The sequence below is a fragment of the Vibrio sp. 99-70-13A1 genome (genome assembly GCF_013114625.1).
Taxonomy (GTDB): domain Bacteria; phylum Pseudomonadota; class Gammaproteobacteria; order Enterobacterales; family Vibrionaceae; genus Vibrio.
The window spans coordinates 1-57,671 of sequence record NZ_VTXD01000019.1; the positions used below are offsets into that span (position 1 = coordinate 1).

Annotated in this window: 58 protein-coding genes (1 of these 58 running past the window's edge); 22 read left to right on the top strand and 36 right to left on the bottom strand. The window is 41.4% G+C overall.

Going from position 1 to position 57,671, the window contains the following annotated elements; genetic code table 11:
• Window positions 1-197 precede the first annotated feature (197 nt).
• Both F0226_RS12775 and F0226_RS12780 read left to right on the top strand, forming a co-directional pair.
• Window positions 198-485, top strand: coding sequence for a hypothetical protein (locus F0226_RS12775; RefSeq protein WP_171736005.1), 288 nt, complete (start codon window positions 198-200; stop codon window positions 483-485).
• 71 nt (window positions 486-556) lie between these two features.
• On the top strand, window positions 557-1,000 hold the full coding sequence (locus F0226_RS12780) for a YaiI/YqxD family protein (protein WP_171736006.1): 444 nt from the start codon (window positions 557-559) through the stop codon (window positions 998-1,000).
• Between the two features lie 202 nt (window positions 1,001-1,202).
• On the opposite strand, the gene F0226_RS12785 is transcribed toward F0226_RS12780, so the two are convergent.
• From F0226_RS12785 to F0226_RS12795, 3 genes are all read right to left on the bottom strand, one after another.
• Window positions 1,203-2,789 (bottom strand): AbgT family transporter, encoded by a 1,587-nt coding sequence (locus F0226_RS12785; RefSeq protein WP_171736007.1) that lies wholly within the window; start codon window positions 2,787-2,789, stop codon window positions 1,203-1,205.
• Window positions 2,790-3,176: 387 nt separating this feature from the next.
• Window positions 3,177-3,302 carry a type B 50S ribosomal protein L36 gene (gene ykgO, locus F0226_RS12790; protein WP_137373545.1) on the bottom strand — a complete coding sequence of 42 codons (126 nt, stop codon included), beginning with the start codon at window positions 3,300-3,302 and terminating at the stop codon, window positions 3,177-3,179.
• A gap of 10 nt (window positions 3,303-3,312) precedes the next feature.
• Window positions 3,313-3,564, bottom strand: coding sequence for a type B 50S ribosomal protein L31 (locus F0226_RS12795; protein ID WP_137373544.1), 252 nt, complete (start codon window positions 3,562-3,564; stop codon window positions 3,313-3,315).
• Between the two features lie 121 nt (window positions 3,565-3,685).
• Between F0226_RS12795 and tsaA the strand changes: the two genes are divergently transcribed.
• The 5 genes from tsaA to F0226_RS12820 all read left to right on the top strand — a co-directional run bounded on the left by tsaA (window position 3,686) and on the right by F0226_RS12820 (window position 7,673).
• Window positions 3,686-4,381 carry a tRNA (N6-threonylcarbamoyladenosine(37)-N6)-methyltransferase TrmO gene (gene tsaA, locus F0226_RS12800; protein WP_171736008.1) on the top strand — a complete coding sequence of 232 codons (696 nt, stop codon included), beginning with the start codon at window positions 3,686-3,688 and terminating at the stop codon, window positions 4,379-4,381.
• Window positions 4,382-4,482: 101 nt separating this feature from the next.
• Window positions 4,483-6,198, top strand: a complete 1,716-nt coding sequence (locus F0226_RS12805; protein WP_171736009.1) for a proline--tRNA ligase — start codon at window positions 4,483-4,485, stop codon at window positions 6,196-6,198.
• Between the two features lie 249 nt (window positions 6,199-6,447).
• The gene (locus F0226_RS12810; RefSeq protein WP_171736010.1) at window positions 6,448-7,149 is read left to right on the top strand and encodes a tellurite resistance TerB family protein; all 702 of its coding nucleotides are present in this window, start codon (window positions 6,448-6,450) and stop codon (window positions 7,147-7,149) included.
• Window positions 7,150-7,275: 126 nt separating this feature from the next.
• Window positions 7,276-7,479, top strand: coding sequence for a YaeP family protein (locus F0226_RS12815; protein WP_171736011.1), 204 nt, complete (start codon window positions 7,276-7,278; stop codon window positions 7,477-7,479).
• Between the two features lie 2 nt (window positions 7,480-7,481).
• Window positions 7,482-7,673, top strand: a complete 192-nt coding sequence (locus F0226_RS12820; protein WP_137373539.1) for a DUF4250 domain-containing protein — start codon at window positions 7,482-7,484, stop codon at window positions 7,671-7,673.
• A gap of 183 nt (window positions 7,674-7,856) precedes the next feature.
• On the opposite strand, the gene glyA is transcribed toward F0226_RS12820, so the two are convergent.
• A complete protein-coding gene (glyA, locus tag F0226_RS12825) occupies window positions 7,857-9,107 on the bottom strand; it encodes a serine hydroxymethyltransferase (protein ID WP_171736012.1) in 1,251 nt (416 codons plus the stop codon).
• A gap of 347 nt (window positions 9,108-9,454) precedes the next feature.
• Between glyA and F0226_RS12830 the strand changes: the two genes are divergently transcribed.
• Window positions 9,455-10,057, top strand: a complete 603-nt coding sequence (locus F0226_RS12830; RefSeq protein WP_171736013.1) for a YitT family protein — start codon at window positions 9,455-9,457, stop codon at window positions 10,055-10,057.
• Between the two features lie 167 nt (window positions 10,058-10,224).
• Here the strand turns inward: F0226_RS12830 and treC are convergent, their stop codons facing one another.
• The 5 genes from treC to gmhB form a co-directional block, all read right to left on the bottom strand.
• On the bottom strand, window positions 10,225-11,925 hold the full coding sequence (treC, locus tag F0226_RS12835; protein WP_171736014.1) for an alpha,alpha-phosphotrehalase: 1,701 nt from the start codon (window positions 11,923-11,925) through the stop codon (window positions 10,225-10,227).
• A 208-nt stretch (window positions 11,926-12,133) separates the two neighbouring features.
• Complete coding sequence (gene treB / locus F0226_RS12840) at window positions 12,134-13,561, bottom strand: PTS trehalose transporter subunit IIBC (RefSeq protein WP_171736015.1); 1,428 nt, start codon at window positions 13,559-13,561, stop codon at window positions 12,134-12,136.
• A 208-nt stretch (window positions 13,562-13,769) separates the two neighbouring features.
• On the bottom strand, window positions 13,770-14,714 hold the full coding sequence (treR, locus tag F0226_RS12845; protein ID WP_171736016.1) for a trehalose operon repressor TreR: 945 nt from the start codon (window positions 14,712-14,714) through the stop codon (window positions 13,770-13,772).
• Window positions 14,715-14,818: 104 nt separating this feature from the next.
• Entirely contained in the window at window positions 14,819-15,166 is a 348-nt protein-coding gene (locus tag F0226_RS12850) for an MliC family protein (protein ID WP_171736017.1), read from the bottom strand.
• A gap of 45 nt (window positions 15,167-15,211) precedes the next feature.
• Complete coding sequence (gene gmhB, locus F0226_RS12855; protein WP_171736018.1) at window positions 15,212-15,763, bottom strand: D-glycero-beta-D-manno-heptose 1,7-bisphosphate 7-phosphatase; 552 nt, start codon at window positions 15,761-15,763, stop codon at window positions 15,212-15,214.
• 215 nt (window positions 15,764-15,978) lie between these two features.
• Here gmhB and metN point away from each other — a divergent pair, with 215 nt between their 5' ends.
• The 3 genes from metN to F0226_RS12870 all read left to right on the top strand — a co-directional run bounded on the left by metN (window position 15,979) and on the right by F0226_RS12870 (window position 18,610).
• Window positions 15,979-17,013, top strand: a complete 1,035-nt coding sequence (gene metN, locus F0226_RS12860) for a methionine ABC transporter ATP-binding protein MetN (RefSeq protein WP_171736019.1) — start codon at window positions 15,979-15,981, stop codon at window positions 17,011-17,013.
• A complete protein-coding gene (locus F0226_RS12865; RefSeq protein WP_171736020.1) occupies window positions 17,003-17,686 on the top strand; it encodes a methionine ABC transporter permease in 684 nt (227 codons plus the stop codon). The genes metN and F0226_RS12865 overlap by 11 nt, the downstream gene beginning before the upstream one ends.
• A 114-nt stretch (window positions 17,687-17,800) precedes the next feature.
• Complete coding sequence (locus F0226_RS12870; RefSeq protein ID WP_171736021.1) at window positions 17,801-18,610, top strand: MetQ/NlpA family lipoprotein; 810 nt, start codon at window positions 17,801-17,803, stop codon at window positions 18,608-18,610.
• Window positions 18,611-18,782: 172 nt separating this feature from the next.
• On the opposite strand, the gene lamB is transcribed toward F0226_RS12870, so the two are convergent.
• From lamB to syd, 3 genes are all read right to left on the bottom strand, one after another.
• A complete protein-coding gene (lamB, locus tag F0226_RS12875; RefSeq protein WP_171736022.1) occupies window positions 18,783-19,988 on the bottom strand; it encodes a maltoporin LamB in 1,206 nt (401 codons plus the stop codon).
• A gap of 377 nt (window positions 19,989-20,365) precedes the next feature.
• Window positions 20,366-21,142 (bottom strand): Zn-ribbon-containing protein, encoded by a 777-nt coding sequence (locus F0226_RS12880; RefSeq protein WP_171736023.1) that lies wholly within the window; start codon window positions 21,140-21,142, stop codon window positions 20,366-20,368.
• Window positions 21,143-21,146: 4 nt separating this feature from the next.
• The gene (gene syd, locus F0226_RS12885; protein WP_171736024.1) at window positions 21,147-21,692 is read right to left on the bottom strand and encodes a SecY-interacting protein; all 546 of its coding nucleotides are present in this window, start codon (window positions 21,690-21,692) and stop codon (window positions 21,147-21,149) included.
• Between the two features lie 131 nt (window positions 21,693-21,823).
• Here syd and queF point away from each other — a divergent pair, with 131 nt between their 5' ends.
• From queF to F0226_RS12915, 6 genes are all read left to right on the top strand, one after another.
• Complete coding sequence (gene queF, locus F0226_RS12890) at window positions 21,824-22,678, top strand: NADPH-dependent 7-cyano-7-deazaguanine reductase QueF (protein WP_171736025.1); 855 nt, start codon at window positions 21,824-21,826, stop codon at window positions 22,676-22,678.
• Between the two features lie 38 nt (window positions 22,679-22,716).
• Window positions 22,717-24,975 (top strand): tetratricopeptide repeat protein, encoded by a 2,259-nt coding sequence (locus F0226_RS12895; protein ID WP_171736026.1) that lies wholly within the window; start codon window positions 22,717-22,719, stop codon window positions 24,973-24,975.
• 118 nt (window positions 24,976-25,093) lie between these two features.
• Window positions 25,094-26,659: a diguanylate cyclase gene (locus F0226_RS12900; RefSeq protein ID WP_171736027.1), complete on the top strand. Its 1,566-nt coding sequence runs from the start codon at window positions 25,094-25,096 to the stop codon at window positions 26,657-26,659.
• A gap of 348 nt (window positions 26,660-27,007) precedes the next feature.
• A complete protein-coding gene (gene ppnN, locus F0226_RS12905) occupies window positions 27,008-28,363 on the top strand; it encodes a nucleotide 5'-monophosphate nucleosidase PpnN (protein WP_171736028.1) in 1,356 nt (451 codons plus the stop codon).
• A 211-nt stretch (window positions 28,364-28,574) separates the two neighbouring features.
• Window positions 28,575-29,348 carry a flap endonuclease Xni gene (gene xni / locus F0226_RS12910; RefSeq protein WP_171736070.1) on the top strand — a complete coding sequence of 258 codons (774 nt, stop codon included), beginning with the start codon at window positions 28,575-28,577 and terminating at the stop codon, window positions 29,346-29,348.
• A 186-nt stretch (window positions 29,349-29,534) separates the two neighbouring features.
• The gene (locus F0226_RS12915) at window positions 29,535-30,314 is read left to right on the top strand and encodes a DNA/RNA non-specific endonuclease (protein ID WP_171736029.1); all 780 of its coding nucleotides are present in this window, start codon (window positions 29,535-29,537) and stop codon (window positions 30,312-30,314) included.
• 105 nt (window positions 30,315-30,419) lie between these two features.
• Here F0226_RS12915 and rlmM read toward each other — a convergent pair whose 3' ends face one another.
• The 8 genes from rlmM to pomA form a co-directional block, all read right to left on the bottom strand.
• Window positions 30,420-31,511: a 23S rRNA (cytidine(2498)-2'-O)-methyltransferase RlmM gene (gene rlmM, locus F0226_RS12920; RefSeq protein ID WP_137373520.1), complete on the bottom strand. Its 1,092-nt coding sequence runs from the start codon at window positions 31,509-31,511 to the stop codon at window positions 30,420-30,422.
• Entirely contained in the window at window positions 31,508-31,906 is a 399-nt protein-coding gene (locus F0226_RS12925; protein ID WP_171736030.1) for a DUF423 domain-containing protein, read from the bottom strand. Before F0226_RS12925 ends, rlmM begins: the two co-directional genes overlap by 4 nt.
• A complete protein-coding gene (locus F0226_RS12930) occupies window positions 31,896-32,561 on the bottom strand; it encodes an alpha/beta fold hydrolase (protein ID WP_171736031.1) in 666 nt (221 codons plus the stop codon). Before F0226_RS12930 ends, F0226_RS12925 begins: the two co-directional genes overlap by 11 nt.
• Window positions 32,554-33,480 carry a transcriptional regulator GcvA gene (locus F0226_RS12935; protein WP_171736032.1) on the bottom strand — a complete coding sequence of 309 codons (927 nt, stop codon included), beginning with the start codon at window positions 33,478-33,480 and terminating at the stop codon, window positions 32,554-32,556. The genes F0226_RS12930 and F0226_RS12935 overlap by 8 nt, the downstream gene beginning before the upstream one ends.
• Before the next feature lie 67 nt (window positions 33,481-33,547).
• On the bottom strand, window positions 33,548-33,715 hold the full coding sequence (locus tag F0226_RS12940; RefSeq protein WP_171736033.1) for a hypothetical protein: 168 nt from the start codon (window positions 33,713-33,715) through the stop codon (window positions 33,548-33,550).
• Window positions 33,716-33,900: 185 nt separating this feature from the next.
• Window positions 33,901-35,346, bottom strand: coding sequence for a tRNA uracil 4-sulfurtransferase ThiI (gene thiI / locus F0226_RS12945; protein WP_171736034.1), 1,446 nt, complete (start codon window positions 35,344-35,346; stop codon window positions 33,901-33,903).
• 337 nt (window positions 35,347-35,683) lie between these two features.
• Window positions 35,684-36,625 (bottom strand): flagellar motor protein MotB, encoded by a 942-nt coding sequence (locus F0226_RS12950; RefSeq protein ID WP_171736035.1) that lies wholly within the window; start codon window positions 36,623-36,625, stop codon window positions 35,684-35,686.
• Window positions 36,626-36,636: 11 nt separating this feature from the next.
• Complete coding sequence (gene pomA, locus F0226_RS12955; RefSeq protein ID WP_171736036.1) at window positions 36,637-37,401, bottom strand: flagellar motor protein PomA; 765 nt, start codon at window positions 37,399-37,401, stop codon at window positions 36,637-36,639.
• Between the two features lie 325 nt (window positions 37,402-37,726).
• Between pomA and xseB the strand changes: the two genes are divergently transcribed.
• The 3 genes from xseB to dxs are packed head-to-tail and all read left to right on the top strand — an operon-like array spanning window position 37,727 to window position 40,777.
• The gene (gene xseB, locus F0226_RS12960; RefSeq protein ID WP_137373514.1) at window positions 37,727-37,969 is read left to right on the top strand and encodes an exodeoxyribonuclease VII small subunit; all 243 of its coding nucleotides are present in this window, start codon (window positions 37,727-37,729) and stop codon (window positions 37,967-37,969) included.
• Between the two features lie 19 nt (window positions 37,970-37,988).
• Window positions 37,989-38,873, top strand: coding sequence for a (2E,6E)-farnesyl diphosphate synthase (gene ispA, locus F0226_RS12965; RefSeq protein ID WP_171736037.1), 885 nt, complete (start codon window positions 37,989-37,991; stop codon window positions 38,871-38,873).
• A gap of 20 nt (window positions 38,874-38,893) precedes the next feature.
• Window positions 38,894-40,777, top strand: coding sequence for a 1-deoxy-D-xylulose-5-phosphate synthase (gene dxs / locus F0226_RS12970; RefSeq protein ID WP_171736038.1), 1,884 nt, complete (start codon window positions 38,894-38,896; stop codon window positions 40,775-40,777).
• A gap of 109 nt (window positions 40,778-40,886) precedes the next feature.
• On the opposite strand, the gene F0226_RS12975 is transcribed toward dxs, so the two are convergent.
• The 15 genes from F0226_RS12975 to F0226_RS13045 form a co-directional block, all read right to left on the bottom strand.
• The gene (locus F0226_RS12975) at window positions 40,887-41,246 is read right to left on the bottom strand and encodes an antibiotic biosynthesis monooxygenase (protein ID WP_171736039.1); all 360 of its coding nucleotides are present in this window, start codon (window positions 41,244-41,246) and stop codon (window positions 40,887-40,889) included.
• A 25-nt stretch (window positions 41,247-41,271) separates the two neighbouring features.
• Window positions 41,272-41,778 carry a phosphatidylglycerophosphatase A gene (gene pgpA / locus F0226_RS12980; protein ID WP_171736040.1) on the bottom strand — a complete coding sequence of 169 codons (507 nt, stop codon included), beginning with the start codon at window positions 41,776-41,778 and terminating at the stop codon, window positions 41,272-41,274.
• Window positions 41,778-42,749 carry a thiamine-phosphate kinase gene (gene thiL, locus F0226_RS12985; RefSeq protein WP_171736041.1) on the bottom strand — a complete coding sequence of 324 codons (972 nt, stop codon included), beginning with the start codon at window positions 42,747-42,749 and terminating at the stop codon, window positions 41,778-41,780. Before thiL ends, pgpA begins: the two co-directional genes overlap by 1 nt.
• A gap of 158 nt (window positions 42,750-42,907) precedes the next feature.
• A complete protein-coding gene (gene nusB, locus F0226_RS12990; RefSeq protein WP_137373508.1) occupies window positions 42,908-43,375 on the bottom strand; it encodes a transcription antitermination factor NusB in 468 nt (155 codons plus the stop codon).
• Window positions 43,375-43,845, bottom strand: a complete 471-nt coding sequence (gene ribE / locus F0226_RS12995) for a 6,7-dimethyl-8-ribityllumazine synthase (RefSeq protein WP_137373507.1) — start codon at window positions 43,843-43,845, stop codon at window positions 43,375-43,377. The genes nusB and ribE overlap by 1 nt, the downstream gene beginning before the upstream one ends.
• A gap of 253 nt (window positions 43,846-44,098) precedes the next feature.
• On the bottom strand, window positions 44,099-45,208 hold the full coding sequence (gene ribBA / locus F0226_RS13000; protein ID WP_171736042.1) for a bifunctional 3,4-dihydroxy-2-butanone-4-phosphate synthase/GTP cyclohydrolase II: 1,110 nt from the start codon (window positions 45,206-45,208) through the stop codon (window positions 44,099-44,101).
• Window positions 45,209-45,290: 82 nt separating this feature from the next.
• Window positions 45,291-45,947, bottom strand: coding sequence for a riboflavin synthase (locus F0226_RS13005; protein WP_137373505.1), 657 nt, complete (start codon window positions 45,945-45,947; stop codon window positions 45,291-45,293).
• A 27-nt stretch (window positions 45,948-45,974) separates the two neighbouring features.
• Window positions 45,975-47,051: a bifunctional diaminohydroxyphosphoribosylaminopyrimidine deaminase/5-amino-6-(5-phosphoribosylamino)uracil reductase RibD gene (gene ribD, locus F0226_RS13010; RefSeq protein WP_171736043.1), complete on the bottom strand. Its 1,077-nt coding sequence runs from the start codon at window positions 47,049-47,051 to the stop codon at window positions 45,975-45,977.
• Window positions 47,052-47,092: 41 nt separating this feature from the next.
• Window positions 47,093-47,542: a transcriptional regulator NrdR gene (nrdR, locus tag F0226_RS13015; protein ID WP_137373504.1), complete on the bottom strand. Its 450-nt coding sequence runs from the start codon at window positions 47,540-47,542 to the stop codon at window positions 47,093-47,095.
• Window positions 47,543-47,728: 186 nt separating this feature from the next.
• The gene (locus F0226_RS13020; RefSeq protein ID WP_171736044.1) at window positions 47,729-48,979 is read right to left on the bottom strand and encodes a glutamate-5-semialdehyde dehydrogenase; all 1,251 of its coding nucleotides are present in this window, start codon (window positions 48,977-48,979) and stop codon (window positions 47,729-47,731) included.
• A 64-nt stretch (window positions 48,980-49,043) separates the two neighbouring features.
• Complete coding sequence (gene proB / locus F0226_RS13025; RefSeq protein WP_137373502.1) at window positions 49,044-50,183, bottom strand: glutamate 5-kinase; 1,140 nt, start codon at window positions 50,181-50,183, stop codon at window positions 49,044-49,046.
• 122 nt (window positions 50,184-50,305) lie between these two features.
• Window positions 50,306-50,695 (bottom strand): sigma factor-binding protein Crl, encoded by a 390-nt coding sequence (gene crl / locus F0226_RS13030; RefSeq protein WP_171736045.1) that lies wholly within the window; start codon window positions 50,693-50,695, stop codon window positions 50,306-50,308.
• A 116-nt stretch (window positions 50,696-50,811) separates the two neighbouring features.
• The gene (frsA, locus tag F0226_RS13035) at window positions 50,812-52,065 is read right to left on the bottom strand and encodes an esterase FrsA (RefSeq protein ID WP_171736046.1); all 1,254 of its coding nucleotides are present in this window, start codon (window positions 52,063-52,065) and stop codon (window positions 50,812-50,814) included.
• An 88-nt stretch (window positions 52,066-52,153) separates the two neighbouring features.
• On the bottom strand, window positions 52,154-52,618 hold the full coding sequence (tet(34), locus tag F0226_RS13040; RefSeq protein WP_171736047.1) for an oxytetracycline resistance phosphoribosyltransferase domain-containing protein Tet(34): 465 nt from the start codon (window positions 52,616-52,618) through the stop codon (window positions 52,154-52,156).
• Between the two features lie 40 nt (window positions 52,619-52,658).
• Window positions 52,659-53,954 carry an NCS2 family permease gene (locus F0226_RS13045; protein ID WP_171736048.1) on the bottom strand — a complete coding sequence of 432 codons (1,296 nt, stop codon included), beginning with the start codon at window positions 53,952-53,954 and terminating at the stop codon, window positions 52,659-52,661.
• A 1,055-nt stretch (window positions 53,955-55,009) separates the two neighbouring features.
• On the opposite strand from F0226_RS13045, the gene F0226_RS13050 reads away from it, so the two are divergent.
• Window positions 55,010-56,482: a beta-Ala-His dipeptidase gene (locus tag F0226_RS13050; RefSeq protein WP_171736049.1), complete on the top strand. Its 1,473-nt coding sequence runs from the start codon at window positions 55,010-55,012 to the stop codon at window positions 56,480-56,482.
• A 138-nt stretch (window positions 56,483-56,620) separates the two neighbouring features.
• Here F0226_RS13050 and F0226_RS13055 read toward each other — a convergent pair whose 3' ends face one another.
• Window positions 56,621-57,160 (bottom strand): DUF3332 domain-containing protein, encoded by a 540-nt coding sequence (locus F0226_RS13055; protein WP_171736050.1) that lies wholly within the window; start codon window positions 57,158-57,160, stop codon window positions 56,621-56,623.
• A 272-nt stretch (window positions 57,161-57,432) separates the two neighbouring features.
• Between F0226_RS13055 and F0226_RS13060 the strand changes: the two genes are divergently transcribed.
• A protein-coding gene (locus F0226_RS13060) for a succinylglutamate desuccinylase/aspartoacylase family protein (RefSeq protein ID WP_171736051.1) crosses the window boundary here: on the top strand, window positions 57,433-57,671 show its 5' portion. Its footprint extends 808 nt past the window's final position; the window shows 239 of its 1,047 coding nt (coding positions 1-239); its start codon is at window positions 57,433-57,435; its stop codon lies off the right edge, out of view.

Genomic DNA, 57,671 nt, shown 5'->3' on the forward strand with positions numbered 1-57,671 from the left:
CACAATAGTTGTTAGATATATATTACAGTTAACAATCAACAACTTGATAATTTACAGTATATTTATACCATATCTAAACTTACTTTCTCTCACACCCTTTGTAAGAGATCTCGCACAAGCCTTGGGCGTTTTTGATATTCGCTAAAAACCATTAGAACAAGTATTATGCGGTATCACCGAAAATAGAGGTCATTATCATGCTGACTAAAGATGTTTCAGAAGAATTAAGAGCCGTACTTGAAGGGCTGCAAGCGCAAGGAAAAGAGCCAACTGTCGCGCTTGTTAAAGCGAGAATGAGTACTTCAATTCCAATGCCTGCACTTATCACAACTATTAAAAGCTGGAAAAGTGCGAACCGAATTCCCAAGATTGAAGTTGCAGCTTCTGAGCAGCCGGAGATCGATAGAGTTACTCTACTTGAACAGCAAGTGCTCGATTTAACCGCGCGAATTACTGCTCTAGAAACTCAGTTGTCAGATAAATAAGAAAGAAGCTTTCAAATATCGTAATCAAAATTTGAATAAGTGCACCTCTAAAATGAAAAAGAGAACGAATCATGAAAATATGGGTTGATGCGGATGCCTGTCCAAAAGTAATTAGAGAAACCATCGTTCGTGCCGCCGAACGTACTGGTGTTGAATGCACTTTTGTTGCAAACCACCTAGTTCCAGTTCCTAAACGCAACAATATACATTCCATTCAAGTGCCAAGTGGTTTTGACATTGCTGATGATGAAATCGTTAAACGAACTGAACCGGGTGATCTTGTGATTACTTCAGATATCCCTTTAGCTGATGAAATCATTACTAAGGGAGGTCAAGCGCTCAGTTCTCGAGGAGAGCTTTACACTAAAGAAACGATCAAAGCTCGCCTCAACATTCGAGACTTTATGGACACGATGCGTTCGAGCGGAATTCAAACGGGCGGGCCAAGTTCATTATCTCAAACTGACCGACGCGAATTTGCTAACCACTTAGATAAAATTTTAGCTAAACGTTAATCCGTAATTTTGGAAAGACTCTGCTGATAAAAATCCAAAAACGCTAAATTTCAATTTCATCGTTTTTAGGCTGTTAAAACAAAAAAACCTGCATCAAGTGCAGGTTTTTTACTATATCAATTTTAGAGCTTAGTTATATAGGCATAAAGCTATATAAGCATGAAGCTAGGATAAAGTAAGCGTGTAGCTCTAATAAAATTGATTAAGGCGTGTAGAACGTTGCAGCGCCCGGACCTACAGGTAGACCAAATACGAATACCCATAAGTAGAATAGAATACTCCAGCCGAACATGAACACCATAGAGTAAGGCAACATGGTCGCAATTAGAGTACCAATGCCTAGGTTCTTCATGTAGCGAGTTGCTACCGCTAGGATAAGACCGAAGTAGCTCATCATCGGAGTAATGATATTCGTTGTTGAATCACCGATACGGTAAGCCGCTTGAATCGTTTCTGGTGCGTAACCAACTAGCATTAGCATTGGAACGAAGATAGGCGCTGTTACTGCCCACTGTGCAGAAGCTGAACCGATCATCAGGTTGATGAAGCCACACATTAGGATGAATGCGAAGAACAACATTGGACCTGTTAGACCGATATCCTGAAGGAATGTTGCGCCACCTACAGCAACCACTTGACCGAAGTTTGTCCACTTAAAGAAAGCAACAAATTGAGCAGCGAAGAATACCAGTACAATGTACATGCCCATTGAAGACATAGACGTTGCCATTGCATTAATCACATCACGGTCACTCTTCATTGAACCGGTTACTTTGCCGTAAACAAAACCAGGAATAGCAAAGAATACAAAGATAAACGCTACGATACTTTTCAGGAATGGAGAACCAGAAATAGTACCTGCTTCTGAACGTAAAACACCGTCAGCAGGAACGATTGTCCAAGCAAGCATCGCACTTACGATTAGAACAGCAATACCTGCAAGCTTAAGGCCTTTCTTCTCAATAGCAGTAAGCTTACCCATTGAGTCATTTGAAAGATCTTCAGACGCGTCTTCATCGTTGTACTTACCAAGTTTTGGTTCAACAATCTTCTCTGTTACCAACGCACCGGCAATCGAGATAAAGAAGGTTGAAATAAACATGAAGTACCAGTTTGATTCAGGACCAACAGAGTAAGTAGGATCAAGCATCTGTGCTGCAGTTTCTGTAATACCAGAAAGCAGTGGATCAACCGTACCGATGAGTAGGTTTGCAGAATAACCACCAGATACGCCAGCAAATGCTGCCGCTAGACCAGCTAATGGATGGCGACCCAAAGAGTGGAAAAGCATTGCTGCAAGAGGGATAAGTACTACGTAGCCAAGCTCCGAAGCGGTGTTCGAGATAATACCAGCAAATACCACAGTTACAGTAACCATGCGATGAGATGCGCCCATTACCATTCCGCGCATTGCTGCTGAAAGTAGACCTGAGTGTTCAGCAATCGCAACACCTAGCATTGCAACAAGTACAGTACCTAGTGGCGCAAAGCCGACAAAGTTTTTAACGAGGTTAGTTACGATTAGCTGTAAGCCTTCAGCATTAAGTAAGCTTACAACGTGGATCATGCCATCAGCAGCACGACCGCTAGCACCTTCTGGGCGAGGGTCCATTACAGACACTTCGAAGTAACCAGCAATTCCTGAAGAAACTAGGATTGCGACACAGAAGATTGCGAAAAGAGTGATTGGGTGGGGTAAAAGGTTCCCCAAATATTCAACGCCATCGAGAAAGCGGGTAAAAATAGGTTTCTTTGGCGAATTGTTTTTTATTGAAGCTGATGAACTCATCAGTTCCCTCCTTGTAGTGATTCCTGTGCAATTGTGACAAAAATGTTCAAATTGCCAGCGAAGGGTACGCGACAATATTATCAATTAGAAACTCAAAATGTTACAAAATGTGTAACAGGCAGGTGTTCTTAACTAAATTTAAACAATTAATTAGCAAATAAATCTAAATTAAATACAAAATTAAGATTTATAGTTCACAACAATCCATTCATCAGAGGTATAACTAAAAATATAACCCATTGATTCCTTTAAACAATAAGACACATCGTACGTTAAATATGCATTCTACATTTGATAAAGCTTCTCTCGAAGGAAAAGAAAAACAGGCAAATAAATGAAGTTTGACTTTCCCCTCTTTTTTACACACGAGTCACATCATATTGACGGTCATTTTTGAACCGCTTTAAACCTCGGGTTAGTTTTGCAAATCACATAAAGACGCCCTTTTCTCTTTACGATTTGGCAATCAGGGTGTCGATTTTTAGCGCTTTTTAGTGAACTTAGTACTTTCATGGTTATGTCCTTATTTAACGATCTTTCCAAATCTACGTTTAAAGTTAGCGATTCGTCCTTCTTGGCTCACAACTCGTTGTTTACCTGTGTAAAAAGGGTGAGATTCAGAAGACACATCCAAGGTGCAATAAGGGTAAGTTTTTCCATCTTTCCATTCGATAGTTCTATCTGTTTTAAGTGTTGAACCAACAACAAAATATTCATCTACACTCGTGTCATGAAATACAACAGGGCGGTAGTCTGGGTGAATTCCTTCTTTCATAATTTCCTCTACGCTTAACTTGAAATGTTATAACATACCAAATGATAACTATTATCAATTAAAAGTAAAGGGATAAAATGTGCTACCTTTGCATTCTTTCTCGTAAAACAGCGCCTTTCCGATGCATTCAATTGAACCTATTGGCTATATTCAGAGCCCATTTAAAGAGAAATTTGCAGTTCCTAGACAGCCTAGATTAACGCCTAGTGCATATTCAAGAGTTGAACTAATCGGAGACAGCAATTCACCAGAGGCAGTTCGGGGTATCGAACAATTCAGCCACCTTTGGCTGCTCTTTTTGTTTGATAAAAATATTGCAGCTGGTTGGAAGCCTACTGTTCGACCGCCAAGATTGGGCGGAAATGAACGAGTAGGCGTATTTGCATCACGAGCAACTTTTAGACCTAACGCCATTGGCATGTCGGCAGTTGAATTAAAAGGCATAACGCAGAAAGGAAGCCAAACGTGGCTTGAGCTAGGAAGTGTAGATCTTGTCGATGGTACGCCGATCATCGATATAAAACCTTATATCCCCTACTCGGACTCTATCCCAAATGCACAAGGCGGATTTGCTGCTGATGAGCCAGTGACTTTAGATGTCAACTTTTCAGAATACGCACTTAATAAGCTGCAATCTCACCCAAACGCCCACCATATTATGCAGGTAATAAAAGAAGTGTTGGCTCAAGATCCACGCCCTGCTTATAAGAAGGGAAAGCCCGACAATAAAGAATATGCAGTAAATTTGTTCGATCTTAACGTGAAATTCGTTGTTGAGGCGTTTTTCATCAATGTTACTGACATTGAGCGCTTTTGAGATTCGAAATAGGCTGATATTATATGCGGCTAAATCAGATTTATTGTGGCAAAGGGCTACAGTAAATTTTCTTTTATCAATGATGAAACGGATACCATAAAATGCGTACCAGTAACTATCTTCTTTCTACTGTGAAAGAGACTCCAAACGACGCAGAAGTTATCAGCCACCAGCTGATGCTACGTGCAGGTATGATCCGTAAGCTAGCTTCAGGTTTATATACTTGGCTACCTACCGGTCTACGTGTTCTGCGTAAAGTCGAAAATATCGTTCGCCAAGAGATCGATAATGCAGGTGCCGTTGAAATCTTGATGCCCGTAGTTCAACCGTTTGAGCTTTGGGAAGAGACTGGCCGTTCTGAAAAGATGGGTCCTGAGCTACTTCGTTTCACAGACCGTCACTCTCGTCCATTCGTTCTTAGCCCAACAGCAGAAGAAGTTGTGACGAGCCTAGTACGTAACGAGATCAGCTCTTACAAGCAGTTACCTCTGAACCTTTACCAAATTCAGACTAAATTCCGTGATGAGCGCCGACCTCGTTTTGGCGTAATGCGTGCACGTGAATTCTCGATGATGGATGCATACAGCTTTGATATCGATAAAGAAGGCTTAGAAAAGTCTTACCAAGCGATGCATGATGCTTACTGTAAAGCATTTGACCGCATGGGTCTTGAGTACCGTCCAGTATTGGCAGACTCTGGTGCAATCGGCGGTAGCGGCTCTCAAGAATTCCACGTTCTTGCTGAAAGCGGCGAAGATCTAATCGCATTCTCTTCTGAGTCTGATTACGCAGCGAACATCGAGAAAGCAGAAGCACTAGCTCCAACAACTGAAGCGGCAGCGCCAGCTCAAGAGATGGAACTGGTTGATACGCCAAACGCAAAAACAATCGCAGAACTTGTAGAACAACACGGTCTAGCAATCGAGAAGACTGTTAAGACTCTATTCGTTAAAGCATCTGACGATGTTGAAGCAGACATCATCGCACTTATCATCCGTGGTGATCACGAACTTAACGAAGTGAAAGCAGAAAACCTTCCACAGATTGCTTCTCCATTAGAAATGGCTGATGAAGCTGCAATCCGTGCACTTGTTGGTGCAGGTCCAGGTTCACTAGGTCCTGTTGGTCTAGAGCTGCCATTCATCGTTGACCGCTCTGTTGCTGTAATGAGCGACTTCGGCGCTGGCGCAAACGTAGACGGTAAGCACTACTTCGGTATCAACTGGGGTCGTGATGTTGAGCTTGCTCAAGTTGAAGACCTACGTAACGTTGTTGAAGGCGATCTTAGCCCATGTGGTCAAGGTACTATCCAACTTAAACGCGGTATCGAAGTTGGTCACATCTTCCAGCTAGGTAACACTTACTCTAAAGCGATGAACTGTAACGTTCTTGGCCCTGACGGTAAGGCGACTACGCTAGAAATGGGCTGTTACGGTATCGGTGTTTCTCGTGTAGTTGCATCAGCTATCGAGCAAAACCACGATAAATTCGGCATCATTTGGCCAGAAGCGCTAGCTCCTTTCCAAGTGGCTATCGTTCCTATGAACATGCACAAGTCTGAACGCGTTAAAGAAGCTGCTGAAAAGCTATACGCTGAATTAACCGACCTAGGCATTGAAGTTCTATTTGATGACCGTAAAGAGCGTCCAGGTGTAATGTTTAAAGATATCGAACTAGTGGGTATTCCTCACACTATCGTTATCGGTGACCGCAGCATGGACGAAGGTAACTTCGAATACAAAAACCGTCGTTCAGGTGATAAAGAAGCTATCGCAATGGACACTGTTATCGAACACCTTAAAGCTCAACTTGCTTAATTTTAAGCACTTGCTTACACATTAAGTAATAAAATATTTGATTCAAAAGGCTGCCATTGGCAGCCTTTTTTATGCTTTCCTTTTAAACTCACCCTTTTATATCGACTCTTTCCCAAATTATGTATTCCTCTAACATAAGCCAAAGTAAATAACGTAAGTTAATCCCCTGTTCATCTTTAAATACGTATATTGATCATAATAATTTGGGTCTCATCTATCATTTAGAAAAATTACCGTTGGAGGATATCAATGGATATCAAAAGTCTACTGAATCAAGCTCTCGAATCTGATCTCATCAAACAAGGAGCACAGAAGTTATCTCAAGGTTCCTCTAATTTCAGTAGTAGTTCTCTCTCAAATAGTAGCTCTCTTTCTAGTAAATCGAGTAATACTAGTACCTTAAGCGCATTAGGTGCAGGAGCTGTAGGTGGTGGTGTCTTAGGAATGCTTATGGGCTCCAAGAAAACCAAAAAGATGGGTAAGAAAGCCATAGGTGTAGGCAGTGTTGCGGCTTTAGGCGCTCTTGCTTACAAGGTATATAACGACCATCAATCAAAACAAGGTCAACCTGTCGAACCTCAGCAAGCTCAATTTGATGAAAATGATGCTAACCATAGCGTGTTGATTTTACGCTCTATGATCGCTGCTTCAAAAGCTGATGGTCATGTTGATGAAGAAGAGATGGCAAAAATAGAACAAGCTGTCGAAAGTATGGGAGCCGATTACCAACTGACTCGTCTAGTCTCGGAAGAACTTCATAAGCCACTAGACCCAAGCGAGATAGCTCAGCTAGCCACCTCACCTCAGCAAGCCAGCGAAATCTACTTAGCCTCACTGATTGTTGCTGATGAGCAAAACTTTATGGAAAAAGCCTACCTCAAAGAACTAGCCAAACAATTACAGCTTTCCAGTGAAGTTACAGATCAACTTCAACAGCAGATATCTGGTTAATCTAACGCTCTAAAAAGTGAGACATTGAGCAAGAACAAACTAATTCTGATCTTAATCAGAACAGCTTTGTTTTTGCTTTTCTCTATGTGTATATTGAGAGAAGTTATCATTTGGTTAGGTATAAAGATGAAAGTATACGATTGTTGTGATTTAGTTCGTGAGCTGTATTCTCAGATTGGCAGTGGTGATCAAGGCTACATTCCTAAAGCGATCACTTGTGCAGTGAAAACACTTAACGATATTGCTGCAGATGAATCTCTCCCGAAAGAAGCACGCGATAGCGCGGCATTTGCTGCGGCAAACCTTCTTATCTCAGATTTCGAGGACTAAACATGAACCTAGCGAACTATCAAAAGATGGATCCTGTCATGCTCATGAGCATCGTCAACATGAAATTACGTGACGATTTCGCAGGGGATTTAGACCGCGTAGTGAATTTCTACGAAATAGACAAAGATGCACTTATTGCAAAGCTTGCCTCTGCAGGTTTTGAATTTATAGAAGAAGCAAAACAATTCAGATAATGATTTGAAGCCGATATTATTCCAAAAGACCAGCCTAGTGTTGGTCTTTTTGTTTATAAAAACTTTAACTTCCTTAATCATCCCCCACTGTATCAAATTACGGCTCATGCATTCTCGCCACATTGACTAAACTCCAGATACAAAAAAGGCTCCAGAAGGAGCCTTTCAAATCACTACAAAAAATTAAGCGTAAACTGGTAGACGCTTACAGATTTCTAGTACTTTTGCTTTAGTTGCTTCGATAACAGACTCATCGCCCATGTTATCTAGGATGTCACACATCCAGCCAGCAAGAGCTTTCGCGTCAGCTTCAGAGAAACCACGACGAGTAATAGAAGGAGAACCAACACGGATACCAGAAGTAACGAATGGGCTACGTGGATCGTTTGGTACTGAGTTCTTGTTCACTGTGATGTTAGCTGAACCAAGTGCTGCATCAGCTTCTTTACCTGTGATGTCTTTGTCGATTAGGTCAACAAGGAACAGGTGGTTTTCTGTAGAACCAGAAACAATGTTGTAGCCACGTGCTAGGAATTCAGCAACCATTGCTTTTGCGTTAGCAACAACGCGCGCTTGGTATTCTTTGAATTCTGGCTCTAAAGCTTCTTTGAACGCTACTGCTTTACCAGCGATAACGTGCATTAGAGGACCACCTTGACCGCCAGGGAATACCGCTGAGTTTAGCTTCTTATAAAGAGCTTCACCTTCGTTAGAAAGGATAAGACCACCACGAGGACCAGCAAGCGTTTTGTGCGTTGTAGTAGTAACAACGTGCGCATGTGGTACTGGGTTAGGGTAAACACCAGCTGCGATAAGACCCGCAACGTGAGCCATATCTACGAAGAAGTAAGCCCCTACTTTATCAGCGATTTCACGCATGCGCGCCCAATCACAAACTTGAGAGTAAGCAGAGAAACCACCGATGATCATCTTAGGCTTATGTTCTACTGCTAACGCTTCCATTTCTTCGTAATCAATTTGACCAGCTTCATCGATACCGTAAGGAATGATGTTATAAAGCTTACCAGAGAAGTTTACTGGAGAACCGTGAGTCAGGTGACCACCGTGAGCAAGGCTCATACCAAGAACAGTATCACCAGCGTTTAGAAGCGCCATGTACACTGCATTGTTTGCTTGAGAACCTGAGTGAGGTTGTACGTTCGCGTACTCTGCACCAAATAGTTCACATGCACGTTCAATTGCTAAAGTTTCAACTTTATCTACGTACTCACAACCACCGTAGTAGCGCTTACCAGGGTAACCTTCAGCGTACTTGTTAGTAAGCTGAGAACCTTGAGCTTCCATTACACGTGGGCTTGTGTAGTTTTCTGAAGCGATAAGTTCGATGTGCTCTTCCTGACGAAGAGTCTCTTCTTGGATAGCTGCGAATAGATCCGCATCGTAATCAGCAATGTTCATGTCACGCTTAAGCATCTGTATCTCCTGACTCAGATTGTACTGAAAGTTTCAAAAAAACCACATAACGACCGAAAGCAAACGTTTTCGTCACCGTTTCAATGCGACGCATTCTACATAATTTGATCTAGGTCATAAAGAGCTAATTGCAATTTTATCATGCAGTTTTTTCATAATGACATGTAAGCCTCATCATACTTGTGCGACGAGTCGCATCGATAATTTACCTTACTGTCAATTTTACGCTTTACACCCTGTAAAACGCAGATTACATACATTTACCTTAATTTTATGCCTCTAGCTACCGAAATGATAAGTTTTTCTCTACTATGCTCGCCCTTACTGGCTAGATAATTATGAAATTGATGGAAAAACACTCAAAAAAAGAAGACTGGATGGCAATTTTAACGGGGACTTTCTTAGTCGCCCAAGGTGTCTTCTTTCTACAATCGGCTCACCTACTGACTGGTGGTACAACAGGTTTAGCTCTTTTACTTAGCCAGTTTCTGCCTGTGACATTTGGTGTCCTGTACTTTATCGCAAATAGCCCTTTCTATCTTTTAGCATGGAAACGATTTGGGCGTAGGTTCGCGATCAACAGTGCAATATCTGGTGCTTTGGTTTCCGTTTTCGCTGATAACCTCTATTTGATGATATCACTCGATACGTTTAATGAAATTTATTGTGCAGTTGCGGGTGGCTTACTAATGGGGTTAGGAATGTTGATCCTATTTAGACACCGTTCAAGCTTAGGCGGCTTCAACGTTTTGTGTTTGTTCATTCAAGACCGGTATGGCATCTCTGTTGGTAAGACTCAAATGGCAATTGACGCTTGTATATTGTTTGCTTCATTCTTTTTTGTTTCACCATGGATCATCATGGTTTCAATCATCGGCACCGTCGCATTGAATGTCGTATTAGCTATGAATCATAAACCGACGCGCTACTCCGTGAATTACGGATCTTAATGGCGTAATTTCTAGGTAACTTTATCTAGAAGATTGTTTCCTAAGCGCTCACTATCAAAAGTTAGCCCCAAGAAACTGGCTAACAAAAATAGATAAGAATAAAAAAGCTTTGAACCTTCCATTTTCATTTCAGGTTCAAAGCTTTTACTCGTATAGGGGGACGAGTATTACTCTATCAAGAGAATCTTTGTTTCATACGGGCGCAAATAGATAGCAGATGAAGAATCGTCATTACTGCCTTCCTGATAATTATTACCTTCCGGGTAATTACCAAGTAACAGTTTGGCGTTAGCTAATTCTATTTCGCTGGATAAACTCACTTCGCATGCTTCACCATTGTAGTTATTAATGCATACTAAGGTCTGTGTCTCGGTCTTACGCTGGTAAGCAAAGACGCTTTCATGCTCTGGCAATAAATCAGTGTAATCACCATCAGTAATAACGGCTACTTCCTTTCTTAACTCGATTAATCGCTTGTAGAAGTAAAAAACCGAGTCATCATCTTGCAGTGCTTTTTCAGCATTGATATCCACATAGTTTTTAGCAACATCTAACCAAGGCTTTCCTTCAGAGAACCCTGCATTCATTGCGCTATTCCACTGCATCGGTGTACGCGAGTTATCACGAGACTTTTGAGCCAATATATTCATCATGTCTTGATGGGAAACACCTTGTTCTTCCACCATTAGTTGATACATATTGGTACTTTCTACATCTCGGTACTGTTCAATTTCAGTGTAACCAGGGTTAGTCATACCAATCTCTTCACCCTGATAAATATAAGGTGTGCCTTGCATCATATGTACTGATGCAGCAAGCATTTTAGCTGACTCAACGCGATAGTTTTTATCATCGCCTAACCGGCTAACAATTCTAGGTTGGTCATGGTTACACCAGAATAAAGCGCCCCAGCCTTTCCCATTCAAGCCTGTCTGCCAATGGTTGAAAATAGATTTTAATTGTAAGAAGTCGAACGGTGCATTTGTCCACTTCTCGCCATTGGTGTAATCCACTTTTAAATGATGGAAGTTAAACACCATAGATAATTCACTGTTATCTACCTTTGAGTATTGTTGACAGTGTTCAAGCGTGGTTGACGACATTTCACCAACGGTAACGCTGCCATATTCCTGAAATACCGCTTCACTAATTTCTTGTAAGTATTCATGCACACGTGGACCATCGGTATAAAATCGGCGACCATCTCCAATTTCATCATTAGGGAAGTCTTGCTGTTTAGAAATAAGGTTGATCACATCTAAACGGAAACCATCAACGCCTTTTTCAGCCCAATAACTGATCACACCTTTTACTTCGTCACGAACTTTAGGGTTCTCCCAGTTTAAATCCGCTTGTTCTTTAGCAAATAAATGCAGGTAGTATTGACCTGTAGCTTCATCCAATTCCCAGGCATTGCCACCAAATTTAGATTGCCAATTCGTTGGTGCTTGCCCGTATATAGGATCTTTCCAAATATAGTAATCGCGATATGGACTGTTTTTATCGCCGAGCGCAGACTGAAACCAAGCATGCGCTGTAGAAGTATGGTTAACCACAATATCCATTACGATTCGGATACCGCGTTGATGGGCAGCTGCGAGCAGTTCATCAAAATCAGCCATGGTCCCAAATTCTGGGTTAATCGCATAATAGTCGGAAATATCGTAACCGTTATCGATCATTGGTGATTCATAAACTGGCGTAAGCCAAATCGCGTCTACCCCTAAGGTTTTCAAATAATCTAACTTAGAGATAATGCCTTTAATATCACCAGAACCTTGAGCGCCACTATCACAAAAGCTTTTTGGGTAAATTTGATAGATGGTTGCTGTTTTCCACCACAACTTATCTTTCTTATTAATCGTCATCTCTACTTACTCTTACCAATTCAAAACTTACAAAACAAAATGTGGAGGAGCGAACATTACTACTCCAAAATTAAGTACTCGCTATATCTACCTTAATCTCCATGTCACACCGTGGTCATTTAACTTACAACCATGGCTCTACTTGGGACAAGAAAGGTAAGCACCCACTAACATTAGTGGGTACTGGATTTAAATGTATATCGTGGTATTAGCTAGCACTTGCCATTTCAAGTTCACCTTTAGACTGTGCTCGCTTATAGAAAAACAGTGTGAGCATGGCAGGTAGAACAATCGCAACCAACATTGCTATTAGGTAAATAGACCAATACTGCGGCTGGATAGATAAGATGCCTGGTAAACCACCCACTCCGATGCCATTTGCCATCACGCCTGCGCTGCCACAAATTGCCGCAGCGGCTGCACTACCGATCATTGCGCTCAGCATTGGGAATTTATATTTCAAGTTAATACCGTACATTGCTGGTTCTGTAACACCTAAGTAAGCAGAAATAGCCGCAGGTACTGAGATATCTCTTTCGCCTTCACGCTTACTTAAAATAATGATGCCAACGACAGCCGATGCTTGTGCAATATTTGATAATGCGATTAATGGCCAGATTGGCGTTCCGCCAAGTTCTTGCATTAATTGCAGATCAACAGCGTTCGTTGTGTGGTGAATACCAGTGATAACCAAAGGTGCATATAAGAAGCCAAAAATCACCGAACCTAGAATCGCGAAGTCGCCTGTCATTGCCGCTTTAGCTGCAAACGCAACACCATCGCCAAGAATACGGCCAAATGGTCCGATAAAAGCGTGAGCCAAGATCACCGATAGAATAATGGATACAAATGGAACAACGACCAGATACAAGTAAGCTGGGACAATGCGCTTCAGGTTCGTTTCAATAAATGCCAACGCCACACCAGCCAGCATTGCAGGGATAACTTGCGCTTGGTAACCGACCTTTTCAATAACAAAGAAGCCAAAGTCCCATACTTCAGGTACTGACTTACCTATCATGTAGGCATTCATTAACTGGGGAGAAACCAAAGTAACACCCAAAGTGATACCTAAAATTGGTGTCCCTCCTAGCTTTTTCACCGTTGCCCAGCAAACACCAACAGGTAAGAAGAAGAAGATTGCTTCACCGATTAGCCATAAGAAAGAATGAACCGTTGCCCAAAACTGACTGATTTCAACTAAGGTTTTTCCATCGAACATGCGAATGTCGCCAATCACATTACGGAAACCAAGGATCAGACCACCAGTAATAATGGCAGGGAGCAGAGGTACAAAAATTTCAGCTAAATGGGAAATACCACGCTCTAGAAAGTTCATGTTCTGACGAGCGGCAAGTTTTGACTCATCTTTTGAGGCAGATTGCTTACCCGTTTGCTCAATGAGCAGCTTATAAACGTCGTCAACTTCTGTACCAATCACAACTTGAAACTGACCAGCATTCGTAAAGCAGCCCTTCACTATTTTTAGCTTTTCTAACTCTGCTTTATTCGCTTTTTCAGTATCATTTAATACAAAGCGTAATCGTGTTAAACAGTGACTTACACTCGCAATATTATCACTTCCACCGACTAGCTCGATAAGACGCGTGATGTCTTGCTTCGCAATCTTACTCATACTTTCCCCACCCTGGTTTTTGGATCATCTTTTTATCCAGATATCATGCAATCCGGACTTGCCAAAATGCAAATGGGAACATTCCCATTCATTTGTGAGTATACTGCCCAAACATTGATAAAATTAAAATGGGAACAATCCCATTAATTGAAAGAGATCACACTCTAATTTTAAATGACTTTTAGATTAATGGGGTACTTTTGAGGTACTAGATAACAGGAGTTTGAGTGTGGTGGCTGATCACTTCATGACCAGAAAGCTGGGAGATCAATAAGTTAGCTGCCAATTCTCCTGCGCTTTGATAGCCAGGATCAATACTATGGATGTTTGGAAATAGGAAAGATAAGAGATCATTACCACCGACCCCTGTTACCGCAATATCTTCACGTTGTAATTCTTGCAGGCGTTTGATTACACCTAGCGCAAGTGTATCGCTGGCACATACTATCGCTTGAGTTTCAGGCTGTATTACACGATCCACCAGCTGGTAAGCACTCTCATGATGCAATTGCCCTGTCTGATAGTTTGGTGATGAATGAGTTCTCTCACACCAATCTAAATAAGCTTTTAAGCGCATCTCACCCGTTGATTTATCACTTGGGTCAACACCAATAAAGGCGATATTTGATAAATTTTTCTGGGTAAGATGATCCAGTGCATTATCAATAACGCCTTGGTTATCATAATTAATTGAAGTGACATTTTCAGTATCCAACGCAATCACCACTGCGCGATGTTGCCATAACTCTATCTCAGCAATATCACACTCAGTGAAACCAAATACGATAACACCATCAACATTCCTTCTCTTTAGAACTTGGAGGTGTTCATTGGTTTTATCACGGTCGAATTGGCTCTCCATGATCACTACGTCATACCCAGAACCATAAAGCTTATTGAGCATGGTGCTTACAGCTTTATTCTCTGAAGGAGAATCCAAACGTGAAATAATGACACCAATGACTTTTTGACTTCCACCACGCATAGATTGAGCCGACTTTGAAGGCACATACCCTGAATCAGCAATAACTCTCTCAACTTTCTCTCGTGTCGCTGGCTTTACTTTTGGGTCGTTAGTCAGAACTCGCGAAACGGTTGATTTTCCAACACCGGAGAGTTTTGCTATATCAAGAATGGTGAGGTTTTTGCGCATAAAAAGTCTAATATTTAGTGAAAAAAGAGTATGAAATAATTGAGAGTGATCTGGCTTAACTCATAAAATAAAACCGTACATTGACAGACAACGCACAGTTCATATTAGTTCGATAACTGGCAGTTTTTATAGATAACTCGACCCAATTCAAGGCGAGCATTGTCACCTTTAGTATGAAGCATCACGCTATTCAGTATTTCCGCCGTGCCATCATCCAGAATATATTTAGTTCCAGATCCTGCGGCAACTTGCGTCAGACGGTACTCATGTTCAGGTAAACGTAACACCGCTTTTTCAGGGGTATTAAATGCCACGTCAAAAGAACGATTCGATTCACACTGATACGTCATAAACTGACTGACAGAAGTATCATCTTTTACTACTGCAGACTGGCTACAGCCCACTAAAGCCGTAACAATGATTAACACAGGAATAGACCATGTCTTCTTCATTTAATGCTCCAAAAGATATTATTAGCGTTAAGTCGATTAACTGATTTAGCCTTTAAGATAGTGCGGCACATCTGCAATACTGTCGAGTACAACACTCGCAAGCGCTTCGCCTTTCTCAGTAACAGGTTTACCGGTACGCACTAGCACCTTAGTCCCCACACCTGCAGCTTCAGCGGCCATCATGTCTTCTGCTTTATCTCCGATCATCACTGAATTAGCCATGTCGATTTTAAGAAAATCACGAGCTGAAATAAACATGCCAGGCTTTGGCTTACGGCATTCACAATCTTGCTTGTATTCACCTACCCCATGCTCTGCGTGGTGAGGGCAATAGTAAATACCATCAAGTTCAACACCATTATCTTCAAAGTTCCAATCCATCCACTGGGTCAAAGAAATAAAACGGTCTTCACTGAACATGCCACGAGCAATACCCGATTGGTTTGTCACTAGAACCAATAAATAGCCCATATCTTTAAAGGCTTTAGCGGCTTCAAATACACCATCGATATATTCAAAGTCGTGTTCATCATGTACGTAACCGTGATCAACATTAATCACACCATCACGATCTAAAAAAACAGCAGGTTTAGACAAAATTCAGTTCTCAATAGACTCTCTATAATCAGTAATTATTACACGCTTTATTTGCTTCATCACTATCTATTTAAATGAACGGCGACTCTGGCATTTACGTTTAGACGTCTAGACGTAAAAATATCTATTGACTTAGATCACATAACACCATAGCATCGTCTGTAAATCGAACTAATTATCAACATTTTATTCTGTTTTCCCTGCACAGGTTTTTTATGATTACAGTGAATCAAGTAAACAAGACTTTCTATCAAGGCACTAAAGAAATCAAAGCCTTAATAGACATCAACTTACATATTCCTCAAGGTCAAATCTTTGGGGTGATCGGCTCTTCAGGTGCAGGGAAAAGCACGCTGATTCGCTGTGTGAATATGTTAGAAGCACCGACAACAGGCGAAGTCATTGTTGATGGTGTTGACCTAACAAAACTGAGTAAATCTGAACTCAGCGAAGCTCGCCGTAATATCGGAATGATCTTTCAGCACTTTAATTTACTTTCATCACGTACAGTGTTTGACAATATTGCACTGCCTTTAGAGCTTTCAGGTACGAGTAAAGAAAAGATTGAAGCTAAAGTCAGTGAATTACTGAATTTGGTTGGACTTGCTGACAAACGTGATACTTACCCTGCTAATTTGAGTGGCGGTCAAAAACAAAGAGTTGCGATTGCTCGCGCCCTTGCCTCTGACCCTAAAGTGCTGCTGTGTGATGAAGCGACCAGTGCTCTAGATCCTGCCACTACGCAATCTATTCTTGAACTGCTACGTGAAATTAACCGTAAGTTAGACATTACAATGTTGCTTATTACCCATGAAATGGATGTTGTAAAAAGCATCTGTCATGAAGTCGCTATCATTGGTGGTGGTGAATTGGTTGAGAAAGGTACGGTAGGTGAAATTTTTGCTCACCCTAAAACAGAATTAGCGCACCAATTTATTCGTTCAACATTAGATTTAACCATTCCTGAAGACTACCAAGCGCGTTTACAACAAACTCGTGTAGAAGGAAGCTACCCTCTTGTACGTCTTGAGTTTACTGGCGCAACCGTTGATGCTCCTTTAATGACGCAAATTGCCCGTAAATTTAATATCGATGTAAGCATATTAAGTTCTGACCTTGATTACGCCGGTGGTGTTAAATTCGGCATGATGGTCGCCGAGCTATTTGGTAATGAAGAAAACGATAATGCAGCAATTGAATTCTTACGCGAACACAATGTAAAAGTAGAGGTGCTAGGTTATGTCCTTTAACGTCAATGAAATTACAGATTGGATTAGCCTTAATGGCAACCTACTTTTAGGTGCTACTTGGGAAACGCTCTACATGGTAGCGGTTGCAGGTATTGTTGGATTTGCTGTGGGTATTCCGCTTGGCGTGATTCTACATACGACGAAAAAAGGTGGGCTACTTGAGAATACTAAGCTCAACAAAATTCTCGGTGCGATTGTCAACATAGGTCGTTCTGTGCCTTTCTTAGTACTAATGGTGGCTATTATCCCATTAACGAAAATGCTAATCGGCACTTTCATTGGCACCACGGCAGCTATCGTACCTTTAACTATTGGTGCTATTCCATTTGTTGCTCGTTTAATTGAAAGCGCATTACTTGAAGTCCCAACAGGGTTAGTTGAAGCAGCTCAATCAATGGGGGCAACTCCAACTCAAATAATCAACAAGGTACTGCTTCCTGAAGCTCTACCTACTATCGTGAACTCTGTGACTATCACCTTAGTTACGCTAGTCAGCTATTCTGCAATGGCAGGAACGGTAGGCGGAGGTGGTTTAGGTGATGTTGCAATTCGATACGGTTTCCACCGATATGACGTAACGATCATGGCAGTCACAGTTGTAATGCTGATTGTGTTAGTTCAAATCATTCAATCTATTGGTGACAGTATTGTTCGCCGAGTAGACCACAGATAGCTACACAAATCGTACTTAAACAAATAAAAATTAATCACAGAATGCATTTTGCTCACAGTTTTTAGGTGCACTCTGGAACAAATAATTAAATAGATATACTAAAAGGAAATTATTATGAAATTTAGTCTTAAAGGTTTACTGACTATCGCAGCTGCTGCCTCTGCACTTGTTCTTGCTGGTTGTGGTGAGAAAGAAGTTGATGTTACGAAAGTAAAAGTAGGTGTAATGGCTGGCGCTGAAGCTCAAGTTGCTGAAGTAGCAGCTAAAGTAGCAAAAGAGCAATATGGTCTTGACGTTGAGCTTGTAACTTTTACTGATTACGTAACACCAAACGCAGCTCTGGATGATGGTTCTATCGACATCAACGCATTCCAACACGTTCCTTACCTAGATCAGCAAGTGGCTGACCGTGGTTACAAACTGGCTGTCGCTGGTAACACTTTTGTTTACCCAATCGCTGGTTACTCTAAACAGGTAAAATCAGTATCTGAAATTCAAGATGATGCTCGTATCGCAGTACCAAACGATCCTACAAACCTTGGTCGTTCTCTACTTCTTCTAGAGCAACAAGGTCTAATTGAACTTCGTGACGGCGCAGGTCTTCTAGCAACAGTTCGTGACATCGTTGGTAACCCAAAGAACATCACTATTGTTGAGCTTGATGCTGCACAACTTCCTCGTTCACTTGACGATGTAGCGCTTTCTATCATCAACACAACTTACGCAAGTTCTATCAACCTAACACCACAACGCGATGGTATCTTCGTTGAAGACAAAGAGTCTCCATACGTAAACCTTATCGTTGCTCGTGAAGACAACCTAAATGCTGAAAACGTACAAAACTTCGTTAAAGCATACCAAACTGAAGAAGTGTACAACGCAGCTTCAGAAATCTTCCAAGGTGGCGTAGTTAAAGGCTGGTAATCGTTAAGATTGGTATTGGATTACTAATCTCTAGCAACTAGCAACTAGCAACTAGCAACTAAATTAAAGAGGCTGACATTATTGTCAGCCTCTTTGTTATTTAAAGCATTCTCAGCTTAAAGATATAGACAAGTAAATCACTTTAGCCCTAACGGCAGTTAAGCAGAATCGCTTACCACCAAGCCTCAACTTGCATGCCTACACTAACTTCACTGCTTTTGCCTTCACCAAATGTGTTTTCGTTTTCTGAATCATTTAGGTACGTTGCAAAGATTCGAAATTCAGGGCGAGACCAAAAACCAACTTGAGGAACCCAAGCTTGAGCAAGAGTAAATTTGCTCCCTGCACCATCTTTGTTATTAATATTTTCAACAAAGCCACCGATCTCTACAACCGTGCGCATTCTTTCATCCCACTTGTATAAAGGGCGAATAACGGCGCTGAAAGATTCATCATCACTGTTGTTACTGCCAACATCAGACGCAGAGGCATAGCGAACTGTGTGTCCAAATTCGATATTGTCACCGATAGACACTACACCCCAGTTAATAATACGAAACCCTTCTGCATTATTATTTCCAGCATCACGAACAATGCCTTTACCGGTTCCGAATGTCGCCATTTGCTCCGCATAACCAGAGTTAGCCACTTGAACAATGGTCTTATTAAAACCGGTAGAAAAACCCTGATTTAAACTCGCAGTGAATAAAACACTGTCATCTGCATCAACCGACTGACCTTGCTTTTCATTAGCGAAGTTCATATCAACACCGAGTTCAAGATCCGCTTTATCCCACAGCTTAATACCTGCGTAACGAACATCCGCGATCATAGCGGTCGTTTCTTTCCCGTCGTCAATATCGCCAGTTACCGTATCTTGAATCAAAGCCACCGATAATTTACCTGGTCCCATTTTTATGTGTTCGACACCACCACCAATACCACTGACATCCCAGTAGTAGTTATCAATGATATGCACATCGTGACGTTGGTAATAACGCTCACCCGCCCACATCGCGACATCTTTATCTTCAAATAAACCAACCGCTTGAATGTTAAGTTGAACAACATCTACGCTCTTATCTGCGGCATTGTCATCTTGCCCCTGCCAGTAAGACAACATAGAGTCGACAAGAAACGAAACATCATCTTCTGAATACAATTCTTTCTTAAACCCAAACTCACCGTAAAGGTCATTTTCATTTCCTAGACGCCCTACTTTATTTACTTCCCACTTGCTGTTGGAACCTCCTTCATTACTTAGCCCTACACCGCCCCTCATGTAGCCATTAAACTCAAGAGGCGCAGTTTCACCTGCAAATAAATTCGGCGTAAGTAACGCAGTTGATAACGCAGCAGCAATTGGTAAAAGTTTCATCGTCTATTCCTTTCAGATCTTAGTTCGGCTTATTACTTAAAAATGGGAACATTCCCATGGGATCGATCCCATTTATATTCTGAATATTATAAATTGAAAGAAAATTGATTGATTACTGTGATCAAGCTAACTATAGAAACGAGATAAAGTTGAGCGGAGTTGGATTATTCTGATGAATAATTAAAGCAAAAAATAAACATGAAAGGTCTAGAAGTGACGTGTTTTACATTGCAAAAAATAATACGTATCAAGTAAATGTAAGGAAGATAAGTAGAAAATCGGAAAGAAGATATGCAGGCTAAACCAAACTTATATCGTGGAATTTAGCCTGTTAAAACTGCACCTAAATAATGATGCCGAGCCCGTTGTTAGAAGGGTTATTTTAGATGGTCCCAAGAGATGTTAGACACTAAACGGCAGTCATCACATTTAAAATAGAAGATGTCATGCAGAGGCTCATCAAGTAACCATTCACCATCGCATTTAGGGCACTTACGCTCTTTTTCGGCTTTCAAACTCACGCCGCCAACACGGTATAAGTAATAGTAAGTTGGAATCTCAGTCAGAAACTCAATACGTCCGCGCAGTCCCCAACCTCGTTTAAATAACACGCTCGTTGCGTCACTTATTTCCGTTAACGTTGCATGTTCAGCGCGGCATCCGCCTCCCATTTGCACTTCATCACAAGCTTGCCATTCCGTTTGCCACTTCAATACCGCTTTATGGTCACCATTAAAAGTTGGTGGGTTTCGGTATAAAGGGATCGGCAACAAACTTTCACCGCTACGCAATGGTGAACATGTATGTACAAATGTGGTGTAAAGTACTTGCCAGCTTGGTACTTCCTCTTCAGCCACTTCTTCAGAATTTAAATCGCGACCCAGCATTCTCATTTTAGGCGCTAATAAACTTGCTTCAGACAAACGCCCTAAACACACCTTTACAAAATCAGAATGATATTTAGGGTGAAGGCTATCTTCATCCGGGCAAACCACACGAACAAAAAACTCACCGTCTCCCATCACAATTGGGAATTCACGACCGAGAACTTGACCGTTGTAACGAAGCGCATCCATCAATCCATTAACGGCTTTATCGACAGCGCTGACTGTCGTGTTATCAAAACATTCAAATTGTAATTCTAATACGTACATGGATTTATACCGCTGGAACAAGTTTTTCTAAAAATTCAGCAACTGTCTCTGCCAATACGTCACGATTACTGGTACCCAAACGCTCAAGCACAACATTGCCAGTTAAATTACAAATAGAGATAACATCTAACTCGGCATCAGTTGCCGCAATAAATACGGTTGGTTTTAACTTTAAGCGGCGCTGAGTCACAAGGTGACCAAGAATATTTTCCTGCAAGCAAGCAAAATCTTCATCACTCCAAATTTGAAGCAAGGTTAAGTCGTTGCCATCGAAAGTCGCATTCATATCGGCGCTATATTGCACCCCATAGAACGTTTTAATATCTTCGTGAAGTGTTAATTCAATGCCATTTTCAACATTCGTAAAATCAGCATGTTGCTCACGTGGGTAGCTTTTCCATAGCACTGCGTCTTCAACTTTGCTTTCAACACAAGGTGACACTAAATCCATGAGTTCTTCATTACGAGGTAAGCTTTGGTGTTGCTGCTGCCATGCATCAACGTAACGTTGACTAAAAGAAAACAGTGCATCTTGGGCACAATGAGCCATGAAAATCTCCTAACGCATAATATTAGATTGGAATCTCTCACCTTTCTGCACCGACTAAGCGATGACTTAATGACACAGTTAAGGGGATTCAGTAAAATTGGCACCATTCTAATCGAATTTGAAGCGAAAGTATGAGCAAATATTCTGATGCAAAAGAGCTAGCGGGTTTAACCCTAGGGCAAAAAACCGAGTACTCAAACCAATACGATGCGAGCCTCTTGCAACCAGTTCCGCGTAGCCTAAACCGTGACGACCTAAATCTTGGTAATGAATTGCCTTTCAAAGGGCATGATTTATGGACAATGTACGAACTATCTTGGTTAAACGACAAAGGTTTACCTCAAGTCGCGGTTGGTGATGTTTATATTCCGGCCACTAGCCAAAATTTGATTGAGTCAAAATCTTTTAAGCTATACCTGAACAGCTACAACCAAACTCGTTTCAAATCTTGGGATGATGTACAAGCACGCTTGGCTCAAGATCTTTCACAATGTGCAGGGGAAGCGGTTAATGTTAATATTCATTCTGTTTCAGAATATACGGATCAGCCAATTGTAACGATGGGCGGTACATGTATAGATGACCAAGACATTGAAATTTCAAGCTATGAATTTGAAGCCTCTCTTTTAGAGGGTGCTGTAAGTGAGAAAGAAGCAGAAGAAATAGAAGAAACACTGCACAGCCACTTATTAAAGTCGAACTGTCTAATCACCAACCAACCAGATTGGGGAAGTGTTGAGATTGCTTATTCAGGCAAGCAGATTAACCGTGAAGCACTGCTTCGCTATTTGGTTTCTTTCCGTGAACATAATGAGTTCCACGAGCAATGTGTTGAACGAATTTTCACAGACATCATGAAGTACTGCCAACCAAGTAAGCTTACCGTTTACGCTCGCTATACTCGTCGCGGAGGGTTAGACATCAACCCATATCGCTCAAGTGAACAAGATAAACCAAACCATAACATGCGCATGGCTCGCCAATAGCGTTTGGCTTAATCACACTATTATTCAGGGATCTTAAAATGCGTTGGTTTTATGTAATTGGTTTATTGTTTGTCAGCTTAAGCTCAGCGGCAACTGCCTCTGTGTACTCTTCAGCATTGCTGAATGAAGCAAACAATCTTATAGAAATAGAGCCTAGCCGAGCTCGGCTCATTGCTAGCAATTACCTAAACTACCGCACCTTGTCTGATCAAAGTGAAAAAAGCCCTTCTGCGATTTCAAGAGAAGAAACAGACTCTTCTTTACGAACGCCAAACGGCAGTATTGATGCTTACCGAATTCTCGCTCAAGCTGAGTTCAATTTAGGCAATACTCGGGCGGCTATTCAGCACTTAAATGATGCTGAAAAACTAACAGAAACGCATCACCTTCCTTACGTTTATTTAGATGTTCAAATACTTAAGGCAAGGTTGATCTGGAAGAATGACCAAAATTCATTAAAAGCGAACCAAACGCTAGACACTATAGAGAGCGAGTTAAAATCAGCAAGCCAGACGCTACGTTTAACCGACGGTATTACCTACCGATTAACCATGCTTCGAGCTGAAATTGCTTCTTTTGACAATAAAGTGGATGAAGCTGAAGCCTACTTTAAACAAGCAAAATCGTATTTGGATCAGCGTTATTCTGAGAAAATAACCATTGATTATCATATTTCTATTGGTGAGTTTTATCTCAATCATCAGCAATATAATCATGCTTTATCAGAGCTTTTATACGGATATTGGAAGTCTGTAGAAGGAAATTTAAGCTCAAGGCTTGCCAAAGTAAACCGGCTACTTGCTCAACTATTTTTTGAAAGACAAGTTCTAGACAAAGCTCTTGAGCACTTATCTCAAGCTGCTGATTTTTATGATAACTTTGAGAAATCTCCTATTCTCGCAAGTGTACTTAAACAAATGGGTGATGTGTATTACTTCCAAGGAAAATACAACCTTGCGCTCGTGCACTTTTTCAATGTGTTAGATCATGAAAGCACAGACCGTGATATATCACAGGTTATCGATATTCGTATCAGTTTAGCAGCCACTTATTTGCGCTTATATAACTACCCTTTAGCTGAACAATATTTGTCACGCGCCCTCGACTTACTCGAATATACAGACATCCCACGATTAGAGGCTAAAGCAGCATTATTATCTGCGGGTTTGGCGTATCACCTGCAAGAGAGCAGTGCCGTGGTCGAGAACGCGAGCAGAGCGCTTGATATTGCGCTTGCATCAGACAACACCATTTTATCTAAACGTTCTTACTTTTTATTATCTCTTGGTTATGAACAAGCAGGTCAACCTCAACAAGCTTTGAACTATTTGAAGCAGTACAATGCTCTTGTCGCTTTAAAACAGCAAACTCTCAATCGAGTCAGTGAAGACGCATTCCGTCAGCAAAAAGAATTTGCGGAGCAGACACTTCACTATTCAGGGCAAGAACTTGAACTCAAACGATACAAATTCGAGCATCGAAAATTCCAAAAAATCTCTTTTGCTCTCTTCTTATTCAGCATTATTTTATTTTTCTTTGTACTGCGACGTGGATATATCATCCAAAATCAAGCTAGGGAAATTGACTCATTACGTAAAGACCTCTTCACACATTCCCGCTCTAAGATGAGTAACCTAAGAATGCTGAACGCGAAACTGTCAAATTCATTACTGCAAATGAGCGAAACATTTGAACAATGGCAGCTTGGAGAACTCATTCACGAGCCACTCAACGACCGGTTGCGCTTTGTCATGATTGACTTGCCCTTCCTGCGTAATATGTATACTCAAAACGGTTACAAATCTGGATTAGAATTAGAAGAAGCTTTTGGTGCGTTTTTGAAAAGCAAGCTAGAAGACCCTGCGCGTATTTATCATTTTTCTGATGCTAACTTGCTCTATATCGAACCCAATGGTGATCGTAATACTTCTCCAGAAAGCATGTTCAGGAAGATCCAATCATGGATTATTGAATTTGAACCAGAGCGCAATATTAATAGAAACATTCGTGTAGGTATCGCCGATTATCCATTCTTGCCTCGCGCATATACAGCCATCAATGATCAAGAATTGCTAGATGTTCTACTTATGTCTACCAACATTGCTCGTGAAATTAGTCTTAAAGAACGCAGTAGTCAGTGGGTGTATCTGAAGGCAATCGACAGTGCACCTGCAGCAAGTCTTGCAACTGGTAACATAAGAGAAGCCTGTAAACACGCAATAAATCAAGGGCTAATAAAGGTTCAGTCCTCGTATAAGAATGAGGACAGCATCAAAAAAATGCTAAAAGATGACTAATTAGCAAGCGGTTGATGACCTGAATCAGTGACCTTATTTTTAGTTTTGTTATTATCAATGAATTCTGATTTCATTTTAAAGATCGTAACTGATCTATGCGGTAATAGTTTATTTATTTATGGGTATGCTCGAACAAGACATTCAAGCTCAACTTCACCTACTGAAATCTCAGTTAGAACAGGTGCGTTTGACACAACGAGATACTTCGTTCAAATTTAAACGAGAACAAAAAGTTCTTAAGCGCATAGTTGCATCTTTAAGTGGTGCTTGCATTGGCAATAACCAGCACCTTGATGAAAACCTGACAGCACTTAGGGAAGAGCTAGAAAAACAAAAAGATATCAGCTCTATGATCCCTCGGCTTGCAGTCTTAGAAAGGATGCTCAAGCAAAAAACGTTGGCTATGGAAAAACAGACCGGACATTTAGACGACACGATTAAACACAGCGGTGAGACACTTCAACGCATCACAGGTCTTCCTGCTCAATTAAAACGAGACCTTCGTAATTTACTGAGTTTTTCAGAAGGTCATGGCAACCAAAAGGTTGACCATGCAATGAAACTACTGAGTATCTATGAGCGCGCCATTAAGATCATGGCGACTAATTCTAGAAACACATTTTCCGATTCAGATAACTCCCCGGAACAAGAAATCCTTTCCGCTCTGGCTGATGAACTTCAGCACTTAATCACTGAACTCGATTTTGAAGGCGAGTCCGGCGATATTCTCATTGATATTAGAGCGAAGCTGTTACTTGGGGTATCGACTCAAAACTTATTCGAGTTAACTCTGCAAGTTCTTAAACTTGTTATTGAAGGGACGAATCTAGAACGTAAAACGTCTGAGCAGTTCATTGAACAACTCAACGCGTCATTATCTTCAAGCATCAAAACTGCCGACCAAAATGCAGACCAAAGCCAAAGCTATTTCGAGCACCGCCAAAATCTAAATAATGAACTCGGTGAGTTAGTCGTAAAGAGCCAAGCCTCTGTCGATAACTCAAAAGATCTCGACACCCTTAAAACCTCGATTAACCCTCTGCTCAGTGAACTCGCTTCCTTATCTGAAAGATTAAATCACGCTGAGGAAAGAGAACAAATTCTTATAGAACGAATGAATTACGGCAAAAATCAACTCGGTACGCTTTATGAAGTGACCCAAGATTATCGTCGTCGTTTAGAAGATCAGGCAAAGCGAATGCTGCTTGACCCTCTCACTAAAGTCTATAACCGTACAGCCCTGACGGATCGTTTAGAATTAGAGTATCGTCGTTGGATTCGTTCTCAACACTCCTTGAGAGTCGTACTTTTAGATATTGACAACTTTAAAGCAATTAATGACAGTTTTGGTTATACCGCCGGTGATAAAGCACTGAAAATTATCGCTCGTACTATCACAAAAGAAGCGGGTGATACTGATACTGTTGCTCGTTTCTCTGGTGAAGAATTTGTTTTACTGGTACCTGAACAAAGTGATGAATATTGCCACCAGCTCATTCAAAATATTCAAGCTCAGGTCAGTCGCTTGCCATTTAAGTTCCGTGACAAGCAAATCACAATTACGCTGTGCGCCGCTAGCACCCAATTTAAAGAATCAGATACTCCTGAAGAAGTATTAGAGCGAATGAATAAGACATTAAATAAAGCGAAAAAGCGCGGTACTAACCAGTTGGTTTGGCACTAATTTATCAGGTCTTAGATTTACTTCAATAATTCAAATACTTATCACATAACAAACCCTCAAATCTTTGCTAAGCTAATGGTTAACATTTGCTTAACAGGCAAATCTAAATGTAGTGCATAGCTTTTTGAACATTGCTTTATTCAAAATAGATTTATGTAAAATAGCTTTATGCAAACATGTCATTTTCTTCGAAGGCAAAGCAAACTGATTCTTTTGATTTAATAATAATTAATTGTATTCCGTTTTCTACATCTCTCTTAAAGCGTTCCAAAGCTTTGCTTTCTCTTCATATGAATTAGCCTCCGTCACAAACACTATGGCCTAATTCAGATTTAATAAGGAGGCATTATGATTACTCATATCAGCCCAGCAGGCAGCATGGATTTGCTTTCTCAACTTGAAGTTGAGCGTCTTAAGAAAACCGCATCCAGTGACCTTTACCAACTGTATCGTAACTGTACTCTCGCAGTGCTTAACTCTGGCAGCCATACTGATAACTCCAAAGAGTTGCTCGATAAATATCAATCATTTGATGTAGAAGTGGTTCGACGAGAGCGTGGAATAAAGCTTGAACTAAGCAATCCACCAGAACACGCTTTTGTTGATGGTGAGATAATTAAAGGCATTCAAGAACACCTATTTTCAGTATTGCGAGACATTGTGTATGTGAATATGCACCTTGCAGATAACCAAAGGTTGAACCCTACCAACGCAACGCATATTACCAACTTAGTTTTCGGTATTTTAAGAAATGCCAGAGCTCTGACTCCCGGCATTGAACCCAACCTTGTCGTTTGTTGGGGTGGTCACTCAATTAATGCAACTGAGTACCAATATACTCGCGAAGTTGGAAACGAGATGGGGCTTCGTGAACTCAACATATGCACAGGCTGTGGTCCTGGTGCAATGGAAGGTCCAATGAAAGGGGCTGCAATTGGGCATGCAAAACAGCGCTATACGCAGCATAGATATTTAGGGCTAACGGAGCCTTCAATTATTGCAGCTGAGCCGCCAAACCCGATTGTGAATGAGCTAGTCATCATGCCTGACATCGAAAAGCGTCTTGAAGCTTTTGTTCGTATGGCGCATGGCATTGTGATTTTTCCAGGTGGTCCGGGGACAGCTGAAGAACTGCTTTATATCCTTGGAATTATGATGCATCCGAAAAATGCAGATCAACCCATGCCAATTGTATTAACGGGCTCAAAAGAAAGCGAAGCTTACTTCCGTTCTATTGACACATTCATTGCAGAAACCTTAGGTGAAGAAGCACAGAAGCATTATGAGATTGTTATTGATGACCCTGCACGCGCGGCAAAAATCATGAAACAAGCGATGCCGAATGTTCGCTCTCACCGTAAAGAGACAGGTGATGCCTACAGCTACAACTGGTCTTTGCATATTGAACCTGAATTCCAGATGCCATTTGAACCAACCCATGACTCTATGGCAGCACTAGATCTCCACATGGATCAAAAAGCGGAAGATCTGGCGGCGAATTTACGTAAAGCTTTCTCAGGAATTGTGGCTGGTAACGTCAAAGCAGAAGGTATTTTAGAAATAGAAAAGCATGGTCCATTCATCATTGATGGTGATAAAGCGCTGATGACTAAAATGGATAAACTACTCAATGACTTTGTGGATCAACATAGAATGAAGCTGCCCGGCGGTAGCGACTATGTACCTTGCTATAAAATTGCTTAGGCTATTAGGTTGAAAGGTTATTGTTCCGAAAGGCAATTGATCTAAAAAGCTATTGGGTCGAAACATTTTTGTCCAAAGAGTCCACTCAAAGCTATAAAGGCAATGGATAAAAAGCCGCACACACGTCACTGACATTTCAACTGACTAAACGATGCGTTACTATAAGGGGCGAATTGATAAGCCCCTTATTTATTACCTTTACTGGAAACGTATGTCTATTCACCTTGTTATTATCGATGCTTTAAACCTCATCCGACGCGTACACTCTGCTCAGCCGGATCCAGCCGATATCGCAAGAACTCTTACGACGACTAATCGCACACTATCTAGAATTTTATCTGAATCTCAGCCTACCCACATCATTGCTGTTTTTGACCATCACCTGCAAGATCGTGGCTGGCGTGCTGAACTGCTACCGACTTATAAACAAAACCGAAAACCAATGCCTGCACCTCTAATGGAAGGGTTAGATGCCATTCAACAAGCTTGGTGGGAACTGGGGATTGATTCATTACTTTCCGATGGTGATGAAGCGGATGATTTGGTCGCGACACTCGCAAAAAAAGTCGCTGACCATGGTGAAACCGTAACGATTATTTCGACAGATAAAGGTTATTGCCAATTACTCTCCCCTACTCTGCAAATTCGCGATTACTTTCAGCATCGATGGTTAGATAAACCCTTCATTGAAAGTGAGTTTGGCGTTAAACCAGAACAATTATCCGACTATTGGGGGCTTACTGGAGTCAGCTCTAGCCAAGTGCCTGGCATTCCTGGTGTGGGTCCAAAAGCAGCAAAAGAAATTCTAACCGCCTATAACGACATTGAAGAAGCCTATCAAGCCGATGACTTACCTAAGAAATACCGTAAGAAGTTTGATGAGCACATTGAATCTGCCCGTGTATGTAAAAAGATCTCAGCTCTGAAAACCGATATAGAATTAGGCTTTAACCTGCAAGATCTCCGTTATAACGAACCTCAGTAACGAAGGCGATAAAAACGGAAATCAACCAGTTTAAATGTTAATGAAACCTGTTGTGTTCTCCGTTGCATTCACAAAACTTTGCATAGTTTAATCAATACCTTACCTAGTATTGATTAACTTTCAACCACCGTCACAGTCTTACTGACAAAAGTATTTATTTTCGTAGCTCCCAATAAGGAGCAACACATGAAAAAAATACTATTACTCTCATTAACCACCCTTCTGGTCAGCTTTTCTTCTTTATCTTCGGCAAATGAACTATCAGCAGCAAGTGAAGTTTGTGGTCAGCACCTAGTAAAAGGCACACCATCTGAAACCTCAGACCAAATACTATGTAGATCTGGATATGCAGTAGGTTATAACTATGACACTAAAAATGCAGATTGGGTCGCCTATCACATCACCGCAGAAAGTGTGAATGCCAAGTTCAAACGCAGCAACCGTTTTAAAGCAGATCAAGAACTGCCTGAGCATGCTCAATCAACGTTAAGCGATTACTCAAAATCAGGCTATGACCGTGGACATTTAGCCCCTTCTGCTGCTATGGATTTCTCTCAAGAATCTATGCAATCTAGCTTTTTGCTAAGCAACATGTCACCACAACTTCCCGGCTTTAACCGAGTAGGCTGGCGCTTGCTGGAAGAGCATGTTCGAGATCTTGCTAATGAATATCAAGAACTTTACGTGGTAACTGGACCTATCTATGAAGGTAACGAAGCAACGATTGGAAATGGTGTGGTTATTCCGAGTGCTTTCTACAAGGTGGTTTTAGACCCTTACTATAATGACGCGATTGCATTCATTGTCCCTCATCGAGATGTATCAGGTTCAGAATTAGTGAATTTTGTAACAACTATTGATGAAGTAGAACAGCGCACTAATTTAGACTTTTTCCCGGCAACGGAAGACAGCACAGAAACAGCGATGGAAGCAATGCTTTGGGAAATGTGGCCAACACCTGAATAACCTAATGTTTCAGCCTCGTTTAAAGCCGTTTATTTTAGAATATTAGGTATAAAAAACGCTCCTAAAAAGGAGCGTTTCTATTTCTCAATAAACGATTAATTACCGTTAGTGCGGTGAAATATTCGATAGAGACTGGATGTGAACCGTAATTTCTTCACGATCATGATAAAGGTGCTTAGCTTGCATCTTAAACTTCACGCCATTCTCAATTAAGAATACTTTCAAGTTTTCGATATCTTGAAGCACTTCATCGTAACGACCTTTCATAGGAAGCTTCAGGTTAAATAGGGCTTCTTTTGCCCAACCTTTAATGATCCACTCACCCATAAGGTGCGCAACTCGAGCTGGCTTCTCAACCATGTCACAAACAATCCAAGTTACGTTCTTACGGTCAGGTTCAAATTTAAAGCCATCAACCATGTGGTGCTTAATCTGACCAGTTTCCATCAGGCTATCTGCCATCATACCGTTATCAACGCAGTGAACGAACATTGAACGTTTCACTAGTTGGTAAGTCCAACCGCCCGGGCAAGCACCTAAATCAACGCCCCACATACCCGGAGCCAAACGCTCATCCCACTCATCACGAGGAATAAATACATGGAAAGCTTCTTCTAGTTTCAATGTAGAACGGCTTGGAGAGTCTGAAGGGAACTTTAAGCGAGGAATGCCCATAAAGAACTGAGAGTTGTTTGTTGGGTAAGAGTAACCAATAAAGCAATGACCTGGTGCAATAAAGCACACGTGAAGCACTGGCTTCTTAACATTGTCTTTCGATGTCATAAGACCTTTACCACGCAATGCTTGGCGCATAGGTACAGTAAACTTACGACAGAATTTCAGCAGCTCTTTCGCTTCATTCGTATCTGGCGTTTCAATACGGATATCACCACAACGAGGGAAGTTATCTTTTGTAGAAAGCGCTTCTAAAATTGGGGAGATACGATCTTCACTTGGTAGATCTTTAATTTCAACGGCAACTGCGATCATTTGACGAGCAAAAATCAGAGATTGAAAATCAACGCCTTTAACCAGTTTATCGGCTTCGCCAGCTTGATAACATTCGAACAAAACAAAACCCGTATTGTTCTTTAAGCGAGGAAAACCAAACACTTCAAGTTGTGTTGCTTTGTCTTGAATTTCGCCAGCACATTCTTTTTCAAAACCAGAGCGACAATAGAGTAGTACGTGTTTCACTTAGTTACCTCATTTATATTCAAAGCAGCAAAGGAGAAAGCTCCCCAACCGATAATAAATAGTAGCCCACCCAGTGGAGTGATGGGACCAAACCATTTAATTCCTGTTAAAGCGAGCGCATAAAGGCTGCCACTAAAACAAAGGATGCCGATGATAAAGCAAATCGCGGCAATGAAAAAATATTTTTGTGATTTTAATCCAAGTTTCAATTGGAGTAAGATCCCACAAGCTAAAATTGCCAGTGTATGTATAAACTGATACTGAACACCCGTTTCAAATACACCTAGCAAATATTCTGATAACTGCCCTTTCAATGCATGCGCAGCAAAAGCACCAAAAATGACAGCAACCATTGCTGAGAGCCCAACAAATACGAGTAATGCCTTACTTTTCATCTAATACCTCTTTGATAAAAGTAGAAAGCAACTCAACCGTAAGCGCTATATTTTTCTGCTCCGTATAACCTGAGCTTTTACGAGGCTTAAAGCTGTGATCCCCATCAGGGATAAAAGAAACTTTAATTGAATCTGATAAGCTAAATTCTGCAAACTCTTCGCGCTTACCGAAGGTGTCTCGTTCTCCTTGCAGAATTAAACAAGGCTTTTGCACTTCAGCTAAGTGCTCACCTTTATATTTTTCCGGCTTACCTGGGGGGTGAAACGGAAAACCTAAACACGCGACACCTACAACTTTGCCATATTCGGATAGGTGGCTCGCCATGCGTCCTCCCATAGATTTACCACCAATAACCACTTTCGTTACTGATAACTCATCAATCACACACTGGTAGGCTTCCAGTAGCTTGGGAGCTCTATCTGGTGGGCGACGCTTGCCGTCTTCTGCACGTTTAATCATATAAGGGAAGTTAAAGCGAATAACCCGTATTCCTTTGAAAGCTAAACCTTTAGCGACAGACTCCATGAATTCATGGTCCATTCCCGCTCCAGCCCCGTGAGCAAAGATAAATGTATAAGGGTGCTCCTCACCGTCAATCAGTAAGCTTGAAGCTTTCTCTACAGCCGCTAGAGTATCAACTGACACATTACTCATGCTCACTCCCTGCTTCATCCAATAAATCCTCTTGCTCACTCTGAGCTTTCGCTAACATCCAATCTCGGAATGTCGCTATTCTGCCCATATCAGCCTGTTTTTCATGACACACGACATAAAATGCATTCTTGCTAACCAAAACCTCATCAAAAGGAGCAATTAAACGACCCGCTTCAATTTCAGGTTGCGCCAATACGTTATTACCTAATGCAATCCCCTGTCCGTGAGCCGCAGCTTGCAGCACCATAGTGGAGTGACTGAAGATGGGACCATGGTTCACATTGACCCCATCAATTAAATTCTGCTTAGCAAATTGTTTCCAATCTTTACGAGATGTATCGTGCAAAAGCGTATGACATGCCAAATCACTTAGGGATTCTAATGGTTTTACACCGAGTAATACGGATGGCGCGCATAATGGTATTAAGTACTCTTGATACAGTTTATCGGCTCTTAAGCTCGGCCAATTGCCTCTGCCATAATAGATTGCAACATCCACATCGTCCGTGAGAGAACCTTCATCCATATCAACGGCTTTGATTCTTACATCAATATCGGGCTCTTGCTGATTAAAATCCGCTAGCCTTGGAACTAACCACTGAATAGCAAAACTAGGAGGCAGGCTTATGGTAAGTGCGCCTTTCTCACTGCGTTCTAGTACCTTATCGGTAGCCTCAGCAAGGGATGTGAAGATATCTTTGATATCAAGAAAGTAACTTTGCCCTTCTTCCGTCAATAGCAAAGAACGGTTTCGACGACGGAATAACTTTAAAGCTAAGAATTCTTCCAACGCTTTTATTTGGTGGCTAACCGCCGCCTGTGTAACAAAAAGCTCTTCCGCTGCACGAGTAAAACTTAAATGACGTGCCGCCGCTTCAAACACTCTCAAGGAGTTTAGTGGGGGTAATCTACGAGACATGGCTACTCTCTAATAAAGCATTAGTTTTTTTCATCTGAAACATTATAAATTGTCCATTGCCTAGCGGCTAGAGAAATTCTATATTTCGTTTCGCAACGCTAGCCTGAACGGCTTGATTCTCTCTAGAATCAATTGGCTTAGTTGTTGCGATGTTGTGTTTGCAAACTCGAGTTTTTCGAGTTGGGTAGAGTTCTACCAAGTGTTTCGTTGCAGCTAATCCAATGTAACGAGACATCTACTTCCTGTTTATTTTGACCTGTCTGTCAAATTTCTTTACACCGCCTATATGGCGGTGTTTTTTTATGGAAGAAAACAAATTTAATAGCACACAGATGCCCATAAATTTTCTTATTCAAATAAAAAAGCCGCTTACCCATGTAAGCGGCTTTTCAAATCACATCAGCGATTCAGGAAAGTCACCTAAGGACGGTAAACCTTCACATTATGGAAGCCTTGCTCTTGCAGGTATAGCGCTTGCAAGCGGCTCATTACGCCACGGTCACAATACAGCAAGTATTCTTTACCTTGGTCAAGATCACCAAACTGAGTCGCTAGCTTATAGAATGGAAGATGTTTCACTTCTACACCATCAATTTCTAATGGGCTATCTTCTTCATCTGGGCTGCGAATATCTAGCACAACAGCATGCTCAGCGACCGCTTGAACTTGTTCAACTTCAGGCGCTTGCTCTTGGCTTTCTTTTTCAATATCACGAATGTCCATGACACGAGCATTTTCAATTACTTGATCAAGGATTTCGAAATTGAATTTAGCTTCTTCAGCTTCCAGTTTACCTTTCTTCGCTTTTACCGTCGGCTTCTTAGAAATCACACCACAATACTCTGGCATTACTTTCGCGAAGTCTTCCGTTCCAATAATGCGAGACAAATCGATAATGTCTTCTTTGTCCCAGTTAATCAGAGGACGAAGAATTAAAGTATCTGTCACATTGTCGATATGGCGTAAGTTCGTCAACGTTTGGCTAGAAACTTGACCAAGAGCTTCACCAGTAACTAATGCTTCAATACCAAAGCGATCTGCAACCATGCCACCAGCACGCATAAACATACGTTTCAGTACCACACCCATTTGACCGTCTTCTACATTCTCTAGAATTTCAGCGACTACAGGTTCAAAATCTATAGAAACAAATTTCACCTTTGCAGATGAGCCGTACTTATTCCATAAATAGTGTGCAACTTGCTTAACACCAATCTCGTGAGCAGGACCACCAAGGTTGAAGAAGCAGTAATGCACTTTAGAACCGCGTTTAATATGCAGGTAGCTTGAAACACCAGAATCAAAGCCGCCTGATATCAAGCTAAGCAGATCTTCTTGAGTACCAAGAGGGAAACCACCTAAACCTTTATGGCGAGCCAAGACTTGGTTTAGTTTATCTTTATCGATTTCAACTTTAACGGTTACGTCTGGGTTCTTTAGTTTTACTTTTGCAGACTCAACCGCTTGGTTTAAACCGCCACCAACATAACGCTCTAATTCAATAGACGTGAATTCATGTTTACCACGGCGCTTAGCACGAACTGAGAAGGTTTTACCTTCAATATCAGTACGGCTGCGCTCTAAAACTTGCTCGTAAATATCATGCAAGTCTTTAAATTCTGATTGTTGAACTTCAAGCGAGTGATGAATACCTGGAGTGTGAGTTAATGCCTCTAACACTTCAGGATAGTACTTATCACTTTCAGATGTGACTTCAATGTGATCACGACGGTTGAATACCGCAACGCCTTCAGCTTTACGCTGAATAACATTTCGGATATTGCATTCTAGAATCCTTGTGAAGCGCTTACGCACCGACTCACTTTTTATAAAAATTTCCGGATGGGGCTTAACAATAAATTTCATAATACTTTCACAACAATAAGGTTCACAATTTTAGAAGGTCCATCGTTAAGTGAAGCGTTTTTAACACGGCACTTAAAGCAGAATAGATCATTATCTAAATCTAAGGGCGCAAATTATACATGAGAACCAGATTCAAAGAAAAGACTACTGCCTTTCCACTTTAAAATAGTCTTTCAGCTCTACTGCAATTTTAATCAACAAAACTCAGTTGTGCTGAAAATAAAAAAGCCTAAGGCTATGACACCTCAGGCTTTTCTGTTTGTACACGGAACCGCTTTCAACTTGCACGGCTTTATATTAAACAGGACTCGTGCAAATTAAGCAGGGCAGATGAACATTAAAGCACTGGCACTTCTTCGCTGAATAATGGTTCACCTTGCATAATGCTGATTTCAACACGTCGATTTAAACTGCGCTGTGCTTCAGTATCATTTGGTTCAACTGGCTCTGTATCCGCCATACCTCTCACACGTAAACGTTGGTGCGAGAAACCACGTACTTTTTCCATTTCTTGAGCAACAGACACAGCGCGCTGTGACGATAAATCCCAATTAGAGCGATAAAGCTCAGAGTCTAAACGCTGGTTATCGGTGTGCCCTGAAATTCTTACAATCCCCGGAACATCTTTAACAAGTTCAGCAACTTGTCTCACAAGAGGACGAAACTTAGGTTGTAAAAACGCTGAACCTGATGGAAATGCACCTTTTTCACGAATACGAATCACAATTTGCTGGCCTAAGTTCTCGACTTCGATCGCCCCTTGATCAATCTCTCGCTCTAGAGCTTTTTTAATGCTCTCCATTAAGGTTTCCATCTCTTGAGATTGAGCCTCAGCTTGCTGCTGTTGCATCTCAGATTCAGAGTTTTGATTATTCTGAGTCGACGTGTCAGGTGATTGACCACCAGTTAGTTTACCTTGGTCACGTTTAGTGCCGCCCGCTCTGTCTGACTCCCCCTCATGAAACTCAAGGGTTTGCTGAGTAATATCAATCGTCTGTTGCATGATGACATCAATAGGTGTTGGCTCTGGGCGACCAGGTCTGAATTCCTGAGCAATAATACTGGTACCTTTAGGAATGTCTTTTACTTCCAGCTTATTCTGCACACCAAAAGCAAACTTCATTGACCCTGCAATTTGTTTGAATTTCAGTACATCCATTTCTGAGAATGAAAGTAACAATACAAAGAAACACATTAGCAGTGACATTAAATCCGCAAATGTTCCCATCCATAAAGGAAGACCGGGAGGGGGACATTTACAGGGAACTTCTTCTTCCATTGTGAATATCCTTAGTCTGCTTCACCATCAAGAATTCGTTTACCTTCATTCAGGTAGTTTTTCAGATAGCCATCAATCACTCGAGGGTTTTGACCATCTTGGATGGCAAGTACTCCATCCATAATTAAGCGGCGGTTTAGTGTTTCTTGGTCTCGGCGTAAGGCGAGTTTGTCAGCAATCGGGAAGAACACCATGTTTGAAAGCACAGCGCCGTATAACGTTGTTAAAAGTGCTACCGCCATTGCTGGACCAATTGACTTTGGATCGTCCATATTTGAAAGCATGGCAACCAAACCAACCAAAGTACCAATCATTCCCATTGCAGGGGAAACATCACCAAAAGCACTGAATACTTTACCGCCTTGTTCGTGGCGCTCATCGGTTAATGCTATATCTTTTTGTAAAGCAGCTCGAACAACATCAGCATCATGACCATCAACCAACAGATCGATACCCTTTTGCATAAAACTGTTGGTAATTTCCATTTCTTCTAATGCAAGGAAACCGCCTTTACGAGCGGCATCTGCCATTTCAACAACTTTAGCAATCAAATCTTCAGGCGCATCAGCTTTGAACATGAATGCTTTGCCTGCAATTTTTGTGGCTCCAAAAAACTGGCCCATAGTGAATTTCATTAATACAACAAAAGTAGAACCACCTACCACGATAAGTAACGAAGTCGTGTCATAGAACATTCCTAGGCTTCCGCCTAAGATCATCGCCATGATTACAAAGGCAAATCCACCAATCAAACCTAATAGGGTTGCTAAATCCACTGAGCACTCCTCATGCTTTTTATCTTTCTACTTTAGAATAATCTTGTTATCGGCAAGATCATAAGATCTTTGAGTAAATTATTGGTCTAAGTATCACACTTTTCTTTTCTAATACCAGCATTTGCTCGGCAATTTCAGCTATACGCGCTTTCTACTCCTATCTCTTATCCTTGTTCACTGTTCACTGTTCAAAAATAAACGATCATTGGCGCTCATAAGTGTAGACCGTCCGAAAACAAACTTTCTAACAAATTTTATTCGTTAAATTTGACCAACTCTACGCCCTAAGGTAACGTTCGTTCATCTTTCCCAACGCAGAATTATTATGGCGACTAAGAAACCGGAAAATATGACCTTCGAGGCTGCAATTGAAGAGCTTGATGGCTTGGTTGATCAACTTGAAAATGGTGATCTTGCCTTAGATGATGCGCTGAAAAAATTTGAGCGTGGTATTTCTCTCGCTCGTGCAGGTCAAAGTAAACTAAATGATGCCGAGCAGCGAGTCAGTATCTTGCTGCAAAATGATGAAAACGCAGAACTTAGTGACTTTAATCCACAACCAGAATAGTTATTGTATGAGACCCTCTATGATTGAGACTTTGTCGTCTTATCAAGCACGTAATAATGCTCAATTGAATCTGTGGCTAAACCGCCTTCCTCACCAAAATTTAGACCTGATAAACGCTATGCGCTATGGGCTATTGCTTGGTGGAAAACGAGCACGCCCATTCCTTGTATATATGACAGGTGAAATGCTTGGGTGTAAGAGTGAAGAACTAGACACTCCAGCATCGGCTATTGAATGTATCCATGCCTATTCTTTGATTCATGATGATTTACCCGCGATGGATGACGATGAGTTACGCCGTGGGCATCAAACATGTCACATCAAATATGATGAAGCGACGGCTATTTTAACGGGTGACGCCTTACAAACTCTCGCATTTACCATTTTAGCTGAAGGTGAACTAAGCTCTGAAGGGGAAAGTTGCCGAGTAAAAATGATCCAAAATTTGGCTCATGCTTCTGGCGCTCAAGGTATGTGTTTAGGGCAATCTCTTGATCTTGCTGCTGAAAACCGTTCTGTCACTCTTGAAGAATTAAAAGAGATCCACAGAAATAAAACCGGTGCATTATTAAAATGTGCAGTTCGTTTAGGGGCTTTATCTGCGGGTCAAAAAGGGGTAGAACTTTTACCTCAACTTGATAAGTTTTCAGATGCTATTGGGCTCGCTTTTCAAGTTCAAGACGATATTTTGGATATCATTAGTGATACTGAAACATTAGGTAAACCACAAGGTTCAGACCTAGAATTGAACAAAAGCACTTATCCTTCTTTACTAGGTTTAGAAGGTGCTCGAGAAAAAGCACAAACTCTGTTACATGAAGCACTTCAAGCTTTGGACATGATCCCCTACAATACTCAGTCACTCGAAGAGTTCGCCCGATACGTCATCGAGCGCAAGAACTAAGATTATAAGCGCGCATTACTATGACTCTTGATATTTCAAAGTACCCAACACTTGCTTTGGCTGATAAGCCAGAGGATTTGCGTCTACTTCCAAAAGAGACGCTACCGCAACTCTGTGATGAACTGAGATCCTATTTACTAAATTCAGTGAGCCAATCAAGTGGTCACTTAGCATCAGGTTTAGGCACAGTGGAGCTAACTGTCGCATTACACTACGTCTATAACACACCTTTTGACCAACTAGTATGGGATGTAGGTCATCAGGCTTACCCTCATAAAATCTTAACTGGTCGCCGCGATAAGTTAGCGACAATCCGTCAAAAAGATGGATTGCATCCTTTCCCGTGGCGCGAAGAAAGTGAATACGACACATTGTCCGTTGGTCACTCTTCTACTTCAATCAGTGCTGCGCTTGGTATGGCGATCAGTGCCGAGAAAGAAGGTCAGAATCGTAAAGTTGTCAGTGTTATTGGTGATGGTGCTATTACCGCAGGTATGGCGTTTGAAGCCATGAACCATGCAGGTGACATTCACAACGATATGCTTGTGGTGCTGAATGACAATGAAATGTCTATTTCAGAGAATGTAGGCGCGCTAAATAACCACTTAGCTCAAGTACTTTCAGGAAGCCTTTACACCTCGATCCGTGAAGGCGGAAAAAAGGTGCTATCAGGTGTACCACCGATTAAAGAACTGGTTCGTCGTACTGAAGAACATCTAAAAGGTATGGTTGTACCTGGCACTATGTTCGAAGAACTGGGCTTTAACTACATTGGTCCTGTTGATGGTCACGATGTTAATGAGCTAATTAAGACATTGAAGAACATGAGAGATTTAAAAGGTCCTCAATTTCTTCATATCATGACAAAAAAAGGCAAAGGGTACGAGCCTGCAGAAAAAGATCCTATCGGCTACCATGGCGTACCGAAATTTGATCCAGCACACTCAAGCCTCCCTAAGAGTACAAGCTCAAAACCGACTTTTTCTAAGATCTTCGGTGATTTCCTTTGCGATATGGCAGCTCAAGACCCAAAGCTAATGGCGATTACACCAGCCATGCGTGAAGGTTCAGGAATGGTTCGCTTCTCTAAAGAGTACCCAAGCCAATATTTTGATGTTGCTATCGCAGAGCAACACGCAGTGACTCTAGCAACAGGTATGGCGATTTCTGGTGATAAACCAATTGTCGCGATTTACTCAACATTCCTACAACGTGGTTATGATCAACTGATCCACGATGTGGCGATTATGAACTTACCCGTAATGTTCGCCATTGATCGCGCAGGTCTTGTTGGTGCTGATGGGCAAACTCACCAAGGTGCTTTTGATTTAAGCTTCATGCGCTGTATTCCAAATATGGTCATCATGGCGCCAAGTGATGAGAACGAATGCCGTCAGATGCTGTATACCGGTCACCAACATACTGGTCCAAGTGCCGTTCGTTACCCTAGAGGTAATGGCATGGGAACAGAGATTCAAAGTGAGTTTACTGCTCTAGAAATTGGTAAGGGTCGCATTGCACGCCAAAGTAATAAAGTTAAGGATGGTCAGAAAGTCGCAATTCTTAGCTTTGGTACTTTCCTTGAAAATGCTCTAGAAGCAGCTGAATCTATTGATGCAACAGTCGCGGATATGCGATTTGTTAAGCCACTTGATGAAGCGCTTATTAAGTCTTTAGCAGCCGATCACGACGTTCTAGTGACTATTGAAGAAAATGCCATTGCCGGTGGTGCAGGTTCCGGTGTTGTGGAATTCTTAATGCAAGAAAAGCAGCCGATGCCAGTACTGAACTTAGGTTTACCAGATAAGTTTATATCTCAAGGGACTCAAGACGAGTTGCACGAAGAACTAGGCTTAGATGTTCAAGGTATCCTTGAGTCAATTACTGCTTATATAGCTAAATAGCAAATCAACTAAGTCTGTAGATTAGCTACCCTGTGAATATTATTTTAAGCTAAAAACAAAAAAAGGTTGACCCAATGGTCAACCTTTTTTAATTGTTAAAGATCTAACTTTAGCAGCAAGGCTTCAAATTAGGTGCATCGTAGTCTTCTGGTTCATCTGAATAGATAGAAACATTAAACTTATCCACTAGCCCATCTTCAGCAACACATTGATCTTGGAAGAAAGCCTGAATTTCACGGCGCTGGCAGTGAGCTACAAACGCTTCGTTATCTGCCCAAATTTCATTGAATGCAATAGGGTAACTTTCCCCTTCAGCAAATGGGCTTTGAATATGACGTGTCACTGTATATTGGATGCAGCCATCTTCACGTAAAGAGTTTGGTTCTAGCGCTTTTAATACTTCAAATAGCTCATTTAATTTACCTTCTTTAGGTGAAAATTGAGCAATACAATAAACTTTCTTAGACATTGTTATTCCTATTATTTATTAACGACTAAACCAACCAACCTGCATATTTAGCAATCGCATACAACGCGATACCGGCCATGATACCTGCCACAATATCATCAATCATAATACCTAAGCCGCCATGTATGCGTTTATCTAGCCAACCAATTGGCCAAGGCTTTACCATATCGAAAAAACGGAACAATATGAAACCCGTTAATAACCACTTCCAATCTGTTGGTGGAATATTAAGAAGTGGCACAAGACCCATGGTGATCCAAAAGCCTGCAAATTCATCCCATACAATAGAACCATGATCGTGAACTTTCATGTCATCTGAAGTCACTTGGCAAATTTTAATACCAACAATACAGCTAATCACTACGGCAATGACATAAGCAGGGAAAGGCAGCTGAACCAGCAGAAAATACAATGGAATAGAAGCCAAAGTACCCATAGTGCCGGGAATAATTGGAGACAAGCCACTTCCAAACCCTGTAGCTAATAAATGCCATGGGTTCTTCAATGAGATAAGTGATAGAGGGTTTGTCATTATTTCGCCTTAAAGTGATCGTAACCACTTAAATCCCAGTTAAGCGGTTTATTGTTATCATGAATTTCAAAGTAGTCTACAGGTCTTATCTGACCAATGCAGGTGACTTTTGTCCCTGCGTGCGCCAACGCACTCTCTAGTGACCCTTTATTTTCTTCAGGTACGGTAAAGCATAGTTCGTACTCTTCACCACTGGTTAACGCATAGTGCTGTGCTTTATCAATGGAGGTAGCATATTCCAATAATTCAACAGAGAGCGGTAGCATGCTTACATCGATACTTGCCCCTACTTCAGAGCGCTTCAAGATATGCTTAAGGTCAGCTATTACACCATCTGAAATATCAATGGCTGAAGAAGCAAGGTCGCATAATGCACGGCCAGCTAGCACTCTCGGTGAACTCAAATAATGACGCTTTTCCAATTCTTCTGCGTTTGGACGAACTCGGTTCTCTGTATCAAGTAACACTTCTAAGCCAGCTTTGCTATCACCCAAGTTTCCTGTAACGTAAATCCAATCACCTACTTTAGCTCCATCTCGGCGCAGTGCTTTACCTTCAGGTACGAAACCTTGAACCGTTAAGGTTAAACTTAAAGGTCCTTTAGTGGTATCTCCGCCAATGAGCTGAATGCCAAAGTAATCGGCTAATTCAAAAAAGGAATCACAAAAAGGAGCAAGCCATTCTTCATTGATTTCAGGCATCGTCAAAGCAAATGATACCCAAGCTGGCGTTGCGCCCATGGCAGCCAAATCACTGATGTTGGAGGATAATGCTTTATGCGCTACCCATGCTGGGTTAGCTTCAGCAAGAAAATGAGTACCCGCAACTAAAGTGTCCGTACTTATTGCAATCTCAACATTACTCGGCGGTTTCACAAGCGCACAATCATCACCCGCCGCTAAATGTACATCTTTTCTTTGTTGCTGTCGGTTTACGAAATATTTGTCAATCAGGTTAAATTCACCAGACATCAGATAAGCCTATTTTTTGTTTTTTAATCTAGTAAACACGTACTCTTATTCACTATATTGCTTTTTAGTTACGTGTACTTAATCACTACAATTACTTTATTTTAGCTACAAAAAAGGCCAGCATGATAGCTGACCTTTTATATTCGTTTATGAACGTATTACTTCTTACGTACATGTGGTGCAGCTTTATCAAGCACACCATTAACAAACTTATGGCTGTCTTCTGCTGCAAATACTTTTGCAAGCTCGATAGCTTCGTTGATGACCACTTTGTATGGTACATCTTCACGACGAGTCATCTCGTACATAGCTAAACGTAGAAGCGCTAGTTCCATCAGATCCAGATCTTGCATAGGGCGAGATACGAAAGGACGAAGCTTGCTATCTAGTTCCATGTGGCTAAGAGCAACACCAGTCAGTAGGTCGCGGAAGTATGCAACGTCTGTTTCTGGCATAGCAAGAGCCGGCTCTGCTGCATGATGCTCTTCTTCATCATACTTACCACCAGATAAGAACTGTTCTTCTACTGTAGCAACATTTTCTTTAGTAATTTGCCACGAATAAATTGCTTGTAGAGCAAATTGACGTGCGTTACGACGTGCGGCTGGTTTCACACTGGCCCCCATTAGGAATCGATTTCAGAAAGAACGTTGATCATCTCAAGTGCGCTAAGTGCAGCTTCTGCACCTTTATTACCAGCCTTGGTCCCTGCGCGTTCAATAGCTTGATCGATCGTATCAACAGTAAGAACACCAAATGCTACTGGAAGAGAATATTCCAAAGACACTTGTGCCAAACCTTTATTACATTCACTACAAACATAGTCAAAATGAGGCGTACCGCCGCGGATAACTGTACCTAGAGATACAATAGCGTCGAACTTACCTGTTTTTGCAACGCGTTGCGCTACAAGTGGAAGTTCTACCGCACCAGGACAACGAACAATAGTAATATTGTCTTCGCTTACTTGCCCATGACGTTTTAAAGTATCGATTGCACCAGAAAGTAAACTTTCGTTAATAAAACTGTTGAAACGAGCTATAACGATAGCAATTTTTGCATTTGGCGCTGGGAAGCCACCCTCGATCACTTTCATAAGCCTTCCTTTAACTATATTCATCAAGTGAGAATCGCCGGATTCTAGCATAAAACTGTGAGCAATATCTAATGGAATTTAGGTTTATACCTTAACCACGCTATTGGAATTGCAAGCTAGAATTCAACTCAGAAAAATTAATAAAGGAAACCTTGTTGTTTCCTTTATTTTTATATTAATAATTCACGCAGTACCGTGCGTTTTACTTTTGGATAAAATGTTAATTTGAGGTACTTGACCATCAAAAGCCAAATTACTCACACACATATTCCACAACATTAAGACCAAATCCACCAAGTGCGTGGTAACGCTTCGAACTTGAAGAAAGTAAGCGCATATCATGAACACCTAAGTCTTGTAGAATCTGAGAACCCACACCAACACGACGAGAGGTACCCTGCTTCTTCGCCATCTTTGGCTGCTCGTTCTTATCTTGAGCTTCAAATGTCTTCACTTTGTGGATCAAAGAATCAGACGACTCTTCATTACCTAGAATAACTAGTACCCCGCCTTCATCACCAATACGCTTCATTGCTTGGTCCAAAGACCAGCTACGCTCTGTACCGCGATCAGAATGAAGAAGGTCAGTGAAAGTATCATGTAAGTGCACACGAACTAATGGAGCACTTCCTGATAAATCCCCTTTCTGCATTGCGTAATGAATTTGGTTATCAATGGTATCGCGGTAAGTAACAAGCTCAAAGTCACCAAACTCTGTCGGTAAATGACACTGTGCAACACGCTCAATCGTGGTTTCTGTGTTATTACGGTATTCGATGAGATCGGCAATCGTACCAAGTTTGATATCGTGTTTTTCCGCAAACACTTCAAGATCAGGGCGACGAGCCATTGTGCCGTCGTCATTCAAGATTTCAACGATCACAGACGCGGGTTCACAACCGGCTAAACGAGCTAAATCACAACCAGCCTCTGTATGGCCAGCACGAGTTAACACTCCACCTTCTTGTGCTGTTAGAGGGAATATGTGTCCTGGCTGCACAAGATCAGCCGCTTTCGCATCTTTTGCAACGGCGGCTTGTACTGTAACAGCGCGATCAGAAGCTGAAATGCCTGTCGTTACTCCTTCAGCAGCTTCAATTGAAACCGTAAAGTTAGTGGTGTACTGGGCATTGTTGTCTTGAACCATTGGCGCTAAACCCATTCGGTCTGAGCGCTCTTTAGTCAAAGTTAAGCAAATTAAACCGCGACCAAACATAGCCATAAAGTTGATAGCTTCAGGCGTTACATGCTCTGCAGCCATAATAAGATCGCCTTCGTTTTCGCGATCTTCATCATCCATCAGGATAACCATCTTTCCTAGACGAATGTCTTCAATAATTTCTTGAGGAGTACTAATTGGCATTTTTTATTCCTATGAAATGGTTCAGATTCCTAGAACCGACACGATTAAACCTGATGATATTACTTAACTTATGATGTTTCAGTTAAGCAAAACCATTCTGCTGTAAAAATTCCATTGTAAGACGTGACTCAGGCTCCGCATTTTGCTGCTGACCTTGTAAAAGACGCTCCATATATCGCGCTAATACGTCCACTTCTAAGTTTACTTTGCGTCCAACATTAAACTGGTCGATTGTGGTTTCGGATGAAGTATGAGGAACAATCGTCAATTTAAACGCGTTTTTACGTAAATCATTCACTGTTAGGCTAATGCCATCAACGGTAATTGACCCTTTTTGAGCGACATATTTAGAGATCTCTTCAGGCATTTCTACCCAAAACTCGATGGCTCGACCCACTTGGTTTCGCTCTATGATTTCGCCGACACCATCAACATGACCAGAAACGATATGACCACCAAAGCGCGTTGTTGGCAGCATGGCTTTTTCTAAATTCAATTTATCGCCAGCTTGGTAATCAATGAAACCGGTTTTTTTTAATGTTTCTAGTGAAAGGTCAGCGCTGTAGCTATTCTCGTCAAATTCAACCACAGTCAAACACACACCATTGGTCGCAATGCTGTCGCCTAATTTAACATCAGACATATCCAACTTATTTGCTTTTACCGTTACGGTAATATCTTCTCCACGAGGAGTGATTGCGCTTAGGGTGCCAACGGCTTCTACAATTCCTGTAAACATATTCAAGCTCTTGTATTTTTAACGTGATTAATTCGATGCTTTCCAGCGCGGTTTCGCCACAATGCGGATATCAGGGCCAATCATTCTAAGGTCAGTAATATCAAGGTCTATAACTTCTGACATTGAATTAAACCCAAGAGCACCCATTAAACCTCGACCATCACTGCCCATAAGTTTAGGTGCTAAATAAAGGATTAGCTCATCAACAAGCTTCGCTTCAATCAGACTTTTTGCCAAGGTAGCGCCCGCTTCAACCCAAACATGGTCAATATTGTGTGCTGGTAACTTGGAAAAAAGAACCTCTAAATCTAACCCTTCATTTGAAACGGGAACTTCAATATCAGCATTGTTTGCCGCCACTCTTAACACTGCAGAATCGGAGCTAAATATCTTCAACTCTGGAGTGAGACGATTTTGGCGATCTAAGATCACTCGGACAGGTTGACGTAATTTATCTTCTGGGTACTGACTCTGTAAGCTCGCTGAAAATTCACTCCAACGAACATTCAAAGATGCGTTGTCTTCAATAACCGTTTGGCTTGTAGATAAAACAGCCCCGGCTTTCGCTCGGTAATGTTGAACATCTCTTCGAGCCTCTGGTGAGGTAATCCACTGGCTATCACCGTTACTCAGTGCGGTTTGCCCATCCAAACTGGCAGCCATTTTCAGCTGAACAAAAGGCATACCTGTTTTCATTTTTTTTATAAATGCAGGGTTTAAGTCATTCGCGTCTTGCTCTAACAACCCTACTTCAACAATGATCCCTGCGTCTTGCAACATTGCAATACCACGGCCAGCTACCTGAGGGTTAGGATCGACCATGGCACAAATCACTTTTGAGACTTGAGCCTTGATAAGCCCTTCAGCACATGGAGGTGTTCGACCATAATGAGAGCATGGTTCTAGGGTGACATAAGCTGTCGCACCTTTTGCTTTATCACCTGCCATTCTCATAGCATGGACCTCTGCATGAGGCTCTCCAGCTTTGTGGTGATAGCCCTCACCAACGACCTGACCATCATTGACAATCACACACCCTACATTTGGGTTAGGAGCTGTCGTATAGATGCCGCGCTTTGCTAACTGAATAGCGCGTGACATCATTTTAAAATCAAAGGGAGTAAATTTAGGCATGATAAAGCGTACTAATCTTCTAATTTTGCGATTTCTTCACCAAACTCGCGAATATCTTCAAAACTACGATAAACAGATGCAAAGCGAATATAAGCGACTTTATCGAGTTCTTTAAGTTGGTCCATAACAAAGTTACCAATCATATCGCTCGGCACTTCTCGCTCACCAGTAGCACGAAGTTGAGATTTGATGGTACTGATTGCAAGTTCAATAGAATCTGCACTTACTGGACGTTTTTCTAATGCTCGTTGGACACCACCCACCATTTTGTCTTCATTAAATGGTTCACGGTTTCCATTCGATTTAATTACTTTCGGCATCACGAGTTCAGCCGATTCAAAAGTAGTAAAACGCTCACTGCATGCTAGGCATTGACGACGACGACGCACTTGGTGCCCATCAGCAACTAGCCTCGAATCAATAACTTTAGTGTCGTTCTCTGAACAAAAAGGACAATGCATATCACCTCCAAACAATTATATTCAGTGTAACGGAATTGCTAAACGTTAGGAAAGAAAAAGGACCATTTAAGGTCCTTTACTCAGGTTGTACACCTATATATGCGGTTATAAATTAGTATTTATCACTCACTAGGTCGAACTCGCTGTAACTAGGTTGTACTCGCTCCCGCGATAAAATAGGCAGAGCTAGCTTCGAACTAAGTAGTTCGCCTTACCTACCCACTTATAACTGGTTAACTCTTCAAGCCCCATCGGCCCGCGGGCGTGAAGTTTTTGAGTTGAAACCGCCACTTCAGCACCTAAACCAAATTGTGCGCCATCAGTGAAACGAGTTGAAGCATTGACATAAACCGCAGCTGAACCGACAGAGTTAATGAACAGCTCCGAACTTTCTAAGCTATTAGTCATGATGGCATCTGAGTGGCTCGCATTATGAATACGCATATGGTCAACGGCTTCTTTTACATCCGCCACAACTTTAACGCCTAGCGTGTAGCTTAGCCATTCGGTATCAAAGTCACCTTCAACTGCATCGCGTTGGTCAGCAAAGCCTACTAATAATTCTTTTGCACTCGCATCCGCTACTAAAGTCACTTTTCCGTCTAATCGTGCTTTAAGTTTCGCTAGAAACTCTGGTGCAATTGCCTCGTGAATGAGCAATGAATCAAGTGAATTACAAGCTGATGGACGTTGCACCTTCGAGTTTTCAACAACATCAGCTGACTTATCAAGATCGGCACTTTCATCAACAAAAATGTGGCTAATACCAAAACCGCCAATAATCACTGGGATTGTGCTGTTCTCTTTACACATTTTATGTAGACCAGCACCACCACGAGGAATGATCATATCAACGTAGTCATCCAATTTAAGCAATTGAGAAACTAGCTCACGATCTGGCTTTTCAATATATTGAACAGAAGCCGCTGGTAGCTTCGCTTTCTCAAGTGCAGATTGGATTACTTTTACCAACTCCATGTTTGAGAAAAACGTTTCTTTACCGCCACGTAAAATACTCGCGTTGCCTGTTTTTAAACAAAGAGCGGCAATATCAATCGTCACGTTAGGGCGCGCTTCGTAAATTACGCCCACAACACCTAAAGGAACACGACGACGAGAAAGTGACATGCCGTTTTCTAAAACTTTACTGTCAATTTCGCTGCCGACAGGATCATTTAAACTAATAACATTGCGAACATCGTTAGCAATCCCAATCAGGCGCTCTTCATTCAATAAAAGGCGATCAAGTAATGCTTCTGTTAGACCTGCATCTCGTCCTAACTGAATATCTTTCGAGTTTGCTTCTAAAATTGTGCTGGCATTTGCTTCCAGCTCATCAGCAATAATCGCTAGAGCTTGGTTCTTTTGCGCTGTCGAAGCAGTCGCAAGGTGAAAGGCCGCCTCTTTTGCCGCAATACCCATGTTAGTTAAATCCACGTTTAACTCTCCTAAATTCTGTCTGTCTCTGAATGCTATTCTAAGGGTGTGTTCTTCTAAAAAGTTATTCTTGAATCACAACCAAGTCATCACGATGAATGACTTCTGAACCATAGTCATAACCTAAAATCGCACCAATATCTTTACTGTGTTTACCGGCAATTTTTGCCAAATCTTGGCTTGAGTAACTTGAAATACCACGAGCAATAACGGCTCCTTTCAAATCAGTCACTTGAGTCACTTCTCCACGAGAAAACTCTCCGCTGACTTTCGTCACGCCTTTAGCCAAAAGGCTACTACCTTTAGTGATAACGGCATTTACAGCGCCATCATCAATCATAATATCGCCAGCAGATGCCGGCCCAGCCAGAATCCAGCGCTTACGGTTTTCTAACGCCTCGGCTAATGGTAAAAAGCGAGTGCCTTGCGGGTCATTGCTTAAAGAGTCAAAAACCACATTTTCAGCACTGCCCGCTGCAATAATTACTTCAATACCAGCGCGACGTGCAATATCAGCGGCTTGCAACTTAGTAGCCATACCGCCAGTACCTAATGTAGAACCACTGCCACCCGCTATTTTACGTAGCGTATCATCAATGGTTTTCACTTCTTTAATAAGCTCAGCATTCGGATCTTTTCTTGGGTCTGCAGTGAACAGCCCTTTTTGATCCGTCAGAAGTAACAATTTATCTGCGCCACATAAAATGCCAACCAATGCCGATAAGTTATCGTTGTCACCGACTTTGATTTCGTTGGTGGCAACCGCATCGTTTTCATTCACGATTGGAATAATGTCATTGTCGACTAATGCATTAATGGTATCGCGGGCATTTAAGAAACGCTCACGATCATCAAGATCAGCACGGGTAAGTAGCATTTGACCAATTTTAATACCATAAATGGCGAATAATGATTCCCATGCTTGAATCAACTGGCTCTGCCCCACAGCCGCAAGTAACTGTTTGCTTGCCATTGAATTGGGGAGTGCGGGGTAACCTAGGTGTTCACGCCCAGCTGCAATTGCACCAGACGAAACCATGACCACAGAATGGCCTTGTTTTTTTAATTCAGCACACTGACGCACAAGCTCAACCATATGAGCTCGGTCTAATGCTAACGTTCCACCAGTAAGAACACTGGTACCTAGTTTAACAACAACAGTTTTACGCTGTGCTGCGGTTCCGCTTTGTTGATTTGTAGTCATTGGGTCTTTTATGGAATAAAACAAATAAGAGGTATTGTTTTAGCAATCAAAGCACCAATTCACAAGTAGAAAAGGTGCTAATTAGCACCTTTTTATCTTATCGAGGAAGGTAACGCTTAAAATCAGACGAATTCAACAGACTCTTCATCCAATTGAACACTGATTTCAAACTTTTTAGAAAGCTCATCTACCAACTTCTGGTGGAAGGCTTCTTGGGTTCGATTCACTTCTGCGACTGCTTTTTTCGGCAAAGCTTGTGAATCCCAATCACCAGCAACATTGTATCGACCAATGTTATATTTTGCCGTAAATCCATCTTCTGATCGGTTTAGCTCTAACCACCATCCCCAGAACTCACGTTCTTCTGGTGACTTTTTGTCACTAACACATACTGATAAACAGTCAAAGATGTAATGCCCATCTTCAGACTGAGGTTCCCTCAGGTATGGTCCAATCGCTTTAAGTGCGGTCAACAAACGATAATGCGTAGGTTTCTTTGTCACTTCTGACATATTGAATCTCCATTTCAATGTTAAGAATGACGCCATCTAACAGTTTTTATAAATTATTGTTAAATGTCATATGCTTGCGCATACGTATATCATGCTTAACTAATTTAGGAGGAATGTCATCTAAATAATTCATCTTCCAGCCATTTTATCGCCAAATCGAGGGATTGCTCATACCCTTGTGTAATCGATTTCGATTTGATCATTTTGGCTTTGCCATAATCACTGTAAATAGCAACCAGTTGATTATCTGAATGAGGAGAAATAGGATCACCTTCTAGCGATAAAGCCAAAATCGGCACTCGAGTCTTACTATTAGCAAGCAATCCTTGTACTTTCAGTGACCAAGCCATTAATTGCCCTGACAGACTATTAATGTCGACCACACTTTTTCCTAGACGAGAAGCTAATACATCAAGGTACATTTTGGGCATTTGCTTAAGTTTCTTGGAGTTAGCAAAAATATCGTGAATAGGCGCTCCAAAAGTAACGCAGGCTTTGATTTTCGTTTGTTCCATAAACGACAACCTCACCATTGCATTTCCGCCAAAACGGAATCCAAACAGACCGACTTTATGGTGATCAACCCAAGGAATGTTATAGAGCTCATTCAATACCGCTTGATGCAGGCATGAAGAATCTTCCGATAAGTTCCAGTGAGAGCTATGACCAATAGACGGCATATCTACCGTTAACATCGCAATGTTTTTTGGTGCTAAGAAATCACGAAATAAACGCCACATATCGGTTTGTAGGCTGTCTAACCCCGCACTCACAATCACAACGGGCTGAGGCTTATCCGTTTTGGTGAGATGTAAATGCGCTTTGATTTTCTTATTCTCGTATGGAATCTCAAGCTGCTTGACAATAAAATTGGTTTTTTTGATGGCTTCACTGTACGCCGAGTTGGCAAGTACTTGAGCTTGAGTGGCTAAATTATCATTCTTAAGGTGAGGATAACCTGCAATACTAAAGCACAACGATGCAGAAAAAAGCTCTTCCGCAGCGCTATTATCATCCAAATCGTTTGAACGTTTTTGGTGACGCATGCCAAGTTTGGTCCACTCATACGCCCAGTTTCCACTGTGGTATCCCATCACAGTATCTAGCCATTCATCACTCGTACGAGAATGAGTCGACGAAGCAATTCTAGAAAGCACTTCTTCTTGCTCTATTGGATCAACGCCCTGCCACACCCACTGCAAGCGCCTCAAGTTTCTATACCAAGCTTGATCTTGCTTCGCTTTCTTTTCATCAAGCAATTCAATTGAACTTGGCATATAACGCGTGAGCATGGATGTCTCTTTTGCTTGCTTATGCTTTACAAACAAGGTTTCTGAGAGGTTGCTACTGGTTTCTTTTGATTCAGACATGAGCTTACTTAGTAGGGAACTATTATTTTAATAATATAAAAAAAAATGCCCCAATAAAGGGACATTTTTCATAAATCGTAACTAGAGCTTACTTTTGCTTGCGGTTTATAGGCTCAACGAATGTGATACCTGTATCCCACGGTTGCTCAATCCAAGTGTCTTGAGCAATATCAACAATGTAATCATCAAGTAAATCTGCACCAGATGGCTTTGCACATACCGCAATAAGTTTTGCTTTCGGGTACATTTCACGAAGCTTACGAGCAGTATCACCGCTATCCACTAAGTCTTCTACAATCAAAAAGCCTTCGCCGTCACCTTCAGGTGCTTTTACAACGGTCATATCACGTTGGTGATCGTGGTCGTAGCTAGAAATACAAATCGTATCTACATGGCGAATACCTAGCTCACGAGCAAGAATTGCACCTGGAACTAAACCTCCACGGCTTACAGCCCAAATTCCCTTCCACTGCTCAGCAGGCATTTGCTTTTCCGCAAGTTGGCGACAATATGTTTGCATGTTGTCCCAAGAGATGACGAATTTTGTAGTCATAGTATTGAACCTAATAGTTATAAGCTTGTTAGTTTACGAATTAAGCAGCAGTTAAAACGTATTTTAGAATAAAGATTGCAGCCATCACCCACACACTAAGTGAAACATCACGGCCTTTACCACTTGCTAGTTTGATTGCAGCGTAAGCAATGAAACCAAGAGAAATACCTTCTGCTATAGAGAAAGTCAGTGGCATTAATAGACACGTAACAACAACTGGTGCAGCTTCCGTTAAATCACGCCAATCGATACTCACTAAACCAGATAGCATCAGAATTGCTACGTAGAAAAGTGCACCTGTTGTCGCGTAAGCGGGGATCATACCTGCTAATGGCGAGAAGAATAATGCAAGTAGGAATAAAATACCAACTACAACCGCAGTTAAACCTGTACGACCACCAGCCGCAACACCAGAAACACTCTCGATGTATGACGTAGTGTTCGATGTACCTAATAAAGCACCTACAGATGTTGCTGTTGAGTCAGCCAGTAGTGCTTTGTTTAAACGTGGGATTTTTCCGTCTTTACCAATTAGATCTGCCTTTTGAGCAACACCAACAAGCGTACCTGCTGTATCGAAAAGGTCGACGAATAGGAAAGCAAAAACAACTGAAATCATGCCAATTTCAAATACAGCAGAAAAATCTAATTGCAGAAATGTTGGAGCAATGCTTGGCGGAGCAGAGATAATACCCGCGTATTCAACATCACCAAAAATAAGACCAAGACCTGTAACCGCTAGAATCGCGATCATTACCCCGCCTTTTACACCGCGATGTACAAGGGCAATAGTAATGAAGAACCCGATAGATGCTAAAACAGCAGGAACCGATGTGATTGCACCCATGGAAACTAATGTCGCAGGGTTATCAACAACAATACCTGCATTTTTCAGTGCGATAAACGCAAGGAATAAACCAATACCCGCAGAGATACCAGTACGCAGTGACATTGGAATTGAATTAATAATCCATTCGCGGATGCGGAAAATGCTTAAGAAAATGAACAACACACCCGAAACGAATACAGCCGCAAGTGCTACCTGCCATGTATAACCCATGCCTAAAACAACAGCATAAGTAAAAAATGCGTTCAAACCCATACCCGGAGCTTGCGCGATTGGGTAATTGGCTACAAAGCCCATAATGAAACAGCCAACGGCTGCCGCTAGACAAGTGGCAACAAACACAGCCCCATGATCCATACCTGCATCGGCTAGCATCGCTGGGTTTACAAAAATAATGTAAGCCATGGTTAAGAAGGTTGTTAAACCTGCAATGATTTCAGTGCGCACATTGGTGCCATTTTCACTGAGTTTGAATAGCCTTTCGAGCATTTTCATTTCCTATAAGGGTAAAGGTAAACGGTTGCGTAAACGATTGGCTTCGGATTATAAAGTTATCAAATAACAAATTCCAGATAGAATTAAGACTCTAATAGATATTTATGACAAACATTACGAAACTAAGGACATAATAAGTAGAAAGCTTTTTAATTTAACTATTAAAAAACAATGGAATAGGCAGGATTAGTAGATATGAGCTTAATGGTGCTTTTTTATACTTCTGGATAATTTCCTATATATTACAAAGCAAATTTTCGTCCTACAAACTAATGAAATGCATTACACCTTCAACACAATTAGTTATAAGCATTGATTCTCTATATCTGAGATTAAAATTTGCACACTAAAAGTAACAATCAAAAAAAACGCCACTCAAAAATGAGTGGCGGTAGAATTATTCAACCGAAAGCGGTTGTAATAAAAATTCTTAATATATAGGGGTGAACAAACTGTTCAAGTCACATGCAGTTGGTCTTAGTAACCAAAGCTTGTTGGGTATGCAAAGTTGCCAGTGTAAACAGAGTTGTTAATCCAGAACATTGCAGATGGTAAACCTTTCATAAATATCACCTTATTAAATCAATAAAAATTAAGTTTGATTTCTCAGTTCCATGGAGGCGATAAAACGGACTCTTCCTTTGAGCATTTCGTCTTCACTGCTGAAGTTGGTTGTTAATATACCTTAAAGAATTTTTATTACAACAATTATTTGCACTTCGTCACATTTTTCATTCAAACGGAGCGTGTACCACCTTAAGTTTCGTAATTAAATTACACAAAAGATAATAACAAACGTTTGCTTGAGTGATAAATATGCACTCTTGCACTTATTTAACTGTATTTGTAGATCTTACTGACAAGACACCTTTCAAATATTGAAACATTTGAAGCTTAGAAGCCCTACTCGAAAAAAGGCACTAGTGGTATGCTGTCGCCATCAAACAGAGCCATATTTTAGTTCTTTACTCTATATCTAGTTTTTTCTTCTACATATTAAGTATGAACACTCCAATACCTGTGGCTAAAATATACAAAAGGAGTCATCCGTGTCTGAATTCCATTCTGAAATTAGCAACCTATCTCCAGCTCCAATCTGGCAGTTTTTCGATAAAATTTGTTCTATCCCGCACCCTTCAAAACATGAAGAAGCATTAGCTCAATACATTATCTCTTGGGCAAAAGAGCAAGGTCTTGATGTACGCCGTGACCCTACTGGAAACGTCTTCATTAAAAAACCAGCTACGGCGGGTATGGAAGGTAAGAAAGGTGTCGTACTGCAAGCTCATATCGACATGGTTCCACAGAAAAATGAAGATACAGTGCATGACTTCACTAAAGATCCTATCCAACCATACATTGATGGTGAGTGGGTAACAGCGAAAGGCACAACGCTAGGTGCAGATAACGGCATGGGCATGGCTTCATGTCTTGCAGTATTGGCATCAAACGACATTAAGCACGGCCCTCTGGAAGTGCTTCTTACTGTTGATGAAGAAGCAGGCATGACTGGTGCTTTTGGTCTTGAAGCTGGCTGGTTAGAAGGTGATATTCTTCTAAACACGGATTCAGAGCAAGAAGGCGAAGTTTACATGGGTTGTGCTGGCGGTATTGATGGCGCAATGACATTCGACATCACTCGTGAAGCGATTCCTGCTGGTTTTGTTACTCGTAAACTAACGCTGAAAGGCTTAAAAGGCGGTCACTCTGGTTGTGATATTCACACAGGTCGTGCTAATGCGAACAAGCTGCTTGCTCGTTTCCTAGCAGGTCACGCACAAGAGCTTGATCTACGAGTAGTTGAATTTAAAGGTGGTAGCCTACGTAACGCAATTCCTCGTGAAGGCTTCGTTACTGTTGCTGTTCCTAGTGAGAACCAAGAAAAACTGGCTTCTCTATATAGCTTCTATACTGAGCTTCTATCGACTGAACTTGGCAAAATTGAAGACAGCATTGTGACTTTTAACGAAGATGCGACTGTTGAACTAGGCGTACTTGCACAAGTTGACCAAGCTCGCTTCATCGCTGCACTTAATGCATGTCCGAATGGCGTGATTCGTATGAGTGATGAAATTGAAGGCGTTGTTGAAACTTCTCTTAACGTTGGTGTTATCACAACAGAAGAAAACTCAATTACTGTTCTTTGCCTAATTCGCTCTCTTATCGACTCTGGTCGTAGCCAAGTAGAAAGTATGCTGCATTCAGTTGCTGAATTAGCAGGTGCGAACATCGCATTCTCTGGCGCTTACCCAGGTTGGAAGCCAGACGCCGATTCAGAGATCATGCACATTTTCCGTGACATGTACGAAGGCATCTACGGCCATAAACCAAATATCATGGTTATCCATGCTGGTCTTGAGTGTGGTCTATTCAAAGAACCTTACCCTGAAATGGATATGGTTTCTTTCGGTCCAACTATCAAGTTCCCGCACTCTCCAGATGAGAAAGTACAAATTGATACCGTTGAACTGTTCTGGAACCAAATGGTTGCTCTACTAGAAGCCATTCCAGAGAAAGCATAGTTTCTTAAAAAACTGTTCTTAAAATACAGTGTTTAAAAGACATGGTATAAAAACAAAATAAAACAGGTGCTCAATGAGTACCTGTTTTTCTATCTGCAAAGCTATTTCATTATGCAAAAAAATCTCATAGCGAACGAGTTATGCGCGCGAATCTGCGTATGCTTCCAACTCTGCCATTGAAATCTGAGAGATCATTTCTCCATCAAGGAAGTAAGTCACTACTTCACCTTCACGTACACCTATCAGCGTCGCTTTCTCTCCAGATAAATACGTAATATTCATTTGAATCGTATTTTCGTCAATCTGCTGCATCTCGCCTTTTTCAATCATATGAACGTTTGAAATCGGTCCTACTGGTGCTTCTGTTAAAGATTTATCCAGCTGATCATTGATATCGATATAAGTGTCCATCTTCGAATCAAAGATATGTGGTGTTCCAGTAATTGGGTTCTTACCTGTCCAAAATTCCAGTGAGTTAATCACTAAATAATCAGCAGCAACCGTTAAACCATACACTGGGGCTAAAAGAATATTCAAACCACCACGAGCATAACGGTTATCTACCGCCTTAAGGTTGAACTTCATTAAGTACCCAGTCACCGCGTTGCTACCCACACAGCCAGATAAAGCAACTGCCACAACAGAAAGTGCGACAATTTTAGCAATTGATTTTTTCATGATTATCTCTATTTAAACAGTATGCCCACAAAATTTGGGGGCTGGATAATACCGATAAACAATTTTACGTTTATCATGGAATTGTCAGAAATAAAGCTAACGTTAGATTGAAAAATTAAACTTAAAGCATTGTTTTATAATAAAATAATCAACCAAAAGCACTGATGATTAATATTATTTATCGTGACCTCAAAGCGATTGATTCGTACTAAAAACCAACGATTGTTACATTCCCCCAAAAGTATTAACCACTTTATTGGGAACTCTCTACGATGGCACGACTAAAACCGAATCAACCATTTGAAATGCTTGGCTACACTTTACAGCCCGGTCAAAGAATGGAAATTGAGCTGCAAGCTGCACAGCTATACACTCACTCGCCACTTTCTATCCCGATTGAAATCATTCATGGTCGCCAAGCTGGTCCAACATTAATGGTCAATGCGGCTATACATGGTGATGAGCTAAATGGTGTTGAGATAGCAAGACAGCTCACCAACGCAATTGAGCC

Coding starts and splice junctions, on each gene's coding strand:
- F0226_RS12775 (WP_171736005.1), top strand. CDS start 198: ATGCTGACTAAAGATGTTTCAGAAGAATTAAGAGCCGTACTTGAAGGG.
- F0226_RS12780 (WP_171736006.1), top strand. CDS start 557: ATGAAAATATGGGTTGATGCGGATGCCTGTCCAAAAGTAATTAGAGAA.
- F0226_RS12785 (WP_171736007.1), bottom strand. CDS start 2,789: ATGAGTTCATCAGCTTCAATAAAAAACAATTCGCCAAAGAAACCTATT.
- ykgO (WP_137373545.1), bottom strand. CDS start 3,302: ATGAAAGTACTAAGTTCACTAAAAAGCGCTAAAAATCGACACCCTGAT.
- F0226_RS12795 (WP_137373544.1), bottom strand. CDS start 3,564: ATGAAAGAAGGAATTCACCCAGACTACCGCCCTGTTGTATTTCATGAC.
- tsaA (WP_171736008.1), top strand. CDS start 3,686: ATGCATTCAATTGAACCTATTGGCTATATTCAGAGCCCATTTAAAGAG.
- F0226_RS12805 (WP_171736009.1), top strand. CDS start 4,483: ATGCGTACCAGTAACTATCTTCTTTCTACTGTGAAAGAGACTCCAAAC.
- F0226_RS12810 (WP_171736010.1), top strand. CDS start 6,448: ATGGATATCAAAAGTCTACTGAATCAAGCTCTCGAATCTGATCTCATC.
- F0226_RS12815 (WP_171736011.1), top strand. CDS start 7,276: ATGAAAGTATACGATTGTTGTGATTTAGTTCGTGAGCTGTATTCTCAG.
- F0226_RS12820 (WP_137373539.1), top strand. CDS start 7,482: ATGAACCTAGCGAACTATCAAAAGATGGATCCTGTCATGCTCATGAGC.
- glyA (WP_171736012.1), bottom strand. CDS start 9,107: ATGCTTAAGCGTGACATGAACATTGCTGATTACGATGCGGATCTATTC.
- F0226_RS12830 (WP_171736013.1), top strand. CDS start 9,455: ATGGAAAAACACTCAAAAAAAGAAGACTGGATGGCAATTTTAACGGGG.
- treC (WP_171736014.1), bottom strand. CDS start 11,925: ATGACGATTAATAAGAAAGATAAGTTGTGGTGGAAAACAGCAACCATC.
- treB (WP_171736015.1), bottom strand. CDS start 13,561: ATGAGTAAGATTGCGAAGCAAGACATCACGCGTCTTATCGAGCTAGTC.
- treR (WP_171736016.1), bottom strand. CDS start 14,714: ATGCGCAAAAACCTCACCATTCTTGATATAGCAAAACTCTCCGGTGTT.
- F0226_RS12850 (WP_171736017.1), bottom strand. CDS start 15,166: ATGAAGAAGACATGGTCTATTCCTGTGTTAATCATTGTTACGGCTTTA.
- metN (WP_171736019.1), top strand. CDS start 15,979: ATGATTACAGTGAATCAAGTAAACAAGACTTTCTATCAAGGCACTAAA.
- F0226_RS12865 (WP_171736020.1), top strand. CDS start 17,003: ATGTCCTTTAACGTCAATGAAATTACAGATTGGATTAGCCTTAATGGC.
- F0226_RS12870 (WP_171736021.1), top strand. CDS start 17,801: ATGAAATTTAGTCTTAAAGGTTTACTGACTATCGCAGCTGCTGCCTCT.
- lamB (WP_171736022.1), bottom strand. CDS start 19,988: ATGAAACTTTTACCAATTGCTGCTGCGTTATCAACTGCGTTACTTACG.
- F0226_RS12880 (WP_171736023.1), bottom strand. CDS start 21,142: ATGTACGTATTAGAATTACAATTTGAATGTTTTGATAACACGACAGTC.
- syd (WP_171736024.1), bottom strand. CDS start 21,692: ATGGCTCATTGTGCCCAAGATGCACTGTTTTCTTTTAGTCAACGTTAC.
- queF (WP_171736025.1), top strand. CDS start 21,824: ATGAGCAAATATTCTGATGCAAAAGAGCTAGCGGGTTTAACCCTAGGG.
- F0226_RS12895 (WP_171736026.1), top strand. CDS start 22,717: ATGCGTTGGTTTTATGTAATTGGTTTATTGTTTGTCAGCTTAAGCTCA.
- F0226_RS12900 (WP_171736027.1), top strand. CDS start 25,094: ATGGGTATGCTCGAACAAGACATTCAAGCTCAACTTCACCTACTGAAA.
- ppnN (WP_171736028.1), top strand. CDS start 27,008: ATGATTACTCATATCAGCCCAGCAGGCAGCATGGATTTGCTTTCTCAA.
- xni (WP_171736070.1), top strand. CDS start 28,575: ATGTCTATTCACCTTGTTATTATCGATGCTTTAAACCTCATCCGACGC.
- F0226_RS12915 (WP_171736029.1), top strand. CDS start 29,535: ATGAAAAAAATACTATTACTCTCATTAACCACCCTTCTGGTCAGCTTT.
- F0226_RS12925 (WP_171736030.1), bottom strand. CDS start 31,906: ATGAAAAGTAAGGCATTACTCGTATTTGTTGGGCTCTCAGCAATGGTT.
- F0226_RS12930 (WP_171736031.1), bottom strand. CDS start 32,561: ATGAGTAATGTGTCAGTTGATACTCTAGCGGCTGTAGAGAAAGCTTCA.
- F0226_RS12935 (WP_171736032.1), bottom strand. CDS start 33,480: ATGTCTCGTAGATTACCCCCACTAAACTCCTTGAGAGTGTTTGAAGCG.
- F0226_RS12940 (WP_171736033.1), bottom strand. CDS start 33,715: ATGTCTCGTTACATTGGATTAGCTGCAACGAAACACTTGGTAGAACTC.
- thiI (WP_171736034.1), bottom strand. CDS start 35,346: ATGAAATTTATTGTTAAGCCCCATCCGGAAATTTTTATAAAAAGTGAG.
- F0226_RS12950 (WP_171736035.1), bottom strand. CDS start 36,625: ATGGAAGAAGAAGTTCCCTGTAAATGTCCCCCTCCCGGTCTTCCTTTA.
- xseB (WP_137373514.1), top strand. CDS start 37,727: ATGGCGACTAAGAAACCGGAAAATATGACCTTCGAGGCTGCAATTGAA.
- ispA (WP_171736037.1), top strand. CDS start 37,989: ATGATTGAGACTTTGTCGTCTTATCAAGCACGTAATAATGCTCAATTG.
- dxs (WP_171736038.1), top strand. CDS start 38,894: ATGACTCTTGATATTTCAAAGTACCCAACACTTGCTTTGGCTGATAAG.
- F0226_RS12975 (WP_171736039.1), bottom strand. CDS start 41,246: ATGTCTAAGAAAGTTTATTGTATTGCTCAATTTTCACCTAAAGAAGGT.
- pgpA (WP_171736040.1), bottom strand. CDS start 41,778: ATGACAAACCCTCTATCACTTATCTCATTGAAGAACCCATGGCATTTA.
- thiL (WP_171736041.1), bottom strand. CDS start 42,749: ATGTCTGGTGAATTTAACCTGATTGACAAATATTTCGTAAACCGACAG.
- nusB (WP_137373508.1), bottom strand. CDS start 43,375: ATGGGGGCCAGTGTGAAACCAGCCGCACGTCGTAACGCACGTCAATTT.
- ribE (WP_137373507.1), bottom strand. CDS start 43,845: ATGAAAGTGATCGAGGGTGGCTTCCCAGCGCCAAATGCAAAAATTGCT.
- ribBA (WP_171736042.1), bottom strand. CDS start 45,208: ATGCCAATTAGTACTCCTCAAGAAATTATTGAAGACATTCGTCTAGGA.
- F0226_RS13005 (WP_137373505.1), bottom strand. CDS start 45,947: ATGTTTACAGGAATTGTAGAAGCCGTTGGCACCCTAAGCGCAATCACT.
- ribD (WP_171736043.1), bottom strand. CDS start 47,051: ATGATGTCACGCGCTATTCAGTTAGCAAAGCGCGGCATCTATACGACA.
- nrdR (WP_137373504.1), bottom strand. CDS start 47,542: ATGCATTGTCCTTTTTGTTCAGAGAACGACACTAAAGTTATTGATTCG.
- proB (WP_137373502.1), bottom strand. CDS start 50,183: ATGACTACAAATCAACAAAGCGGAACCGCAGCACAGCGTAAAACTGTT.
- crl (WP_171736045.1), bottom strand. CDS start 50,695: ATGTCAGAAGTGACAAAGAAACCTACGCATTATCGTTTGTTGACCGCA.
- frsA (WP_171736046.1), bottom strand. CDS start 52,065: ATGTCTGAATCAAAAGAAACCAGTAGCAACCTCTCAGAAACCTTGTTT.
- F0226_RS13045 (WP_171736048.1), bottom strand. CDS start 53,954: ATGCTCGAAAGGCTATTCAAACTCAGTGAAAATGGCACCAATGTGCGC.
- F0226_RS13055 (WP_171736050.1), bottom strand. CDS start 57,160: ATGAAAAAATCAATTGCTAAAATTGTCGCACTTTCTGTTGTGGCAGTT.